Source organism: Roseibium sp. AWQ4_254, from assembly GCF_056161025.1.
In genome coordinates, this window is sequence record NZ_JBSWYH010000037.1 from 1 (window position 1) to 44,722 (window position 44,722).

At 60.1% G+C, this 44,722-nt stretch carries 40 protein-coding genes and 1 pseudogene; 19 read left to right on the forward strand and 22 right to left on the reverse strand.

Translation table 11 applies throughout. From position 1 onward, the window contains the following. Positions 1–242 precede the first annotated feature (242 nt). The 3 genes from ACXAIC_RS21820 to ACXAIC_RS21830 all read left to right on the forward strand — a co-directional run bounded on the left by ACXAIC_RS21820 (position 243) and on the right by ACXAIC_RS21830 (position 3,608). Positions 243–662 carry a tripartite tricarboxylate transporter TctB family protein gene (locus tag ACXAIC_RS21820; RefSeq protein WP_475185543.1) on the forward strand — a complete coding sequence of 140 codons (420 nt, stop codon included), beginning with the start codon at positions 243–245 and terminating at the stop codon, positions 660–662. A gap of 10 nt (positions 663–672) precedes the next feature. Further along, complete coding sequence (locus ACXAIC_RS21825; protein ID WP_475185545.1) at positions 673–2,160, forward strand: tripartite tricarboxylate transporter permease; 1,488 nt, start codon at positions 673–675, stop codon at positions 2,158–2,160. A gap of 410 nt (positions 2,161–2,570) precedes the next feature. Beyond that, the gene (locus ACXAIC_RS21830) at positions 2,571–3,608 is read left to right on the forward strand and encodes a LacI family DNA-binding transcriptional regulator (RefSeq protein ID WP_475185548.1); all 1,038 of its coding nucleotides are present in this window, start codon (positions 2,571–2,573) and stop codon (positions 3,606–3,608) included. A 33-nt stretch (positions 3,609–3,641) separates the two neighbouring features. Here the strand turns inward: ACXAIC_RS21830 and ACXAIC_RS21835 are convergent, their stop codons facing one another. The 10 genes and pseudogenes from ACXAIC_RS21835 to ACXAIC_RS21880 form a co-directional block, all read right to left on the reverse strand. Further along, complete coding sequence (locus tag ACXAIC_RS21835; protein ID WP_475185551.1) at positions 3,642–3,917, reverse strand: pilus assembly protein; 276 nt, start codon at positions 3,915–3,917, stop codon at positions 3,642–3,644. Beyond that, entirely contained in the window at positions 3,898–5,388 is a 1,491-nt protein-coding gene (locus tag ACXAIC_RS21840; protein ID WP_475185553.1) for a type II and III secretion system protein family protein, read from the reverse strand. Before ACXAIC_RS21840 ends, ACXAIC_RS21835 begins: the two co-directional genes overlap by 20 nt. Positions 5,389–5,755: 367 nt before the next feature. Beyond that, on the reverse strand, positions 5,756–6,397 hold the full coding sequence (locus ACXAIC_RS21845) for a hypothetical protein (protein WP_475185555.1): 642 nt from the start codon (positions 6,395–6,397) through the stop codon (positions 5,756–5,758). An 81-nt stretch (positions 6,398–6,478) separates the two neighbouring features. After that, positions 6,479–6,985 (reverse strand): tetratricopeptide repeat protein, encoded by a 507-nt coding sequence (locus tag ACXAIC_RS21850; protein ID WP_475185558.1) that lies wholly within the window; start codon positions 6,983–6,985, stop codon positions 6,479–6,481. 238 nt (positions 6,986–7,223) lie between these two features. Next, positions 7,224–7,865 (reverse strand): TetR/AcrR family transcriptional regulator, encoded by a 642-nt coding sequence (locus tag ACXAIC_RS21855; protein WP_475185560.1) that lies wholly within the window; start codon positions 7,863–7,865, stop codon positions 7,224–7,226. A 215-nt stretch (positions 7,866–8,080) separates the two neighbouring features. After that, positions 8,081–10,060, reverse strand: coding sequence for a Fe(3+)-hydroxamate ABC transporter permease FhuB (gene fhuB, locus ACXAIC_RS21860; protein ID WP_475185563.1), 1,980 nt, complete (start codon positions 10,058–10,060; stop codon positions 8,081–8,083). Next, positions 10,057–10,956 carry an ABC transporter substrate-binding protein gene (locus tag ACXAIC_RS21865; RefSeq protein ID WP_475185565.1) on the reverse strand — a complete coding sequence of 300 codons (900 nt, stop codon included), beginning with the start codon at positions 10,954–10,956 and terminating at the stop codon, positions 10,057–10,059. The genes fhuB and ACXAIC_RS21865 overlap by 4 nt, the downstream gene beginning before the upstream one ends. Continuing rightward, positions 10,946–11,638: pseudogene (locus tag ACXAIC_RS21870) on the reverse strand (ATP-binding cassette domain-containing protein); the annotation flags it as partial. The gene ACXAIC_RS21865 and the pseudogene ACXAIC_RS21870, both read right to left, overlap by 11 nt. Positions 11,639–11,870: 232 nt before the next feature. Beyond that, positions 11,871–13,994, reverse strand: coding sequence for a TonB-dependent receptor (locus tag ACXAIC_RS21875; protein ID WP_475185568.1), 2,124 nt, complete (start codon positions 13,992–13,994; stop codon positions 11,871–11,873). Positions 13,995–13,999: 5 nt separating this feature from the next. Further along, positions 14,000–14,350, reverse strand: a complete 351-nt coding sequence (locus ACXAIC_RS21880) for a hypothetical protein (protein WP_475185569.1) — start codon at positions 14,348–14,350, stop codon at positions 14,000–14,002. A gap of 113 nt (positions 14,351–14,463) precedes the next feature. Between ACXAIC_RS21880 and ACXAIC_RS21885 the strand changes: the two genes are divergently transcribed. From ACXAIC_RS21885 to ACXAIC_RS21905, 5 genes are all read left to right on the forward strand, one after another. Further along, positions 14,464–15,090 carry a TetR/AcrR family transcriptional regulator gene (locus ACXAIC_RS21885; protein ID WP_475185572.1) on the forward strand — a complete coding sequence of 209 codons (627 nt, stop codon included), beginning with the start codon at positions 14,464–14,466 and terminating at the stop codon, positions 15,088–15,090. Between the two features lie 220 nt (positions 15,091–15,310). Continuing rightward, positions 15,311–16,213, forward strand: coding sequence for a siderophore ABC transporter substrate-binding protein (locus ACXAIC_RS21890; RefSeq protein WP_475185577.1), 903 nt, complete (start codon positions 15,311–15,313; stop codon positions 16,211–16,213). Positions 16,214–16,222: 9 nt separating this feature from the next. Beyond that, entirely contained in the window at positions 16,223–17,218 is a 996-nt protein-coding gene (locus ACXAIC_RS21895; RefSeq protein WP_475185579.1) for an ABC transporter permease, read from the forward strand. 49 nt (positions 17,219–17,267) lie between these two features. After that, a complete protein-coding gene (locus tag ACXAIC_RS21900; RefSeq protein ID WP_475185662.1) occupies positions 17,268–18,152 on the forward strand; it encodes an iron chelate uptake ABC transporter family permease subunit in 885 nt (294 codons plus the stop codon). Next, positions 18,149–18,907 carry an iron ABC transporter ATP-binding protein gene (locus ACXAIC_RS21905; protein WP_475185583.1) on the forward strand — a complete coding sequence of 253 codons (759 nt, stop codon included), beginning with the start codon at positions 18,149–18,151 and terminating at the stop codon, positions 18,905–18,907. Before ACXAIC_RS21900 ends, ACXAIC_RS21905 begins: the two co-directional genes overlap by 4 nt. Positions 18,908–19,034: 127 nt before the next feature. Here ACXAIC_RS21905 and ACXAIC_RS21910 read toward each other — a convergent pair whose 3' ends face one another. The 6 genes from ACXAIC_RS21910 to ACXAIC_RS21935 form a co-directional block, all read right to left on the reverse strand. Continuing rightward, a complete protein-coding gene (locus tag ACXAIC_RS21910) occupies positions 19,035–21,068 on the reverse strand; it encodes a TonB-dependent receptor plug domain-containing protein (RefSeq protein ID WP_475185586.1) in 2,034 nt (677 codons plus the stop codon). 373 nt (positions 21,069–21,441) lie between these two features. After that, the gene (locus ACXAIC_RS21915) at positions 21,442–22,566 is read right to left on the reverse strand and encodes an energy transducer TonB (RefSeq protein WP_475185588.1); all 1,125 of its coding nucleotides are present in this window, start codon (positions 22,564–22,566) and stop codon (positions 21,442–21,444) included. Continuing rightward, the gene (locus ACXAIC_RS21920) at positions 22,563–22,973 is read right to left on the reverse strand and encodes an ExbD/TolR family protein (protein ID WP_475185591.1); all 411 of its coding nucleotides are present in this window, start codon (positions 22,971–22,973) and stop codon (positions 22,563–22,565) included. The genes ACXAIC_RS21915 and ACXAIC_RS21920 overlap by 4 nt, the downstream gene beginning before the upstream one ends. A gap of 9 nt (positions 22,974–22,982) precedes the next feature. Next, the gene (locus tag ACXAIC_RS21925) at positions 22,983–23,381 is read right to left on the reverse strand and encodes an ExbD/TolR family protein (RefSeq protein WP_475185593.1); all 399 of its coding nucleotides are present in this window, start codon (positions 23,379–23,381) and stop codon (positions 22,983–22,985) included. Beyond that, complete coding sequence (locus ACXAIC_RS21930) at positions 23,371–24,108, reverse strand: MotA/TolQ/ExbB proton channel family protein (protein ID WP_475185595.1); 738 nt, start codon at positions 24,106–24,108, stop codon at positions 23,371–23,373. The genes ACXAIC_RS21925 and ACXAIC_RS21930 overlap by 11 nt, the downstream gene beginning before the upstream one ends. A 9-nt stretch (positions 24,109–24,117) precedes the next feature. Then, positions 24,118–24,540 carry a hypothetical protein gene (locus ACXAIC_RS21935; protein ID WP_475185599.1) on the reverse strand — a complete coding sequence of 141 codons (423 nt, stop codon included), beginning with the start codon at positions 24,538–24,540 and terminating at the stop codon, positions 24,118–24,120. A gap of 621 nt (positions 24,541–25,161) precedes the next feature. Between ACXAIC_RS21935 and ACXAIC_RS21940 the strand changes: the two genes are divergently transcribed. After that, positions 25,162–25,680 (forward strand): hypothetical protein, encoded by a 519-nt coding sequence (locus ACXAIC_RS21940; protein WP_475185601.1) that lies wholly within the window; start codon positions 25,162–25,164, stop codon positions 25,678–25,680. Positions 25,681–25,702: 22 nt separating this feature from the next. Here ACXAIC_RS21940 and ACXAIC_RS21945 read toward each other — a convergent pair whose 3' ends face one another. Beyond that, entirely contained in the window at positions 25,703–26,434 is a 732-nt protein-coding gene (locus tag ACXAIC_RS21945; protein WP_475185607.1) for a FadR/GntR family transcriptional regulator, read from the reverse strand. A 186-nt stretch (positions 26,435–26,620) separates the two neighbouring features. Here ACXAIC_RS21945 and acuI point away from each other — a divergent pair, with 186 nt between their 5' ends. From acuI to ACXAIC_RS21970, 5 genes are all read left to right on the forward strand, one after another. Next, the gene (gene acuI, locus ACXAIC_RS21950) at positions 26,621–27,613 is read left to right on the forward strand and encodes an acryloyl-CoA reductase (protein WP_475185611.1); all 993 of its coding nucleotides are present in this window, start codon (positions 26,621–26,623) and stop codon (positions 27,611–27,613) included. Positions 27,614–27,886: 273 nt separating this feature from the next. Then, on the forward strand, positions 27,887–28,084 hold the full coding sequence (gene rpmI, locus ACXAIC_RS21955; protein WP_023002610.1) for a 50S ribosomal protein L35: 198 nt from the start codon (positions 27,887–27,889) through the stop codon (positions 28,082–28,084). 26 nt (positions 28,085–28,110) lie between these two features. Continuing rightward, on the forward strand, positions 28,111–28,470 hold the full coding sequence (gene rplT / locus ACXAIC_RS21960; protein WP_475185615.1) for a 50S ribosomal protein L20: 360 nt from the start codon (positions 28,111–28,113) through the stop codon (positions 28,468–28,470). 209 nt (positions 28,471–28,679) lie between these two features. Continuing rightward, a complete protein-coding gene (locus ACXAIC_RS21965) occupies positions 28,680–30,110 on the forward strand; it encodes an alanine/glycine:cation symporter family protein (RefSeq protein ID WP_475185619.1) in 1,431 nt (476 codons plus the stop codon). Between the two features lie 623 nt (positions 30,111–30,733). Further along, positions 30,734–31,072, forward strand: coding sequence for a hypothetical protein (locus ACXAIC_RS21970; protein WP_475185621.1), 339 nt, complete (start codon positions 30,734–30,736; stop codon positions 31,070–31,072). A 609-nt stretch (positions 31,073–31,681) separates the two neighbouring features. On the opposite strand, the gene ACXAIC_RS21975 is transcribed toward ACXAIC_RS21970, so the two are convergent. Beyond that, on the reverse strand, positions 31,682–33,067 hold the full coding sequence (locus ACXAIC_RS21975) for a multicopper oxidase family protein (protein WP_475185624.1): 1,386 nt from the start codon (positions 33,065–33,067) through the stop codon (positions 31,682–31,684). 112 nt (positions 33,068–33,179) lie between these two features. Continuing rightward, positions 33,180–34,100 (reverse strand): GlxA family transcriptional regulator, encoded by a 921-nt coding sequence (locus ACXAIC_RS21980; protein ID WP_475185630.1) that lies wholly within the window; start codon positions 34,098–34,100, stop codon positions 33,180–33,182. Between the two features lie 95 nt (positions 34,101–34,195). Here ACXAIC_RS21980 and ACXAIC_RS21985 point away from each other — a divergent pair, with 95 nt between their 5' ends. Beyond that, on the forward strand, positions 34,196–35,056 hold the full coding sequence (locus tag ACXAIC_RS21985; protein WP_475185632.1) for an MBL fold metallo-hydrolase: 861 nt from the start codon (positions 34,196–34,198) through the stop codon (positions 35,054–35,056). An 80-nt stretch (positions 35,057–35,136) separates the two neighbouring features. Here ACXAIC_RS21985 and ggt read toward each other — a convergent pair whose 3' ends face one another. Beyond that, positions 35,137–36,732, reverse strand: a complete 1,596-nt coding sequence (ggt, locus tag ACXAIC_RS21990) for a gamma-glutamyltransferase (protein ID WP_475185635.1) — start codon at positions 36,730–36,732, stop codon at positions 35,137–35,139. Between the two features lie 285 nt (positions 36,733–37,017). Here ggt and ACXAIC_RS21995 point away from each other — a divergent pair, with 285 nt between their 5' ends. Next, positions 37,018–37,452, forward strand: a complete 435-nt coding sequence (locus ACXAIC_RS21995; RefSeq protein WP_475185638.1) for a GlcG/HbpS family heme-binding protein — start codon at positions 37,018–37,020, stop codon at positions 37,450–37,452. Between the two features lie 529 nt (positions 37,453–37,981). Here ACXAIC_RS21995 and phaR read toward each other — a convergent pair. Next, positions 37,982–38,575 carry a polyhydroxyalkanoate synthesis repressor PhaR gene (phaR, locus tag ACXAIC_RS22000; protein WP_475185642.1) on the reverse strand — a complete coding sequence of 198 codons (594 nt, stop codon included), beginning with the start codon at positions 38,573–38,575 and terminating at the stop codon, positions 37,982–37,984. 322 nt (positions 38,576–38,897) lie between these two features. Here phaR and ACXAIC_RS22005 point away from each other — a divergent pair, with 322 nt between their 5' ends. Both ACXAIC_RS22005 and phbB read left to right on the forward strand, forming a co-directional pair. After that, complete coding sequence (locus ACXAIC_RS22005) at positions 38,898–40,079, forward strand: acetyl-CoA C-acetyltransferase (protein WP_475185644.1); 1,182 nt, start codon at positions 38,898–38,900, stop codon at positions 40,077–40,079. Between the two features lie 245 nt (positions 40,080–40,324). Further along, complete coding sequence (gene phbB / locus ACXAIC_RS22010; RefSeq protein ID WP_475185648.1) at positions 40,325–41,053, forward strand: acetoacetyl-CoA reductase; 729 nt, start codon at positions 40,325–40,327, stop codon at positions 41,051–41,053. A 149-nt stretch (positions 41,054–41,202) separates the two neighbouring features. Here phbB and ACXAIC_RS22015 read toward each other — a convergent pair whose 3' ends face one another. Next, entirely contained in the window at positions 41,203–43,164 is a 1,962-nt protein-coding gene (locus tag ACXAIC_RS22015) for a methyl-accepting chemotaxis protein (protein WP_475185653.1), read from the reverse strand. A 666-nt stretch (positions 43,165–43,830) separates the two neighbouring features. Here ACXAIC_RS22015 and ACXAIC_RS22020 point away from each other — a divergent pair. Then, complete coding sequence (locus ACXAIC_RS22020; protein ID WP_475185659.1) at positions 43,831–44,652, forward strand: alpha/beta fold hydrolase; 822 nt, start codon at positions 43,831–43,833, stop codon at positions 44,650–44,652. The last annotated feature ends 70 nt before the right edge of the window (positions 44,653–44,722 follow it).

A 44,722-nucleotide genomic window follows, 5' to 3' on the forward strand; every position in this document is an offset into this window, starting at 1 on the left:
GGGGGGGGGGGGGGGGGGGGGGGGGGGGGGGGGGGGGGGGGGGGGGGGGGGGGGGGGGGGGGGGGGGGGGGGGGGGGGGGGGGGGGGGGGGGTGTGTGGGGGGGGGGGGGGGGGGGGGAGAGAGGACGGTTGGGGGGGGGTTTTGTGGGGGGGTTGCGGTGTCTTTGTGGGTTTTTTTTTCCTTTCTTCCCTTTTTCCCCCTTCCCCTTTTCCCCCGGACGTGATCAGGAGAGGAGGACACAATGGGCGGCCTGACCCAGGTGACACTTGATTTTGAAACATCGCATTTGCTGTTTCCCACGCTTATTGCCGTCCTTCTGGCCCTATTGGGTCTGGCCATAGCGGTGCGGGAACGCAAAAACATCCTGGCCTGCGGCCCCTATTGGGCCGGGATCTTCGCCCGGATGGACAAACCCCGCTTCTTGGGCACGCTTGTCTGCACGCTGCTTTATTTTTCGCTGATGGAACCGGTGGGGAATGTCTGGCCGAATACCGGGCTAGGATTTCTGCTGTGCTCCATACCCTTTGTGTTTTGCACCGGCCTCCTGTTTCTCCATGAGCGCAATTTGCGCAACGTCTTGCCCCTTGCCGCCATCGCCCTCAGCATTCCGACCCTTGTGTGGTGGCTGTTTACCGACCTGTTTTTCCTGACCCTGCCCTGAGACCGGACACATGGACTTTTTTACTTTCGTCACGCCCCTGTTTCTGGCCCTGATTGTGGGCGGGACTTTGGTCGGTATCATTTTCGGGGCCATTCCCGGCATGACCGCCACCATGGCGGTGGCTGTCTGCCTGCCCCTGACCTATCCGCTCGGCCTGGAAAACGGGCTTGCGCTTCTGCTCGGCCTTTATGTGGGCGGCATTTCCGGCGGGCTGGTGCCCGCCATCCTGCTCAACATTCCAGGCACTCCCTCCTCCATCACCACCACGTTTGACGGCTATCCGATGACCCGGCGCGGCGAAGGTGAGCGCGCCCTGAAGATCGGCATTGTCTCGTCCCTGGTGGGCGGCCTGATCTCCCTGGCAATCCTGTTCCTGTTCGCCCCGGTTCTGGCCGATTTCGCGATCCGGTTTTCCTATGTGGAGAAATTCCTGATCATTCTGCTGGCCCTGTCCGTCATGGCCGCCCTGTCGAAAGACCTGCTGTTCGGCCTGTTTTCCGGCGTGCTTGGCATTTTTGTCAGCCTCATCGGCATGTATGACGTATCCAGCGGCGGCAACGGCAAGACCCGGCTGATCCCACCCGGCCTGGACTACTGGCTCGACAGTGGTTTTTCGTTGCTGCCGGTCCTGATCGGGCTGTTTGGCCTCACGGCCGTGCTGATGGAGGCCGAGGCCGGCATGCCGCGCGGCCTGACCAGAAACCAGCTCACGGTCGGCACACGTTCGACCTTCTCGTTTTCCGTCTTCAAGGGACAGATCGTCAATCTGATCCGCTCCTCCGGCATTGGCACCTTTGTGGGCATTCTCCCCGGCGTTGGCGGCTCCGCTGCCTCGATCCTTGCCTACACAAATGCAAAGAACTTTTCCAGGAACCGGGCCAATTTCGGCAAGGGCGAACCAGCCGGGATCATCGCCTCCGAATCCGGAAACAATGGCCTGACCGGCGGCGCCCTCGTGCCGCTTCTGTCCCTCGGCATTCCGGGCGATACCACCACCGCACTGCTTATCGGCGCCTTCACCCTTCAGGGCGTTCAGGTTGGCCCGCTTTTCATCGGCAACAACCCGGAAACCTGGGACGCGATGATCTTTGCAATGATGATTGCCAATCTGGCCATGTTCGCGCTGATGTTCTTTGCCATACGCTATGTGGCCCTGATCGTCACCGTGCCGAAACACATCCTGTTTCCGGTCATTTTGATGATGTGCGTCACCGGCGCCTACACCATCAATTACGGCATCATGTTCGACGTCTGGACCCTGGCCATTTTCGGCCTGTTCGGCTGGCTGGCCTTCCATCTGAAACTGGAAATCGCCCCCTTCGTCATCGGCTTCATTCTCGGCCCGTCGTCGGAAGTCTATTTTGTCAAGAGCCTGGAAGCCTTTGGCGACCTGACCATCTTCTTCACCAAAAGCTGGATCGCGGTCGTGCTGTGGATCTTGATTGCCTGCTCTCTCGCAGGGTCGCTCTATCTGTCCAGATCTGAGCGACCCTCCTGACCCGGGCCGCATACAAACTTGAACACACAAGACCCGATTGGACGGGTTTTTCAGGGTTGCCGGCAAGGAAAGGCGCGCAGGTCCGGCTGGTTGGCCGGGGCGAGCGGCGTGAGACAGCCCGGCGGGCCTGAAAAAGCCACCGGAGACCACAGCATGAGAGCGTTCTGCCGCCGTGTCGCGCGTCCTGGACGATGCCCCGCATCGCCCTGTGACCCGCTCCTTGCTGAACGCTCTCAGAGCACGGTCGGATTGGGTCTTGTTTATTGAGGCAGGTACTGCGGGCACCAAGACCTCTCAAGGATCTTTCCGTTTCGTGCCGGAAGCGATATGGAACCGGGTTTATGCATGCCCTGCCCGGCTGGTCCGTTTGGGAGGCATGCTCCAAGACAGCAGGAAACCCCGGGGGCCGCATGAAAGAAGAGCAGAAGCCGAAAGCGGTCCGCAAGCCCCGGACAGCCGACCGGGTGACCATGACCACGGTCGGCAAGATCGCCGGCGTGTCCCAGGTTACGGTCTCGCGCGCGCTCAGCGAACCGGGAAAAGTCTCGCCAGAGACCCTGAGACGCATTCACGAGGCGATTGAGCAGACCGGCTTCGTACCCAATGCGATTGCCGGAGCGCTGGCCTCCCAGCGCAGCAACCTGATTTCAGCGCTGATCCCGTCGCTGACCAATGTGGTCTATTCAGCTTTTTTGAAAACCTTCAATGACCGGCTGAGGGAAGCCGGTTATCAGCTGCTGCTTTCAGAAACGGGCTTCACGCCGGATGAGGAGGAACGGGCCATTGCAACGCACCTCTCCCGCCGCCCCGACGCCCTGCTGTTGACCGGGATATATCATTCCGCCCAATCCAGACGCATGCTGCTGGGCGCCGGCATTCCCGTGGTCGAGGTATGGGACATAACGGACACGCCCATCGATACATGCGTAGGCTTTTCCCATGTGGAGGCCAGCCACGCGGTTGCGGATTTTGTTCTTGGCCTCGGGCAAAAGCGGGCGGCAACCGTGACCGCCAATGACGAGCGCGCCCACCGGCGCCGGGATGCCTTTATCAGCCGGTTTTCAAACGACAGCACGGCGGCGGTCACGGTCCATAACTGCAAGGGCCCGGCAAGCATCGCCTCGGGACGTGAAGCGCTCAGCGACCTGATCGACACACGGGATTTTACTGCAGGAGTGATTTTTTGCAGTTCGGATGTTCTGGCCCAGGGCCTCGTGATCGAAGCGCAGGCGCGCGGGATCACCATTCCGGATGATATTGCCATTGTCGGGTTTGGAGACCAGGAATTTGCCAGCCATCTTGAACCGCCCCTGACAACTGTTAGGGTCGACCGGGACCGGCTCGGCATGGAGGCGGCGGACACGATCCTCAAGCGTCTTCAGGGCCAGGACAGCACACCAGCCGTTGTCGATATCGGCTATGAAATCATCCGGCGCCGGTCTGCGTGAGCCTGCCCTGGCGCGCCCATCTCTGAGCGCAGATTATTCGCCGCTGGTGGCCCCTGAGATCACAACATCGCTGTCGCTGGGGATCACATAGCGCTCCTGTGCAGCAACGGCGGCCTGGCCGTCCTGCTCAATGCGGGTGTTGTAGGCCGCCCTGGGGAACGGGTTGACGGTGTGAATGCCCATATTGGCTTCCATGGCATTGCCCGCCCCGAGGGAGGCCGTATCCCGGCGGTTCATGTAATCCGCGCAACCGGACACCAGAAGCCCCAGCGCCAGCGCGGCCAGCCGGTCAGTTCTTGGTGTAAACATAGCCATCCTCAAGTTCCAGATCGACAATATGGCCATAGGGGCCGACAAGGCCCTCGCCATCCTTGTAGGTGCGCAGCATGTCCTTGTTCACTTCCAGGATGCCAAGCGCAAACAGTTCCACATCATTGCTCGGCCGGGTCCTGTCGAGCGGAGACGCCAGTGGCTGGTTCGGATTGGCCGGGCGCACCAGACGCGGGGTCACCACGATCACCAGATCGGTCTCCCGCTTCTGAAAGCTGGTGGAGCGGAACAGCGCGCCCAGAACCGGAACCTGACCGAGCCAGGGCAGCTGGCTGACATCCCGCTGGTCGACATTTTCCAGAAGACCGGCAATGGAAAAGCTCTGGCCGTCGCGCAATTCGATAACCGCCTCGGCTCTGCGCGAGGAGAAACCCGGATTGCCGTTCACATTGATCGAGCTGTCAATATCGCTGACTTCGGTCATGACACGCAAATTGATGCGGCTGCCATCCATCACGGTTGGCACAAATTCCAGCCGGACACCGAAGGGCCGGTAGTCCGTGGAGGTGGCAACGTTGCCACCATTGGTGACAGAGGTTTCGATCGGCACTTCACCGCCCACATGAAAGCGGGCCGTTTCTCCGCTGATCGTGGTCAGGTTCGGCTGCGCCAGACGGCGCACGAGACCCCGTCCTTCAAGAGCGTCAATAACTGTGTCGATGCGCAGGCCCGCGGTTTCAAGCACCTTGCCGATCAGGGTTCCGAAGGGAATAGCCCCCTGCTGGGCGACACTGGCGCCCGTGCCCAGAACCGAGATCAGACCGCCGGTGTCATCAGTTCCGACAGAGACCCGGGACCCGCTGGTGCTGACATTGCCATTGTCCGAGCGCCCAACCCAGTTGACCCCAAGATCCCGGCCAATGGAGCGGCTGGCCTCCAGCACCCTGACTTCAAGCGCAACCTGTTGAGGGCTTCGCAGGCTCATGGCGTTGATCACTGGCGCCTCTGAAAATTGCTGGGCAACTTCCAGAACCCGGCGCAGTTCCACGGCATTGTTTACGGACCCGCTCAGGCGGATCTTGTTGCCGACATTTGACACAGAGACCAGCGACGTCGGCGCCACGGCGCGGATGGCCCGGGTGACATCTTCAAAATCAAGCTGAACGCGGACTTCAATAACGCCCAGGAGGGTCTTGGACGCATCATAGATCGAGATATTGGTCAGGCCCGGTTCCTTGCCCTGAATGTAAAGCACCTGCTCGGACAGGGGCACGATGTCCGCCGTTTCCGGATTGCCCACAACAAGGTCGGAGAACTTCCTGTTGGTGCGTACGGTTCGGGTGGTGCCGGGCGGCATGGTGATCCTGGACACACTGCCGCCATTAACCACAAGGGTCATCTCGTCGACCTGAGCGGCGGCCTCGTCCAGCCCTGTCAGGGCCAGGGGCAGCATCAGGATCAAAACTGTCAGAAACGACAGGCGTTTCCGGTTCGGCTGTGTCTGCGGCATTCGCAAAATCCATAATTACGTTAGGTCAAGATAAACCGCTCCCCTTCGTAGAATTCACTAAGAGCTCGGAGAATCCACCACCCGATGTGAAATAATTCTAGGATCATGACGATTAACACGCCGTGAAAAAAACCTTAAAATCGATGGTTATTGATTGGTTGTTACATGACACGGGCGTGTTTTTGCCTAGACTTGAATGCATTCATCCAAATCAGGATAAAATTCAACCGAAGAACACGCTTTGATTGAACCGGCAAGGAAACAGCAATACAGGCTTTAGACATGGCCCTGAAGAGGGAGCCAAGTCATCGGTCAAATGTTCTGTCTGTCTGAAAGACCCCGAAACAAAATCGCCCTGCCGGAAAGATCACTCTGCGGCAGACGACCGTTTTTCGTAGCGTACCTTGCCATCCGGCGTCACGATCCTGCGGAACAGGGAGGCGCCCTGTGCCTGCGGCACCGGCTGACGCGACACGGTCACCCGGGGGGTGGCCGCCGCACGGGCCAGTTCGAACCGGCTGGCACCATTGGCCGCAAGCTCCGGCGAGAACATCATCTGCGCCGTGGCCGGATGGAAGAAGTCGATATTGCTGTCGACCACGGTCTTCAGCCGGTCGACCTGCACCTCCGTGCCCACATCGGACTGGATCAGCCGCACCCCGGACTGGATCTGACTGATACGCTGGTCCAGCCGGGACAGCCGGTTCTGGATGCCGCTGTTCATGAGGTCCATATTGCCGGAGATCCGGGTTTCGAATTGCTGCAGGCCGTCGATCTGCTGGCGGATCCGGCTCAGCTCCGAGGTCGCCGACCAGGAAAAGAACAGGCCCACAAACAACAGGACCGCCACAGCGACGGAGACCGTATTGAGCGCGAGCAGGATCTTGATGTTCCGCTGAAGGATCGCTGCGGTGGACGGTGCCCCAACTTCGGGTGCGGCCGCTTCGGTTTCCGACGGGCCCCGGACGTTCAGAGCCTGTGCGTCTGTGCCTTGTTCAGATCCATTCACGTTGCCGGCCCTTCCTGGGAAGGAGGCGGGCGTCTGGGAAGGAAACGATACGGCTTTAGCAAGTCTGGCGTTCACAACCCGTCACCCGCGATTGGTAAAGGATACACTGTTGCGCAGCAGTTCCAAATTGTTTGCCGTCGTCTGGTTTTCCGGGTCGATGTCATAGGCCTTCAGGAAATAGCGCCGCGCCGGCACGAGTTTGCCGCGCAGAAGATAGGAATAGCCCACATTGTTGAGATATTCCGGCCGGTTCGGGATCATCCGGGCCAGGCGTTTGTAACCGACATCCGCATTGTCGAAACGTCCGATCATATCCGCCGAAGCCGAATAGCCCAGCCAGGCCACCGGGTCCTTAGGGTTCACCTCAACCGCGCGCTTGTAGATCGAATAAGCCTTGCCGTAGTTCTTTGCCTTGAACTGGATCTTGGCCTTGGTCAGCAATTGGTCATCGCGGTAATAGGCAACCTTGGATATGTCGTCATTCGCGGCGGCCGTGTCTCCGAAAGCCGACAGGCTCGCCACATCCCCAGACTGGCATCCTGCCAGAACAAACGCACAAAGTGCCAAAGCAGAGAACTGTCTACGCACACACATCGTCTCTAACCCACGCCGTTCTATTCTATTCGGGGCCAACCCGCGCGATCGCACATCCGCATTCTGCGCAGGTCATTCCCCCGTTACTCAATCAGACGGTATGCACTTTAGAGACTTATTCAAAATTATTGGTTAAGAGCGAAAAATTACCTTACTTAAAAAATATTCTCAAAAATTTACTTTTCATAAAGCATAGTTTTACTTAAAATCTCAGCCTAACCCCTGAACAGGGTCAGGCATTGAGAGCGTCAATGTCATAGACAAGCCGCATGGTTTTCCGGCCCCAGTCGAGCACCTTCTGGCGTTCTGCATGATCGCCGACCTGCGCGGCCGTCGCCAGACACCCCACCATGACGTGGTGCTGCAAGACTGCCAGAACCTCGGTCTGGCTGTCAGGGACCTTTCTGCCGAATTTTCTCTGAAACGCAGTAAGACGCTCAAACACCTCGCGCTGGTGCTCCGCCTCCAGGGCCACCAGCTCAACCGTGCTGCCCATGGCACGCAGCAATTGCCAGTGTCCCTGGGAGTTGATGCTGTCATCCCGCGACAGGCAGTCAAACACCGCATCGGACAGCTCATGAAGCTTTTCCGTGCCATCAAAGCGGGCCCCGGCTTCATCTATCAGATCGACGGTCTGCTGCAGCCATTGACTGAACAGCTCATAGAAAATCGCCTCTTTGTTGGGAAAGAACTGATAGAGTGAGCCAATACTGATCTTCGCCCGTTTAGCAATCTCATTGGTGGTGATCTTGTCGGCCGGGCCGTCCTTCAGCATGTCCAGAACCGTATCCAGAATCCGCTGTACCTTGGCCTTCGACCGTTCCTGCTGCGCCACCTTGCGTTTGGAAACGGTCCTCACATCTGCCGCAGACACGTCTGCTGTCTCCCTCACCTCAAGCGCCCTGCGTCCCGGGCATTTTCCATTCGAAAGACAGTCAGAAGGCGCCCCCGCCTGACGGCCGCAAGGTCCGCCCGGAACAGGCCCTGCAACCGTAGCGCAGCCCATTCTCAGATTACAAACCTGCGTGGGGGTAGCATCTTGCCCGGCCTCCATGCAAGCGGGCAAAGACCCGCTGCAACACTGCGGTCCTATCCCTGCCGACGGCTCAACAGAAGCAGAAGGAAGGGGGTTCCGACAAGCGCGGAGACAAGCCCCGCAGGCATTTCGTAGGGAAAATAGCCGTAGCGCCCGATCCAGTCGGCAGCCACCATCAAGCTGGCCCCTGCAGACATGGCGGCCAGAAGCTGGTCCCTTGCCCCTGCAAATCCGAGCTGCCGGGCAATATGCGGCGCCATCAGCCCGACAAAGCTGAGTGGCCCGACCGCAATCGTTGCCACTGCCGTGAGAAGCCCGGCCAGAATAAACAGCCCTGCCCGGGCCCGTTTCACCGGCAGTCCAAGGCCCAGAGCCGTGCTGGCACCAAGGGTCAAGAGGTCCAGCCAGCGCACGAGGGCCAGCGCAGCCCCGCCCAGAGCCAGCACGGCCCCGGCCAGCACCAGCATGCTGGAGACATCCGCCCCATAGGTCGAACCGCTCATCCAGCGCAGCAGCAAGAGAGAACGCAGGTCACCGGTGGCGGCCAAGGCGCCAATCAGCGCATCCAGCAAGGCAGTAAAGGCAATGCCCGCCAGTACCATGCGCTCTGCCTGAAAGCCCGTTTTCCGGTTCAGGGCCAGGATCAACCCCATAATGGCAAGTGCCCCAACGGACGCGCACCCGCTCAACATCAGTGTCTGTCCGGGTGCGAACACAAACACCCCGAAGGCCAGCCCGAGCATGGCCCCGGAACTGACACCGAGCACTTCGGGGCTGGCCATGTCGTTGCCGGACAGGCGCTGCAGGATCACCCCTGCCATGGCCAGCATCATTCCGGCAGCCGCTGCACTCACCACCCGGGGCACGCGAAACTGAAGCACCAGGTCCATCGCCGGGCTGGTAAAGAGGATCTCCCAGCTGCCCTCTGCAGAACGGCCAATCAAAACACTGACCAAAAGGCAGACGAGCGGCAGAAGCAGACCGGCGGCAACGGTCACCCGCACGGGATGGCGCCAGCGGGCCAGCGGCTCCGCCTGGCGCTCCGGAACGCTGGCCGAGCGTGTCTTGCCCAGAAGCAGAAGCAGCAACGGACTTCCAAACAGCGCGGTCACCGCCCCGGTCGGGATGAAATTCGCCAATTGGCCCGTTAGCAGCTGAAGGGCACTGTCTGTCAGAAACAGCAGGGCCGCCCCGACAAATGTCGACCACAGGATCTGGCTGGCAACGGTGCGCGCACCGGCAAGCCGCGCCAAGGCGGGGGCAGCCAAGCCGATGAACCCGATGACACCAACCGCGCTTGTGACCAGGGCCGCCAGGCAAACCGCCAGCACGATGGCTAGAAACCGGATCCGGCTCGGTGACGCACCCAGCGCCCCGGCCGTCTCATCCCCGACGCTCAAAACCGTCAGGGGGCGCACAAGGAACACGGCAGCGAGGGCCAGAAAGGCCAGTTTCGGGGCAAGGTTCAGGGGAATTGCCCAGTCCTGCTGCGACAGGGAGCCCGCCCCCCAGATGAACAGACTGGCCAGATAGCGGTCATTCAGCAGCACCAGCAAGGTTGCCGCCGCCCCGCAATAGAGGCTGATCACCAGACCGCCCAGCACCAGGGTGACCGGCGAAAAGCCGCGCCGGGACACCAGCAGGAAAACAAGGCCCGCCGCCGCCAGGCTGCCGGCGGCGGCCACCGCATCCCGGCTGAAGGCAATCAGGGCCGGGGCAAACAGGGACGCCAGAACAAGCGCCAGATAGGCCCCGGCCGAAACGCCCAAAGTTGTCGGGGAGGCCAGCGGATTACGCAGCACGGTCTGCATCAGAACACCTGAAAGCGACAGGGCCGCCCCGCACAAAAGAGCGGAAACCATGCGTGGCAAGGTCGCGTAGAGCACGATCATGCGCTCTACATCATATCCGCCGGGCGCCTCAAGCAACACTGCCAAGTGCGGGGACAAAAGCAGCCAGCACAAGAGCGCCGCCAGCGTAAACAGAAGGCCGGAGAGAACCGGCGCCCGGTTCGCCATCCCATATCCGCTCATGCGCTCACGCCTTCCAGATAGGTGGTCAGCAATCTGGCGAGCCGCAGGGCAGCGGGGACCATGCCGAAAGTCAAAACCGCAGGAAAGGTTACAAAATTGCCCTCAGCCACCACCGGCATGGACCGCCAGAGCGGACTGGAAGCCAGGGTCGGCTTGATCGCGTTCAAAATTGGCTCGAACGCAATCAGATGCATATCCGCCGGGGCGGACCGGGCAAGCTCCTCAAGGCCGACGGTTGTAAAGCCCCAGTAATTGGCAGGCCGGGTCCAGGCATTTTGAAGCCCGAGCCGGTCGAGTACATTCTGATAGAGCCCCTGGCCGCCATAGACCCGGACATGGCGGTCATCCATGAAATTCACCAAGGTCAGAGGCGGCGTTTTGAGGCCGGACAAGCGGTCGCGCAAGGCACCAAATTCGGCCTCTGCCTCCTTCAGAAAAGCCTCAGATTCCGGCACCAGACCTGTCACAGCTCCAAGCTTGAGCGTTTCGCTCCGGGCATTCGCAAGCGGCGTTCCGGTGCCGTTGTAAACGGAGACCAGATGCACCGGCGCGATGCGCTCCAGACGGGCCCGCAATGTATCCGTATAGGGGGTGGTGGTGATGAGATCCGGTTTGAGGGCGGCAATCACTTCCAGATTGACGGCAAGGTCCTGACCAATATTGGCAACAGATGTCGGCAAAGGCGGTGAAACCACCCAGCGACCCCACCGGTCGCTCGAGGCAACGCCCACCGGGGTCAGGCCCATGGAAATCAAGGTCGCGGCGGCCGCATAATCCAGAGTGACAACCCGCAGCGCACCTTTGCCAGCCGCCGCCGCAGCCGGGAAGCCCCCCGCCGCCAACAAGCCCGCCAGCCCTGCGCCCCCCGCCAGAAACGCGCGCCGGTCAATCGACATAGGCCAGCACCCCGTTGCCCCCCGGATGCGGCAGCACATTCATGGCAAGTCCGTAAATTGCCTCCAGCACAGAAGGCTTCAGCAGAGCCTGCGGTGTGCCGTCCGCCACACACTGTCCTGCCTTCAGCGCCACCAGCCGGTCGCAATAGCGCGCCGCCATGTTGACGTCATGCAGGACCAGAATGGAGGCAAGGCCCCGGGAGCGGCTGAGATCGCGCACCAGATCAAGCACCTCAATCTGATGGGCCACATCCAGCGCGGAAATCGGTTCGTCCAGCAGCAGACATCCGGCGTCCTGCGCCACCATCATCGCGATCCAGCACCGCTGGCATTCGCCGCCCGACAGGGTGTCGACCAGACGGTCCGCCAGCGGCAGAACACCGGTCAGCCGCATGGCCTCTTCGGTTTTCTCCCGGTCCGTTGCCCCGAACCTGCCGAAGGCGCCGTGCCAGGGATAACGCCCCATGGCCACAAGTTCGTGCACCAGAAGCCCGCGCGTCGGCGGGGTGTCCTGCGGCAAATGGGCGAGTGAGCGGGCAAAGGCCCGCCGTTCCCAGGCCTTGATCGGTTTGCCGCGATAGTGAACCTCGCCGGAACCGGCCTCCATCTGACCGGCCAGAACCTTGAGCAGGGTCGACTTGCCCGACCCGTTATGCCCGATCAATCCGGTGATCTGTCCGGGGTGAAACTCCAAGGCCTCAAGCGCAAGCAGCGTCCGGCCGTCCCGTTCCACACGGATGTTCCGGCAGGAAAACAGGCGGTCTTCACCGCCCTCCCCTTGCTGAGGCCCGGTGTTTGTAGTCACGGGCTGGCCCTTTCATACACTCAAGACCGTGGCTCCGCAGGATTGACGGAGCCACAAGACTTGCTTTTGGACACCCGACCCGGTCCGGTTGAGCGCCGTTTGATACGTGTCAGAATTTGACGGAATATTTGGCTGAGAACGTCGTTCCTGGCGCTTTCACGTAGTAGTAGTCCACATATCCGGCATAGGCTTCCACCGCATAGGACTGCTGCAGCACCGGAACATAATCCGCATTCAGAAGGTTCTCAATGCCGAGCGACAGCTTGGAGCGCTTGTTCACCTTGAAGTCGGCAAAAGCGTCCATCACGAAATAAGGATCAATGGATTCAAGCCCCATGAATTGCTCGCTGTCCGGGTTGCGGTAGCCGGAATAAAGGCCCTGCAGGCGGAACTTGGCCCACTCGCGCGGCTCATATTCCACGTAACCGGTCAGCTTCATCGGTGCGATACGGTCAGAACCGAGATCGGAGTCATATTCTCCGTCCCCGTCCGTATCATATTCCCCTTCCATCCAGGTGAAGGTGCCGCCGATGGTGATCTGGTCGGTCGCTTCATAGTTCGCGGCCACTTCCACACCCCAAATATGTTCGGGCGCCAGCACGATGTTCAGGTCCGCATCATAACTGACCCCGTTTTCGGACTCGTTGTAAAAGCCGGTGACCGACGCATCCCAGGCGGATCCGATGGCCCGCACTCCCAGTTCATAGCTATCGGTTTTCTGGCCATCGTCAGACAGCTGCGACACATCCGTAAAGCTGGAATTGTAGAGATACCGTCCCAGATCCCCCAGTTGGAAACCTTGCGAAAACCCGCCAAACACGGTGAACGTGTCATTGATGTCGAAGGAGCCGCTGATATTGAAGAGCGGTTCACTGAACGTCAGTGTGCCGCCATTCACCGATGTACCAAGTTCGTTGATATAGTCATCAATATCGAGCGACAGATATTCGTAGCGGACCCCGGCGGTCAGCTTGGCACGCTCATTGAACAGATCCGTGCTCAGCTGCGCAAAGGGTGCGACCCCTGTCAGATCATATTCAGGTGAATCAACCGGCCCATCAATCGGGTTGACCTTGGTCTGATCGTTGATGACATCGAGCCCCCAGACCAGATCAACCGGGAGACGGTCCCAGGGCAGCGGCGTGTCGAATGTGGCCCGCGCGCCCATCTTCTGGGATTCCGTTTCATACTGATTGTAGGTCGTCGTAAGGAATTCTGTTTTGGTGAAGGTCGTCGTGTTCTTGTTGTAGTAAGTCTGGAGCTCGAACGTGCCGCCTAGAAGGTCATCATTGGTGTAAGTGCCGTTCAGGGTCAGATTGTCCGTGCCCGGCGTTCTGGTGTTCAGATTGCCGCGGGCCGCAGTCGCACTGGTGTTGTTGACCCGGCTGCCGCCGGAAACAACGCCGGACCAGTCGCTGTCCTGCCAGAACCGGTATTTGTTGGCGCTGAACTCGATCGTGTGGCTCTCGTGCTCATAGCCGATCTTGCCCAGGAAGTTATAGGCGAAGATATCGTCCGTGCCACCCTGCGTGCCGAAGGAATCCGCAGGCCGGCGCTCGCCATCGGCGGTATAGGATGCACCCGTGTCTTCCCAGCTGCCATTTGCCAGATAGAAAAAGCCGTTCTTGGAGCCGGATGCCGACGCTTCGGTTGTATAGGCGAAGGACTCCGAGATATTTGTGGGAGAAACCGTCACACCCAGGCTGAGCTCGGCGTTGAATTCCCCATCCTTGGGCTTTTTGGTGATGATATTGACGATGCCGCCCGGCGCCCCGAAACCATAGGCCGCCGTTGCGCCCCGCACCACTTCAATCTGCTCGATCGCTGTCGTGCTGATGCTGTTCAGTGCCCGGTAATTGTTGTTGAGCGTATTGGTCTGGGGAACCCCGTCAATCAGGGTGAGGAAGTTCCGGCCGCGCAGGGTCTGGCCATAATCGGTCATGTTTTCGGTCGACTGCCCGAAGCCTGGAACGGTCTTTGCCAGAATTGCCCCCACATTGGCGCTGACTTCAGCTTGCCGCTGCACCTGTTCTTCCGTCACCACGGACACGGAAACCGTTGATTCAGAAATCGGCGTCTCAGTCCGCGTTGCCGACTTCACGACGATCAAGTCCAGAACCGTTTCGTCTTCGCTGCTCAGCACCGGCTCTTCTTCAAGGGTGAGATCCTGTGCATGCACGCCTTGAACGGCCGCCAGAAGCGTTGCGCTCACCAGTCCAGAATATTTCAACATGTGCCCTACTGCCCATTTTTTTGCGCATCCTGGCGTCTTGGCTGGATGATTTCTTTCTCAGGCGGTTTATAAATGTTGAATATAACATGCAAGAAATAATGCGAGCTACAGCTCATATTTTTGAGATTCCTGTTGCCGTCAGGCAACAAGTCGTTTTTCCGTGAAATGTCAGATACATAGAAAAAGATCTGCCGCAGGGCGCCTCTCGAAACATCACGTTTCCTCTGACTTTCCAGTCCTTTCATGCCAAAATTCCACGCCCCGCGAATACAATCTTCCTGATCGGCCCAGGCCAAAATCCTGACGGCTAGGGCAGCCGGGCTCCGCTTGAAACACCGTTTGAATTTCGCAGCCAAACGGTCTATCTCCGCACTGAGCACAAGTTCGGCAGACCCGTTTGCACAACCGGCCGGCAGGAGACCCCTGCCGTCTGACAGGGCTCCCGGGCCCATTGTTTGAAGGAGAGGACATGGATCCGGAATCAACCCGTGAGCGCCTGCTGGCAAATGCCGAGCGGCTGATGGCGGAAAAGGGGATTGCAGCCACCTCGGTGCGGGAGATCACCGACGCTTCGGACGCCAATGTCGCCTCGGTGAACTACTATTTCGGCAGCAAGATGGAGCTTCTGCTGGAACTGCTCAAGAACCGGTTCTCGCAGCTGGACAAAGAGCTGTTGACCCGGATCGAACAGGCCGAGCAGAGTGCACAGGAAGATGGCCCCGGCACCCGGGCTCTTGTCGGCGCCTATTTCGACGCGCTGGCCGATCTCGGTCAAGACGTGGCAACCGGCGCCCCTGGCCCCTTCATTATCCTGATCGAGCGGGCTTCGGCGGAACAGGAAGCCGTGCTGGAGCGGGCCCAGGACTATCAGGCGCCCGGGATCAGCAGGTTAAGGACGCTTCTGGGGGCCAAAGTGCCGCCGGAACACCGGAGCCGCCTGGAACCGACGCTCCTGATCGACCTGATGTTTTCCGCTTCCGTGTCGGCCATTCCGCTGATGGGCGCCGGCACAGGACCCAACGTCCAGCTGGATGCCTTGAAGGAATTCCTGTTTGCCGGAGTTGACGCCTATCTGACCCGGCTTGCGGCCCCGTGAGGCTGCGTGCAAAATTCAGTGGCAAACGGGCAATTGGCAAAGGCAGAATGCTGGCCCGGACCGGCCAATTGGCATAGACATGAAGCTCAGGCCCGCACCGCCCGGAGCGACGGCCCTCAAATAGCCCTTCTGCGGCCAGATCCGAACGCCGCATTGACGAAACCGCTCAGCCACTTCCAATGGAACAGCCAGGCGACCGGAGATGGAGACAAGGATGCGCATGATCCGACTGTCCGCCGCCGCTGCGGCGCTGTTTATGAGTGCACAGGCTGCCCTTGCCGGCATGGTGACGGTTGAAACGGCGGCCGGCCCGGTGGATGTGCCCGCACAGCCCGAAAAGGTTATTGTTTTCGACATTGCTGCGCTGGACACACTCACGGCCCTTGGCGTTCGCGCCGCAGGCGTTCCGAACCGGGTCTATGTCGACTATCTGCAAGAGGCCGCGCAAGCCGCAGCGCCCGCAGGCTCCCTGTTCGAGCCGGATTTCGAGAGGGTCAACGCGCTGGCCCCTGATCTCATCATTGCTGGCGGACGGTCCTCGGCGCAGGTTGACGCCCTGTCCGCCCTTGCTCCCACCATCGACATGACCATCTGGGGCGACGGCCTGCTGACACAGGCCAAGGCCCGTCTGGACGCCTATGGCCAGATCTTCGGCAAGGAAGACGAGGCCAAAGCCCTCACCGGGAAGCTGGATGCGGCGGTCGCAGCCCTGCGCACCCGCACGTCCGGGGCCGGCAAGGCCCTGATCGTGCTGACCAATGGCCCGAAGATAAGTGTCTATGGTCTGGGGTCCCGTTTCGGCTGGCTGCATTCCGAGCTCGGCATTGAACCTGCCCTGCAAGAGGTCAAGGCCTCCACCCATGGCGAAGCGGTCTCTTTTGAATTCATCCGTGACACGGACCCGGACTGGCTGATCGTGATCGACCGGGCAGCCGCCATTGGCGAGGATGCAAGCCTTGCCTCAGAGACCCTGAACAACCGGCTCGTGGCCGAAACCAAGGCCTGGACCTCCGGTCAGGTGATCTACCTGAATGCCGCCAAGGTCTATATTGCGTCCGGCGGATACCGGTCCGTGATGGACACGGTTGACGACCTGAGCAAGGCTTTCTCCAAAACCAACTGACAGACCGCTTTGCCCTTTCCCTTTCCTGCCCGCGCGGCGCGGCCGCATAGTCTGGTCTGGCCGCTGCTGCTGGGTGCGGGTCTGCTGGCCCTGATGGCCGCCAGTGTGGCCACCGGGGCCGCCCAGGCCGGATTCTTCGAGCTGTTTCAGAGCGGCGGCAAGGGCGAACTGCTTTTGGTCAGCCGGGTGCCGCGTACCCTGGCCGCGATCCTCTCCGGCGCATCACTCGCCGTTGCCGGGGTCATCCTGCAAACGCTGGTGCGCAACCGCTTTGTGGAACCGGCCACCACCGGCACCGGCGAATGCGCCGCGCTCGGCCTCTTGCTAATGACCCTTTTCGTTCCGGGCGCCAGTCTGTTTGTCAAAATGGCCTGCGCCAGCGCCGCTGCCTTTGCCGGCACCGCCGTCTTTCTGGCCATTGTCCGTAAACTGCCGCCGACCCAACCCTTGTTGGTGCCCCTGACAGGGATTGTCTATGGTGGCATCATTGCCGCCCTGTCCACCTTTCTCGCCTATGAATACGATCTGCTGCAATATCTCGCTGTGTGGATGAACGGGGAATTCTCCGGAATCTTGCAGGGGCGCTATGAGCTCCTGTGGGCGTCCGGCGCAGTGGCCGCCTTCGCCTATCTTTATGCCGATCAGTTCACGGTGGCCGGATTTGGCCGCGAAACAGCGACAGGCCTTGGCCTCAACTACCGTTTCGTGATGACCTCAGGTCTCCTTTTTGTCTCTCTGATCACCTCCTTTACAGTGCTGACTGTTGGCTTGCTGCCCTTTGTCGGGCTGGTCGTGCCCAACATCATCAGCCGGTTCCTGGGCGATAACACCCGCGCGACGCTGCCGCTGATTGCCCTGACCGGCGCGGTTCTGGTGCTGGCGAGTGACCTTGCCGGACGTCTGATCCGCTACCCTTATGAAATTCCGGCCAGCACGGTGTTCGGCATTGCCGGCACCGGCATCTTTCTCTGGCTTCTGTTTGCAAGGCCCCCGCACCGTGGGTAGACCCCTGATCCTGCTCGCCCTTTTGGCCCTTCTGGCCATAGCGGCCTTCATGACCCTTGGCGCCCGGGGCAACTGGGACTTCATCCTCATGTTCCGGGGGGCCAAACTGCTGGCCCTGGTGCTGGTGGCCACATCCGTTGCCCTGGCCACGGTGCTGTTCCAGACCCTGACCGGCAACCGCATCCTGACCCCTTCTATCATGGGCTTTGATGCGCTGTATGTGCTGCTGCAAACCGCGCTGGTCTTTGCCCTGGGCGGGTTCGGATTTGCAGCCTTGCCGCCGGAAGGCAAATTTCTGGCCGAACTGGCGCTGCTGACCGGCGCCGCCCTGCTTCTCTTCGGGGCGCTGCTGGGCCGGGGCCTTCAGGACCTCTTCCGCATGCTGCTTGTGGGGGTCGTGTTCGGCGTCCTGTTCCGCAGCTTCACCAATCTGCTGCAGCGGATTATGGACCCGAGCGAATTTTCCATTCTTCAGGGCTCGGTCTTTGCCAGTTTCAACCGGGTCGATACCACGTTGCTGGCTCTGACAACGCCGTTGATCCTGCTGGTCTGCGCCTTTATCTGGCACAAGCGCCATGTGTTTGATGTGATGGCCCTGGGCCGCGATCAGGCCATCGGGCTTGGGGTGGATCACCGCCGGGAAGTGTTTACCGGCCTGACGCTCGTCGCCATTCTGGTGGCAACGTCCACCGCGCTTGTCGGTCCTGTTAGCTTTTTCGGGCTTCTGGTCAGCGCGCTCGCCTATGAACTCCTGAAGACCCACCATCACGGGCCGGTTTTTCTCGCCGCCACCCTGATCGCGATCACGGTCCTGGTCGGCGGGCAGGCCATTTTCGAACGGGTTCTGGGCCTGGGCGCAACGTTAAGTGTGGTGATCGAATTCCTGGGCGGCCTCACCTTTCTGGCCCTCATCTTGAGAAAGGCACGGATGTGATCGAGATCGAAGACGTCACCTTTCACCACGGGAAAACGCCGGTCCTGAGTGATATCTCCCTGACCATCGAAAAGGGCGGTGTGACGGCGCTGATCGGCCCGAACGGAGCCGGAAAGTCGACCCTCTTTGCGCTGATGGCCCGGCTCCTGCCGCTGGAAACAGGCCGGATCAGCTTTGACGGGCTCGATGTGTCCAGCTGCCCGTCCCGGGACCTTGCCCGCAAGCTGGCGATTCTGCGCCAGGACACCCATGTCGCTTCCCGCATTTCGGTCAGGGACATGGTCGGCTTCGGCCGGTTTCCCCATCATCAGGGCCGCCCGACGGACACCGACCGGGAGCGCGTGGCCCAGGCCTTGGCGCAATTTGACCTTGAGGCCCTTTCGGACCGGTTCCTTGACGAATTGTCCGGAGGGCAGCGGCAGAGGGTTCTGGTGGCCATGGCCTATGCCCAGGACACCGACTACCTGCTTCTCGACGAACCGCTGAACAATCTCGACATGCAGTTTGCCCGCAGCCTGATGCGCCAGCTGCGCGCTCTGGCCGACAGCCATGGCAAGACCATCGTTGCCGTGCTGCATGACATCAATTATGCCGCCGCCTATTCGGACCATATCATTGCCCTGAAACAGGGGCGGATCATCGCCCATGCCCCGACTGGCGATCTGATGCGCGAAGAGATCCTGTCGCAGATCTATGAAATGCCCGTGAAAATCAGGACCCTCGACGGCCTCAAAGTCGCTCTGCACCACATCTGACAGCAAAGGCTGGCCCCAGAGGGACCAGCCGCACAAGTGCCTGATTCCAATCTCGACAAATAAGACCGACCGTAATTGACTGAGACCGCCAGACTTTAAAGACTACAGACGCCACAGCCCTCGAACGTCAGAATTTCAACTGTGCCTTCAGCAGGAAGGACCGGCCCGGCTCATAAAGCGGGGTAAGTTCATCCAGACCGTATTCGGCCCCATAGGTGGACCGTTCCGCATAGGTTTCATCGAAGATATTGTTGGCTTCCAGCCGGAGAGTTAGCTGCTCGACTTGCTTTGGCTTGTATTCGGCAAAGGCATTGGCAACAAAATAGCCCGGCAAGGCGTTGTAACCGGCTTTCTCGGTTCCCTCATATTCGAGCGCGGCGTCGAAGCTGGAGCCGAGGGTCAGATCATAGCGGTCAAATGTGTGCACTATCTCGGCGGCAATCACCTGGCCGACAGGAGCGCCCGCGTCGCTGGCGGAAAAGGAATCCACATAGCCGCTGTCATTCTTCAGGTCGCTGTCGGAATAGGACACCCGGACAAATCCCGCCCCCCAGGAATAGCCCGCGCCGAGCTTGAACCCCTTCACGGTGACATCCGTGTTATGAACGTTGAGGGCACTGGTGTATTCCCGGTAGTCGAAGAAGTCGGTCTGGAAGACATCCCCCGTGACATGAAAGCCCTGATAGTCAATCTTGATCCCGGCAACCAGGTTCTGGGCGCGGACCGGTTTCAGCCCGTCATAGCCGGTGATGCTGTCGAAAATGTAGTTTTCCTCCAGATCGATGCCGCCAAAGACGTTTGAATAGCCCGCATTGACAGAGAGGAACTCGGTCACGTCGACTTCAGCAAATGCATTGCCACTCAGGCCGAAATTGCTCAGTTCGGTGCCATCAACCCCGGTGAACCATTGCTGGTCCCCACGTCCGCCGAAGGACAGGCGCACCCGGTCAACCGGCATCAACCGCGCCTGGGCGTAGAAGCCCACATTGCGGGCCTTTTCCTTGTATCCATCAGGACTGTAAAGCACATCGGAATATTCGCTTTCCGCGTTGTAGAAGTCGACACCGGCCGTCACCGTCTGCGCCTCACCAATATGGAACGTGTTTTCCGCCTTGCCGGACCAGGACCAGGCCGATCCGTCACTTTCAATGTTCAGCAGCCGGCCGGAGCCCGTGTGATAGAAGAACGGGACCTCGGTCGAGGCTTCGCTGTAGCCCAAAACCACAACCGGATCGATGAGACCTTCAGCCCCTTCCAGGCTGTATCTGGCCGAGTAGCTGCGCTGGGTGATCTCGTAGCGGCGGGTTTCCGGTTCCGTAGACGGCAAGCCGCCGAAATTCGCCCGGTAGGGCCGCTGGGAATGGTCCTGCACCTGCTGGGCGCTCAATTCAAACCGGTGCCCTTCGGAGGACTCAAACGCCGTCTTTCCCAGATAGCTCAGGAAGTTCGCCGATGTGCCATTCATCTCCGTGCCATCGCCGTCGGAGTAGTTGTCCCCATCGGCGTATTTGATGTAGCCGAGCAGTTCAAACCCTTCATAGCGGCCATATCCGGAGGCCGCTTCGGTGAAGGTGGCGCTGTTGGTATCAAAGGTCAGCGAAGCAAAGCCGCCATAGCTGCGGCCGTCTTCCAGAAGGTCGCCCACATCTACGGTTTCATAGACAATCGCCCCGCCAAGGGCGGCTGGCCCCGCATCTGCAGGAGCAACGCCCGGATCCACCCGGACAGACTTCAAAAGGGTGGGATCGATATAGTTGGTCGTGTTGTGGTGAAAGACCCGGTTGTTCTGCAGAACACCATCAACCGACACCGCAAGGTTGAGTTCGTCGATGCTGTTCACATAGACTTTCTGCGTTGAACCCATGGCACCGCCAACAGTGATGGACGCGTCCCCGGCAAACACATCTTTCAAAGATTGCGGATTGGTGCGCTGCAGGTCCTCTTGGGAAACATAGATCGCGCCTGCCCGGTCGGCCGCACCTGCATGCTTGTCATCCGCCGTTTCCTCGCCCGGGATCACCAGAATGGTTTCCAGGACAGTTGCCCCCGCAGTCTCCGGCTCAGAGGAAGACGCGTCCTGGGCCACCGCACCACCTGCCAGCATGGCCGACTGAATAACTGTGCCCGAAAGCAAAACTGAAAGACGCACGCGGTCATGCATGGTCAGGCCCCCTTGATGATTTTCCGTTGACAGCTGCACTCGGTGAAACACCGAAACTGGCGTGAACCGGCCTTTTTCAGCCAGTCGGCAATCCTATACATGAGATTTTTACTCATGTAAAACAATGTTTGAAATATTGTTTGAAGCCTAATCAAAGCCCATCAGGCCGCTTGAGGCTCCGGCCGAAAAGGCAACGACGCTGCGGTAAGGCATGAAAGTCTGTTATAAGTAGCTGGGCAGACCGGCAAACGCAGAAGCATGCGGAAAAGCAGCTGCCACCGCACCGGCTGCGAGAAAAAGCATCGGGATGCAGAGCTTCCTTCAGACAGCGAGGCCGCTCTGACACCAGGCCTCTGCTGTTGCTGTTAAGTTGTTACCGGTTCGGATCAAACATGATGGGGGCGGAAAAGGGCATATGCTTGGCCCGCAGGTTCGACGGAAATTTCGGCATCGGCGACGCGCGGCGGACCATGTCGAGGGCCGCCTGGTCGATCACGGGATGACCGGACGATCGCACAATGCGAACCTTCGACACCGACCCGCTCGGCGCAATCAGGAAGGACACCTGCACCGTGCCGCGCAGCTTCTTGCGTTTTGCCTTTTTCGGATATCTTTGGGCCCGCAAAAGCTTAGACCGGACCTTGCCTTTATAGTTCGACTTCGCCTTGTCGCCCCCGTCCTTGGACTTGGCATCCTGACGCCCATTTGCATTGGAGCGGGCAGTCTGGCTGGTGATGCGCTGCCCACCCCGGCGGGCATCTGCCTCTGCGCCGCGCTTCTGCTGCTTCTGAGCCTGTTTCTTCTGGGTCTTCTTTTTCTTCTTCTGAACCTTTTTGACCGGGGGGTCAGGCTTGACTTTCGGGGTCCTGGTGACCTCGCTCAACGGATCCGGAACGGGCTCGAGACGGTCAACAGCCGGCTCCACAAGCCTGGCCACTTCGACCGGCTTCTGGTCATTCACCGGCTTGACCTCGACGGGCTTTTGCGCGGTGACAGGCTCTGAAACCGAAGCCGCTTCGGGAACGACCTCCGCAACGGTCTCCGGCAAAGCCGCAGGGCTGGCTTCATCCGGAACCACATCCTTGAGCGGCTCTGTCACGGTAACCGCATCCGCCGACGTGACCCCTTCCACAACCGGAACCGCTTCGGCCGTCACAACCGGGGCCTCAACAGCGGTCTGCGGACTGACAGCCTGTACCGGCTGCACAACCTCCACCGCCTCCACCGGCGGCGTCACGTCGCTCACCGGCGCTGGCGCTTTCACCGGCTCGACCGGCTCTACATCGGGATCGGCTTCCTCGACCGCCTCCGCCACGCTGGCCAAATCGGCAACGCTGCCAGAAACAAGATCTTCCAGCCCGCCAATGACCGAAACACCGCCTCCTGCAGATGCCCCGACCTCGACCTTGTTGGGATCTTCGGCAAAAAAAGCCGATCCGGCACTGTGACCCAGAACCGACAGGACCAGACCGGCAATGAACAACCGCGTATAGCTCACTTGGCGCCTCGTCTTGTAATCAGCACAAGATCGGTCCGCCCGGCCGATCTGAATTCGTCCAGGACCTTTTCCAGCTGATCAGCCTTCAGGTCTCCGTCTGCGGCAATTTTCAAGGGCTCCCGGGCCGAGTCCTGAAGCTCCTGCGCCCCCTCCTGCTTCGCCAGCCAGCTGGCCACCGTGATTTCCTCGTCACCGGCATATGTCTTGCCGGCCCGGTCAATGATCAGAGCCCCGGTGGAGCGTACTGTTTCATCTTCAAGAATGTTGTGCGGCGGCTCGACCTTGCGCGCATCATCCTTTGCAATCGATCCGGCAAAGAGAAAAAAGATCAGCATCAGGAAAACGACATTGATCAGCGGAATGGTGTTTTCCGGTGGTTCACGGCGTATCTTTTGGGTCAGACGCATCTCATGGCCTCACTTTCCGGTCACCAGAACGGTCTTGAGACCGGACTGACGCGCCACCGACATGACATCGACAACGTCCTGGACCGTGGCCTCCGGACCGGACCAGATCGCCAGGACCCTGCTCCCGCCGGGCCCTTCCCCGTCAGCAGCAGCCAATCCTTTAAAGCGCGCGGCCAGTTCGGCCTTGGTCAAGGACACCCCGTTCAGGTCAATCCGGTCTTCACTGTGCAGCCTGAGATACGCAGGCTTGACCTGCGCGCCCCCGCCCTGCCCGCCGCTCGACAGATCCAGTGACTGGTAACGGGTGAAGCTGGAAGCCAGCATGAAGAACAGCAGAAGCAGGAAGATCACGTCGATCAGCGACGTCAATCCAACCGGCTTGCGTTTGACCCTCGGCTTAAACTGCATGCCCTGGCTGCGCCCCGGTTTCCACCATGTCCCTGGGCACAGACCTTTCGGCCCCGTGCCCGGCCCCACGCTCGGCAACAGCACCGGTGAAGAAGGCCGTGACCAGCGCTTCCATTTCCGCCTGCTCCGCTTCGATCCGGCTGTCGAACCAGCCGACAATGGCGGAAACCGGAATGGCCACCGCCAGACCCACGGCGGTGGTCAGAAGCGCGACCCAGATCCCGCCAGCCAGTACGGACGGATCCACGGCAGCCCCAGCACCCTGCATGGCCTGAAAGGCTTCGATCATGCCCAGAACCGTGCCGAGAAGGCCGATCAGAGGCGCCGTCTGGGCAATCATGTCGAGGGGCCGCAAATAGGCGCGCAGGCCGTTGATTTTCTGGAGGCAGATCCGCTCCACATCCTCTTTCAACAGCGCCTTGTCCACATTCGGCCTGGAGGCGCCCCGGATCATCTTGTCCATGATGCCCGCGGCCACGGAGCTCCCGTCGCTGGCAATTGCCAGAGCGTCGCGCTGCTGGCCGTCCAGCCAGACCCCAAGCGCTCTGCGGGCCCGGCCGAACCGGCCAACCCCGGCAAACGTGAATTGGAGCGCCTTGGTAATGATGAGGGCGACAGCCACGATGGACAGCGCGATCAGCAGCATGACAACCGGGCCACCCTGGTCAACCAGTCCGGCCAGGGGCGACAAGAAAGACGGCAGCACAGGGGCAAGTTGGAAGGGCATGACGAACCTTTAAAGGATGAAGTCTATTTCGGAACGCGAGGAGATTTCCAGTCTGGACAGACAGTTGGGCAGCGGGGCGCCCTTCACGTCGCAGGACCGGACCTGGTTGAGCAGCACACGGGAAATTTCCGGACAGGGGCTTTTGCCGACGTCATACTGGCGCACCACAGTCTTGCCGGCGGGCATGGCCCCGAAGTCCACGGCGGTATAGCCCGAGACCCCTTCGGACGTGTCGAACGTGACCAGCTCAAACCCGAGGGCGTCAACGGCCGTGTCCATCCGGTTCTGGAGAACAAAGGTGAGGCGGCACGCTTTGCCTGCCGTTTCGGCCGCGTTCAGCTGAATTGAGATTGTCTCCGGCGACTGGGCATGCGCGGCCGAAGCAAAAAGACCCGCTGCAAGACAGAGAGTTTTGACAAGGGATCTTTTCATCTGGGCGCTCCTGGTTCGGCATGGGATCAGCACAATCCAGCGGCCATGGCCTATGGATTGCCAGCAACGCTTCAGTCTTTGCCGCCAGCCGGACGGATCCGGTTGAAGGCCAGTCGCATGCCGTGCCTGGCACATCACGAATGAGATCGCAATTCTGCCGTTTGCAACGGTCCGGACCGTGGCCAGCCAGGGGGCAAAGCGCTTGTGAAGGTGCTGAAGAAATGTCGGGGCTGAGGCATTGGGACCCGCCGGTTGAACCGCCGGTAATGCCCTGGCTGCGCGTTTCTTACACCAAAAAAGCGCACCGGGGAAACCAGCTTCCGCGAAAAAGTATGAGCTTCTAATCACATTCTTACCACTACCCTGCACAGAGCACCGATGCCGCGGATAAACTTGACTTTAAAATTCATGTATTTGATAACAGTGTTGCTGCAGCGGCACAACTGCAAAAACATTTGCCACCCATTCGAATGTGTTTGCAAACCGCTCTCCACCGCCAGACCCGGCCGGTTTCACCGGTTCAGGCTAGCCGACTGTCAGGAAGCGCAGCACACGGCATCAGGCCCTACGCCCTGAACATCCGCCAAGGCCACATTGCAATTAAGAGCTGGAGGGCAGACCTTGACCCATCATTCCCCCCATAAGGGCCGCAAGGCGAGCCGGACCACGGTTTCAGAGGCCGGCCTGTCCGCAGCGGAGCAGACCGTTCTGGCGGCGCTCAGACAGTTTTGCATGAGCTACGCCGCGCCGGACAGCTTTGCCTGGGAAGAAGCTTTTGAAACCTGCATGCACGCGTTCGGCCCCAAACACGGGCCACGGATCGGCCTTGCCGTGATGAACAGCGTCCGGGCCTTGCGCAGCACCCGCAAGACCGGATTCAGCTTCATAGACCCGGCCTGCCCCTGCTGCCGGGACAAACTGGTCAGCCATGAACATCACTTCATGAACCTGATTCAGGCCGAACGGCTTCAGGACGGGCTGACCCGGCAGACCAGCGCGATGGTCTTGTGCGAGGGGGAGGATCCGGGGCCGGTTCTCAAGGCGATCACGATCCTGGCGGGACATCTGGCCGAGGCCGCAGCGCCGTCCCCGGCAGGCCGGCCCAAACTCTCCAGGCGGCTCAGGTTTACCCGCTCTTGAAACAGAGGGCAGCCAGGATCGGTCAACTGGGTCCGGGCTTGCGCCGCTCGGCGGCCAGATCCCGCATATAGGCCCACAAGAGGTCCAGAGCGGCAGCCGCCGCCGCAGCATCGCGCTGCTCCAGGGCATCGGCCAGCGCCGCATGCAAATCGGCAATGCGTGTGCGGGCGCGCAGCCGGTACACCAGCATGTTCATCAAGGGCTGCATGGCCTCAACCGCCGCTGACAGTTGAAACGATAGAAGCGGATTGCAGCTTGCCCGGGCCAGTGCAGAATGGAACGCCACATCCGACGCACAGAAAGCCTCGTCGCTGGTCTCCGGGGCCCGCTGGCGGGCAATTTCCGCACGCAGCGATGCAAGGTGCTCTTTACCGGCCTTTTCCGCAGCCAGAGGCACGGCCGCCATCTCCAGCGCAAAGCGGGCTTCAATGGCATCTTCCAGCGGGATCTCGTTCATTCCAATCAATAGCCGGGTCGTTGTGACCAGGCTGTCCTGCGCATCGCGCCAGGTCATCCGGGTAACAAAGGCCCCGCCGGAAGACCCGCGCTCGCTGCGAACCAGGTTCTGGGCCGCCAGCCGCTTCAAGGCTTCGCGCACCGTGGATCGGGACACATCGAACCGGGCCGCCAGCTCCGCTTCGCTCGGCAGGCGCTCTTCTCCCGACAGGCGGCCATCCAGGATCGCATCGCGGATGGCGTTGGCGATCTGGACCGACAGCCCTTCCTTTTGAATTTGCTTGAAGTCGATGGCCAAAGCCGTTCCTGCACCCCGTCTCTAAGTCCGCGCACCTTAAAACTCCGGCTAGGACCGGGTCAAACCTAATCATCTAATGTCTGACAATTAAATGTTTGACATTTTTCGGTGCCAGAGGCAGCGTACCGGCCTGACTATCAAAGCGGCGGCCGCGGGAACGGGTGCCCAACCGGGAGGACAAACCCCATGAGCTTCAAGGCCCTTCTCGTGGACAAGGCCGGGGACGGCACCACCTCGGCATCGGTTCAGACCCTCGACGACAGCCGCCTGCCGGACGGCGATGTGACGGTTGCCGTTGAATATTCGACCCTCAACTACAAGGACGGCCTGTGCATTGGCCCCGGCGGCGGACTGGTGCGCACCTACCCCCATGTGCCCGGCATCGACTTTGCCGGCACGGTGCTGGATTCTTCCGACACCTGGTACAAGCCGGGAGAGAAAGTGGTGCTCACCGGCTGGCGGGTCGGCGAAGCCTGGTGGGGCGGCTATGCCCAGAAGGCCCGCGTGAAAGGCGAATGGCTGGTGCCCCTTCCGGAGGGCCTTTCCACCCGCAATGCCATGGCCATTGGCACCGCCGGGTTCACTGCCATGCTGGCCGTCATGGCTCTGGAAGACCATGGCCTGACGCCCGAGGACGGCCCGGTGCTGGTCACAGGGGCCTCCGGCGGCGTTGGTTCGGTTGCCACAGCCATACTGGCCAAGCTCGGTTATGAGGTCGCGGCTGTGACCGGGCGGGACAGCAACTGGGACTATCTGAAGGCCCTTGGCGCCAGCCGGATCGTGCCGCGTGACAGTGTCAGCGAAACCGTCAAACGCCCGCTGGAAACCGAAACCTGGGCAGGCTGCGTCGATGCGGTCGGCGGTGCTATGCTTGCAAGGATCCTCGGACAGATGAAATACGGCACGTCCGTTGCAGCCGTCGGCCTTGCCGGTGGGGCTGCCCTGCCCGCCACCGTCATTCCCTTCCTTCTGCGCGGGGTCAATCTGCTCGGCATTGACAGTGTCCTGAGACCCTATGATGCCCGCCTTAAGGCCTGGGAACGGCTGGCCCGGGACCTGCCCATGGACAAGCTGGAGGCCATGATCCAGCCCGCAACCCTTGCGGATCTGCCGAAACTTGGTGCCGACATTTTGAACGGGCAGGTCAAGGGCCGGGTGGTGGTTGATGTGAACGGGTAATACCTGCAGCTCAAGCGGCGTGAGGTCGCCTCCTCCGGACCAGCCTGGGCCGCACCGCGCAAAACAGGCGTTCAAGCGCAGGAATCCGGTTGCATTTGGCAAAAACCTCCCATATAAGCGCCCGGTCCAGAGTCGTCCGGCTCGTCGTGGACTGGTTTTCTGCATTCTGATGCAGATCCAGTACGACATTCAAGGGCATGCCGTGTCGGCTCTGAATGCACCAAGAAAGAAGCGCCTGCTGCTACACCGGGCGCACCAAGGAAAGGATGCAAAATGCCCAAGCTGAAGACCAAATCCGGCGCCAAAAAGCGCTTCAAGGTGACCGCGACCGGCAAGGTGAAAACCGCGCAGGCCGGCAAGCGCCATGGCATGATCAAGCGCACGAACAAGTTCATCCGCAACGCCCGTGGCACGACCACGTTGAGCGACCAGGATGCCAAGATCGTGAAGCAGTTCCTGCCGTACGCATAACGCCAGCCCCGAAGGAGATTCCCTAAATGTCACGCGTCAAACGGGGCGTAACCGCCCACGCTCGTCATAAGAAAGTTCTGAAGGCCGCAAAAGGCTATTACGGCCGCCGCAAGAACACAATTCGCGTTGCCAAGCAGGCCGTGGAGAAGGCAGGTCAATACGCCTATCGCGACCGCAAGGCCAAGAAGCGCACGTTCCGCTCTCTCTGGATCCAGCGCATCAACGCAGCAACCCGCCAGCACGGGATGACCTATGGCCGGTTCATCGACGGCCTGAACAAGGCCGGCGTTGAAGTGGACCGCAAGGTTCTGTCTGATCTTGCCATCAACCAGCCGGATGCCTTCAAGGCACTGGTGGACACGGCACAGGGCGCGCTGACCGCTTAAGCGCCCCTCTATAGTCTGACTTCTGGAGAAAGCGCGGGCTGAGCCCGCGCTTTTTTTATCCTCCAACGGGACTGCCAGCGACATTAAATCTCTGAAATAAAAGAGGAAATCTCTTTTGTGTTGCATTCGCCAAAGCGTGCGGCCTACCCTGTCAGATCTGACGAGGATTGCAGATTTCAGCAACAGACACATGATCGGGAGCAGAGACCATGGACTGGATTGAAGCGTTTTTCGGATTAATCGGAGATTTGACCTGGGGCTGGGCGCTGATCCCGTTTCTGGTCATTATCGGGGTGTTTTTCACTGTCTTGACCGGATTTGTCCAGTTCCGCTTCTTCGGCCGCATGTTCCGGGTGCTGTCGTCCAAGAACCAGACCGGTGACCCGAACGCGATTTCCGCCCGCGAAGCCCTGCTCCTGTCCGTCGGCGGCCGGGTGGGCGGTGGCAATATAGCCGGGGTGGCGGTTGCCATCACGCTTGGCGGGCCGGGCGCAGTGTTCTGGATGTGGGCCATTGCCCTGGTCGGCATGGCCACCAGCCTGATCGAATGTTCCCTGGCACAGCTCTACAAGCGCTCCGAAGGTGATGGCACCTACCGGGGCGGTCCCGCCCGTTCCATCCTGCATGGCCTTGGCCCGGACTACCGCTGGCTCGCGGTCTTGTACGCCATCTGCCTGATTGCCTCCTTCGCCTTCGGGTTCAACGCCTTTCAGGGCAATACTGTGGCTGGTGCAGCAGAAGAAAGCCTCGGTATCGACCGCCTGTGGACCGGTATCGGCCTGACCCTGATCACCGGCCTGATTGTCTTTGGCGGCATTCAGCGCATTGCCAAGGTGGCCGACGTGATCGTGCCGATCATGGCCGTTGGCTATATCGCCATGGCCCTCTTGGTGATTATCATCAACGCGACCCAGATTCCGGCCGTACTCTATACCATTGTTGCCAACGCCTTCGGCTGGCAGGAAGCGGTCGGCGGCGGCATGGGCGCGGCGCTGGCGCAAGGCCTGCGCCGGGGGCTCTTTTCCAACGAAGCCGGGCTCGGCTCGGCGCCGAACGTGGCTGCAACCGCTGATGTGCGCCATCCGATCAGCCAGGGCATCACTCAGTCCTTTTCGGTTTTTATCGACACCATCATCATCTGCACCTGCACGGCCATGATCATCCTGATGGGAGACGTTTATGTTCCAGGTGCAGAAGGCGTTGACGGGATCGTTCTGACCCAGCAGTCCCTCGCCTCCCATCTCGGCGGCTGGACCAGCTATTTCCTAACCGGTGCGATCCTGCTCTTCGCCTTCAGCTCGATCATCTACAACTACTATCTGGGCGAAAACGCCCTCAGCTCCATGACCGGCAACACGCTGGCCATCCAGGGACTGCGCATACTGGTCATGGGCGTCGTCTTCCTGGGCGCTACCGCGCCGGGCGCGACGGCGGTGTTCTTCTTCTCAGATCCGCTGATGGGCATTCTGGCGGTGGTCAACCTTCTGGCGCTGATGATGCTGTTCCCGACAGCCAAACGCCTGCTGGACGACTTCAAGGCACAGCTCAAGGCCGGAGTGGAACGGCCCGTTCTGGACCCGGCCAAGTTCTCCGATCTGGATATCGACCGCACAGCCTGGACCGGCAAAGCACCGGATTAAAGCAACACCGGAGCGGGCTGGTCCTGGCCTGTTCCGATCTGGAACACGCCGCGTTCCCAGGGAGCCAATCCAGTATGTCTTTTGGGTTGAGCTCTTTGATGTGAGGCAGCGGCAGGCAAACCCGATGTACCACAGCGTGCTTCAAAGACGCTGCCAAGCGCCCACCGGCTTCTGACAAGGACCTGCCGGCGGGCGCTTTTTGTTTGGTCGGCCTGCACGGTTCAGCCCGAGAAGGGCACATCGGTAGAAGCGCCCTTCGCTCTGGCCGCAGTTGCCGCCCCGGCGCCGGGAGAGCGGGCCAGTCTGCTTTGCCCGCTGACATCGTTGGATCGCACTTGTGGTGGGGAAACACCAAGGCGCGCGATCCGCCTCCTCAGCAGACAAAGCAGATCCGGTCAAATGGTGCAGACTGATCGCACAATACTCTAATCCCCCCTCCTTCAATCCCGGCATGTCGCCGGAAACTGTGCCGCCACGCACCAGCTTGTTAACTTTTTTGATCCGATTCCCAAGGTTTCTGCGGACAAAAGGTTAACAAAGCCTTACAATCTGGCATGGCGATTGCGACTGATCAGTCAGACAGGCGCCCACCGTGCCAATGTGAAACAACGAGGCAGATAGCAGTGAGAATTAACCCGGTCAGCGCAGCAGGGCGTCCCAATCTGAGGCGCAGGCGTCCCACTCAGGGAGAGACGGGCGAAGACCGCTCCGCAGGATTTGCGGCCTATCTGCCGGCCCCCCTCGACACGCCGAAGGACCGGGGCCCGAGAGCCTATTCCTCGCGATATCTGCCCAATTCTGCCTTTCTGGCCCATCTGATAGCCACCCGGGATGCCGAACAGCAGACCTGGTCACCGGGCCGCAAACGCAACAGCTCTGAGATCGGCGCCGATGCGTACCGTGCGACAGCCGCCTTGCCGCGCCGCCGCGCCGCCGGGCATCTGGTCAAGACGGAACGCTGACCAGAATTCCATTTTCTGTTTCCAGATGTACCACTGGATCTTACTGACCCGGGCCTTGCCCGGGTCTTTTTTTGGCCGGGGACAGACCGTGCCCTTTCAAAGGTCAAACCATCCGGTCTTTTGCGCAAAGCCAGACAGCATTCTGTGATGCGCAGCACACTCCGCTTTTCAGATCTGCCTTAATGTGATGTCAGTCCCGGATGTTCCGGACCTCCGATACGACTGGCCACGGACTGGCCCACCACGGAGTTCAGATCATGCAAGTCACTCCCGTTTCCGCAATCCCTGCCCTCTTTCAGCGCCAGAGGCCCGCCGAAGCCCCAATGCCCCGGCAGGAAAACTCAACCCCAGCACAATGGCCGTTCGAAACAAACCTTGAACTGCCACACCCCGCTTCGGTGACCAGCCGCTCCCTGCCTTCCGGGCCAGCGGCCGAATATGCAACTCAGGTGATAGCGGGGAGCCAGATGAACCAGGAAACCGCCCTGGAGCGGCACCGGCATGTTCAGCACTATGCCACTGCAACCGCCTATGAAGAGGATGAGCGGAGCGTCAGCATCTTCCTGTCGGCCTGAGCCCCTATCTTGCTGCAATATCCGGCCCGGCTCGTCAGGCCTCGATCCGCAGAAATCCCGCCAGTCCGGTTTTCTGATGCTCGATCACATGGCAGTGGAACGCCCAATCGCCGGGATTATCAGCCACCAGCGCCACATCCATTGTTTCTTCTTCCAGCAGCAGCGCCGTATCGGTCACAAGCGGGGGCAAAGCCCGCTTATTGGACCGCAGCAACTGGAAAGACACCCCATGCAGATGGATCGGGTGGGCGTTCGGAGTCTCGTTTCGAAGGCGCAGGATATAGGACTTGCCAAGTTTCAGTGTTGCCAGCGGATCAAAGGGACCGGGCACATCGCCCTGCCAGGCCGTTCGGTTGATGGACCAGAAGGTAAAGCCGAGCGAGCCGCAAATGCTGGCCCGCGGCGCATCCCCTCCCGGCGACCAGCCGAATACAAATTCCAGCACCTCTGCAGTGGCCAGATCCGGCACCGGCACAGGATTGGGAGGCAGCGGCGCAAGCTCCCCCAAGCTGCGCCTCCGGCTGGCGCCCACCGCCACAAACCGGGCCAGCACCTTGGTCTTACCGGCTTTCTTGCGCACCAGCCGGACTTCGCCGCCTTCCTGATCGGGCATTTTCAGCGCGATATCCGCCCGCTGGCCCGGGGACAGGATCACGTTCCCGGCAGCTCCCGGAGCTGGCAGCGGATTGGAATCCAGCGCAATCACCTGCGCCTCGCCGCCTTCAATACCGTAGCTTCCAACCCGGGTGACATCCGTGACCGCCAGACGCAAGCGCACCAGACTGCCCGCCGCAAGCTCCTGGCGCGGATTGACCTGCCAGTTGACGGTGGAGACCGTGCCAAGCGTGCCGCCCCGGGCCGCCTTGCGCGCCTTGAAGAGGTCAATGAACTGACCGTCACCGCCCAGACGGAAATCCCGGATGTTCAACGGCAGATCCGCGTCAAATCCGGGGTCTTCCCGTTCTTCCACAATCATCACCCCGGTCATGCCCCGGGCCATCTGCTCCAGCGTGTTACAATGGGGGTGATACCAGTAGGTGCCCGCATCGGGCGGCGTGAATTCATAGCGGAAGGACTGGCCGTCCTCGATCGGCTGCTGGGTGAGATAGGGCACCCCGTCCATCTGATTGGCAATCCGGAACCCATGCCAATGCACCGTGGAGGCTTCTCCCAGACGGTTGGTTACGTCAACCGCAGCCTTTTGCCCCTGCCTGAAACGCAGCACTGGCGGCGGTCCGCCGTCTGCAAAGCTCATCATGCCCTTTGTGGGCGGACCGGGCAGAAGCGGGTAGTCAAGATGCGCCATGGTCAAAGACTGATGCGCGGCTTGCGCCGTGCGGGCTACAAGACCACCTGCGGAAAAGGCAGCCAGAGCGCCGGTCCCGCCAAGCAGGAGTTCCCTTCGGGAAATACCGGACATTTTTACCTCTTGTTGTTCGGGCGCGTCCGGCCGCACTCAACACCTTTGCCTCCACCGTGACAAGCATGATTTTTCAAGGGCCCGCCTGCCGTGCATCGTGCTTCCGTTCAGGTCAGATCTCCAGGGAGCCCGCTCTTTTGAACCTGTCCCGGAATGCGCCCGGCGCAAGGCCGCAGCGCTGCGCAAACAGGCGGCCAAAGGAGGGCACATCCGCATAGCCGACGGCAAAACACACTTCCGCGACGCTCATCCCGGTCTCCACCAGCAGATCCCGCGCCCGTTCGATCCGCAATTCCTGATGATAGGTTTTGGGCGCCAGCCCCGTCGCCGCCTTGAACCGGCGCTGAAAGGTGCGCCGGGGCAGACCGCTTGCCGCTGCCAGACTTTCAACCCGCACCCCCTCGGCCAGACGGAGCTCAAGACAATGCTGCGCCTTGAGAACAGCCCGGTCCCCATGCCGAAGGTCCGGAATAAACCGGCGGAACCGGCGCTGGTCTTTCCGGCGGAACTCAACAATGAAATGGCGGGCGGTCTCGACAGCGGTTCTGTGACCCATGAAGCGCTCGATCAACACCAGCGCCAGATCGACCCAGGCCATCAGCCCGCCTGCGGTGATCAGGTCGGTATATTCGATCAGCAACTGGTCCGTATCCAGGATCACATCCGGATGGGCTTCCGCAAACCGGCTTTCCAAAGCCCAATGGGTGGTCACCTTGCGCCCGCCTGCCAGCCCGGCCGCAGCCACGAAGAAAAGACCGGTGCAGGCGGAACAGATAACCGTGCCAGCCCCATGCTGGCGCGCCAGAAAGCCGGGCAGCTCGGGCATGCTGTCCGCACTGACCTGTCCGGCCGAGGGCGGTAACAACACGGCCGCATAGGATCTGGCCGTCCCGTCCAGCTCTTCAAGAACTGTCAGCTCCAGCTCAGTACCGCTGAGACGAGCAGCATAGGACAGCACATCCTGTAGCCCGAGCACAGCCGATTGAAGAGCTCCGGGATAGGCGAGAATGGCGAGAGACAAGTGTTGCGGCATTTGGCCAATCTCGCATATCAAATGTCATATGCGCCACTCGTTCAAGAGCCGCGCCGGATCTAGAGATTCTCCTGCCCAACACACAGGAGATCCAAATGCCTCTTCCTTCAGCCCAGAACCCGGCCCAAGCTCGGCCTCTTGGCAGCCCGGCTTTTGAAAGCCTTACCGTGAACACCCGCTCTGACGGGTTTCTGGAAATACCCGCAGCCATGTTTTCCAACCTTGAGCCTGCGGACCTGGCCCTTCTCAGCCCACGCACCCGGTTCGGCGCCAATACCTGGCGAATTGAAACAGGCGCACGGACCCTGCTGGTGGATGCCGGATCGGGCCGCGCCCTTCAGGACCGGTTTCCGGCCAGCGGCAACCTGAATTGGCAGGCAGATGCCAAGCAGTCCGAGCGGGACGCGGTCACCGACATCATCATAACCCATATGCATGCCGATCACATTGGCGGTCTATCGGCAGACGGCACCTGTCTGTTTCCAAACGCCCGCCTGCATCTTCAGGCCACTGAGTGGCGGTTCTGGACCGATGAGAGCCTGCTGGCCAAAATGCCTGAAGCGCGCAGGCCCATGGTGCAACTGATCCAGACGCTGGCCGCACCGCTTGCCGCGCAAATCGTCCTGCATGAGGGCGAGGCCGATCTTGGGGCGGGCATCACCCTTCTACCGGCCCCCGGCCATACACCCGGCCACCAGATCGTGCACCTGTCGGACGGACCCCATGAAGCGCTGCTGCTGGCCGACGCGGTGGTGTCCGGCGCCGTGCAATTTCAATGTCCAGAAATCGAATATGCCCTCGACATCGATCCGAAGCAGGCGGCTGCGACCCGGCGGGACCTGTTTGACCGGATAGCGGCAGACGGCATTCCCTTTGCCGCCACCCATCTGGATACCCAGGCCTTCGGTACACTGGACAGGCAACCGCAGGGATACCGGTTCCACCAGATCCTCTGAGGCCGGACCATGCAGCCAAGGGATTGATCCGGTGTTTCCATGGGCTATTGGAATATCGGGCGACAAGTCTGCACGACCCTCTAATAGCCCGCCGCGTGCCCGTCCTTGCGCGGATCGGAGCCCGCCGTCAGCAGGTGCCGGGCCTTGTCGATCATGATCGCCTGGCTGCCGCCAATGGCACTTGCGGCGGTTGTCACGCTGTGGCCCCGGGCCCGAAGCCCATCCAAGGTTGATGGCGGCACCAGCTTTTCCGCCTCCAGCGCATGGCTTTCCAGATCGAAAAACATGCGCGGGAAGTCGATGGCCGCCTGCACATCCATGCCATAGTCAATGATGTTGGTCAGCAGATGGGCATGCCCGCAGGCCTGGTAGTGCCCTCCCATGACGCCAAAAGAGAGCCAGGGCGCCCCGTCCTTGAGAGCCATGGCCGGAATGATCGTGTGCAGCGGCCGTTTGCCGCCATCAATGGAATTGGCGTGGCCCGGCGCGGCCTGGAACGACTTGCCGCGGCAATGGAGCAGCACACCGCTCTCCGGTGCGACAATTCCGGAGCCAAAATCGCTGAACAGCGAATTGATGAAGGACACGGACAGCCCGTCCTTGTCGACCACAGAAAGATAGACCGTATCGGTCTGCGGCGGCAGCAACGCCTCCGGCACCGTGCCGAGGCGCTGGTCCGGCGACATCTGCGCCGCCAGCCGGTCGAGATAATCCGCACTGATAAGGCTTGACGGGCAGATATCCATGTAACCGGGATCGGTGATGAACCGGTCGCGAACCGCATAGGCGATGCGGGCTGCCTCCATCTCCAGATGGAAACGCTCCGGCCCGATCGGGTCCAGATCTTCCAGCGCAAACCGCTCCATAAGGCCGAGCATGACCAGAGCGATCACCCCCTGCCCGTTGGGCGGCAATTCAGCGATCGTAAAGCCTTTATAGTCGCGCAGCACCGGCGAAACCGCCGTTGTATGGCAGGCGGCAAGGTCGTCCATGGTCATCAGGCCGCCCCGGCTTTCAAGCGCCGCCACAATGTCCCGCGCAATCGGGCCAGAATAAAACGCGTCCGCACCGCCTTCACCGAGCGCTTCGAACGTTTCAGCCAGATGCGGATATTTCAGGATTGTGCCAACGGCAGGAGCGTCTCCGCCAATCAGATAGCGAGCTGCACTGACCGGATCCGCCTTCAGCTTGTCCACGTCCTGCACCCAGTCCCGGGCCACCCGGGGCGCAACGGGAAACCCGTCTCTTGCATAGGAGACCGCCCGTTTGAACAGGTCCTTGAAACTGCGGGTGCCGTGGGCTTTCAAAAGGGTTTCCCAGGCCCGCACCGCGCCGGGCACGGTGACCGCATGGGGCGAGGTGTCGGTGATTTCGCTTACCCCGAGCTCGGCCAGCTTTTGTGGCGTGGCAGCCCGCGGCGCGGCACCAGAGCCGTTAAAGCCGGTGAGGCGGCCATCCGGCTCGGTGACAATTGCAAAACAGTCGCCGCCAAGGCCGGTCATGTGAGGTTCGACAACACATTGCACCGCAACGGCGGCAATGGCCGCATCCACCGCATTGCCGCCCTCGTGCAGAACCTCAAGCGCCGCGCTGGTTGCCAGGGGATGGGAGGTGGCAGTGGCCGCAGTGCGGGCAAAAACCGGGGAACGGCCCGGCGCCTGAAAGTCGCGATTCACGTCATTTCCTCCCACCCTTTGGTGTTATTCTTTCCCATATGCCGCAGCTGTTTCTGCGCTGTGACACCTAGTCGCCCGCCCGCCGGTCTGTTAGCAAATTCCCATGTGCGGCAGCACCCTAAGGAGAAGCGGGCAAATGCGCAAATCTCTTTCGGCAGGTTCTGGAGCGCGCACAGCCCCACCGGCAGACGCCTGCGCAAAGGGCAGATCGCTGCAGTTTTGACGCGAATCGCCCCAAGCCCCGCAGGCACGGCCCGATATGACCCAAGGCAAGGAAGATTGGCAATGGCAAATGGCATCTCACTTTCAACGGCGGAAACCATCTCTTCTGCGGCGTTTGCAAAAGCAGCGGAACTCGGCCTGAAGCCCCTCACGGTTGCCGTTCTGGACGCAGGCGGTCACACGGTGCTGCTGAAGCGCCAGGACGGCTCGTCGAACCTGCGTCCGCAAGTGGCCTTCGGCAAGGCCAATGGTGCGCTTGCGGTGGGGACTGGTACCCGCTGGCTGAACGCCAATGCGGAAAGCCGCCCCCATTTCATCAACGCGCTGAACGGAGCAGCCGGCGGCACCATCATTCCTGTTCCGGGCGGCGTGCTGGTCAAGGGCCCCGAAGGGGAGACCCTCGGCGCTGTCGGCATCACCGGCGACACTTCCGACAATGACGAGGCCTGCGCCATCGCCGGCATTGAAGCCGCCGGCCTCACACCCGACGCTGGCTGAAGAAAAACCGGACCGCTCCCCAGCACGCCTTTCAAAGGCAGACTGGTTTTGGACGAGCGCACATTTTTGCCGCATGTACTGAAAAACATCCCCGCTTCGGCTTCGGGAATGAGAGGGGGCCCGGCAAGATTGGGAACGACCGCACCGGGAGTGGCAACGCTCTTTTTTGCGGCCCCGCAGCATACACTCCTTCATCTTGAGGAGGCCAAAGGCATCCTCAAAAGATGGGCCGCATAATCGGAACAAGCAGCCCCTGCTTCGTGACAGGCCTTCCGTCTTGCGCAGGATGAGGCGGGAGAATGCCTCAGGCTTTGAAAACAGGCTGCGCGCAGCCTATATGCCATCCCGGCCTTGTGCCGGGACCGTAGCCACGCGGACAGAGAGCCGGTTTGGCCACGCACCGGCCAACCGGGCCCCGGCTCAGGACCAGGACGGTGCAGAAATCCGGGCATAGGTGATCAACCTTCAACGGAAACCCGCCGCTCTCTTCGCCCTGAGACAGGCCAAAGCCTACCCTAAAACAAACCCTTCAGGACTTGTCCGAGAGCTGGTTGATCTTTTTCTGCATTTCGTCCAGCTGGCGCTTCATGTCGTCCAGATCGCCCGCATCCGATTTGGTTCCTTTGGCGCTGGAAGAGGCGGTCGGGGCTGAGGGGGAGCTGCTGTTGTCGCCTGCCGGGAAGGGCATGAACATCTTCATGGCCCGTTCGAACATTTCCGAGTTTCGCTTGACCTGATCCTCGATCGCATCAAAGGCAGTGGCGCCAAACGCCTCACTCATCTGGGAGCGCAGCTTTTCCTGTTCCTTGGTCAGCGAGGTCATGGAATATTCAAGGAAGCTGGGCACGAGCCCCTGCATGCTGTCGCCGTAAAAGCGGATCAGCTGGCGCAGGAACGTGACCGGCAGAAGGTTCTGCCCCTTGCCTTCCTGTTCGAAGATAATCTGGGTCAGCACCGACCGGGTGATGTCTTCCCCCGTCTTGGCGTCAAAGACCACAAAATCCTCCTCCCCCTTCACCATAACGGCCAGGTCCTCCAGCGTCACATACGTGCTGGTTCCCGTATTGTAGAGCCGCCTGTTGGCGTATTTCTTGATGATTGTGGGCTCGTTCGTTTTCGCCATCCGTACAGTCCGCCTGTCCGCCGTCCGGTCTGGTTCTCCAGCCGTCCGGACCGTTTCCCAACTGACGACAGGGCATTTTCAAAAAAATCCTGTCATCTCCTCCGGTTAAGAGACTAAGCCAATCCTATCGGCTCGTGCCAGCTTTTTATGTGCACTGACGAAAGGATGATGCCGCAAATGCGAAATCTGTCCGTTGATAAGGGGTCCTACGGTTGACAGGTCCGGGCCGTCAGTTTCTAGTCGCTGCATCATCAAGGATCAGAAGATGCCGAAAGGGCATCGGTCTTTTGCGGCCGTCCGGCCCACAGTCCTGGAGAATAGTATGAGCGCGTCCACCGATATTGTCATTGTCAGCGCAACCCGCACCCCCGTCGGCACGTTCAACGGGTCCTTTGCCAATGTCCCTGCCCATGATCTGGGCACCATCGTCATGAAGGCGGCCATGGAGCAGGCCGGCGTCACCGGCGCCGAGATTGACGAGGTCGTTTTCGGCCAGGTGCTGACCGCAGGCCAGGGCCAGAACCCGGCCCGCCAGGCGGCCATAAATGCGGGCATTTCCGAAAGCGCCTCTGCCTGGACCTTGAATCAGGTCTGTGGCTCGGGGCTGCGCACCGTCGCCGTGGCCGCCCAGCAGATCCAGACCGGTGATGCCACCATCATGCTGGCAGGCGGCCAGGAAAACATGTCGCTTTCCCCCCATGCCGCCCATATGCGCGCCGGTTACAAGATGGGCGACTACAAGATGATCGACACCATGATCAAGGACGGCCTGTGGGACGCGTTCAACGGCTATCACATGGGCCAGACGGCAGAAAATGTTGCCGAGAAATGGCAGATCAGCCGTGACCAGCAGGACGCATTCGCCGTTGCCTCCCAGAACAAGGCGGAAACGGCCCAGAAAGCTGGCAAGTTCAAGGACGAGATCACCCCGGTCACCGTCAAGGAGCGCAAGGCGGAGCGGGTTGTCGAGGACGATGAATATATCCGCCACGGCGCCACCCTGGAAAGCGTGGCCAAGCTGCGCCCGGCCTTCACCAAGGACGGCTCGGTGACCGCTGCCAACGCCTCCGGCATCAATGATGGCGCCGCCGCCATTCTGGTGATGAGCGCGGCCGAAGCGGAAAAGCGCGGCCTGACGCCGCTGGCCCGCATCGCCTCCTGGGCAACGGCGGGCGTGGACCCGGCCATCATGGGCTCCGGCCCGATCCCGGCCTCCCGCAAGGCGCTGGACAAAGCCGGCTGGGCCGCTGCCGATCTGGATCTTGTGGAGGCCAACGAAGCCTTTGCCGCGCAGGCCTGTGCCGTCAACAAGGACATGGGCTGGAATCCGGACATCGTCAATGTGAATGGCGGCGCCATTGCCATCGGCCATCCGATTGGCGCCTCCGGCGCGCGCATTCTGACCACGCTGCTGCACGAAATGAGCCGGCGCGACGCCAAGAAGGGCCTTGCCACCTTGTGCATCGGCGGCGGCATGGGCGTGGCCATGTGCCTGGAGCGCTAAAGCGCCCAGGCTGCGCGCGGCGGCTTTGAAAGCCTGAACCTTGAAAGAGCTCTCAGCTCTGGCAGCCGCAGCGCCCCATCAAGACAGGGGAATCTGGTGCGGGGAACGCCAGATTTTCCAGATCCGGCTCTGGTGCCTCTGGGCAACTGGGCGCCGGGACCCCAGCCGGAAGCGCTTTTTCAAAGGAGACGCTTCGCAATTCAAAAGAGCCGGAAAGGCCCAACTTGATGTCAGGAGGAACGGAAATGAACAAGGTTGCATTGGTCACGGGTGGAACACGCGGCATTGGCGAAGCCATTTCGCGCGGCCTGCTGGACGCAGGCTATACCGTTGCAGCCACCTATGCAGGCAACACGGAAAAGGCGGAAGCCTTCAAGGCGGAAACGGGTATCCACGTTTATAAATGGGATGTGTCCGACCCCGATGCCTGCGCCACCGGCGTGGCCGTGGTGGAAAAGGACCTCGGTCCGGTGGATGTGCTGGTCAACAATGCGGGCATCACCCGTGATGGCATGTTCCACAAGATGGATTTTGCCCAGTGGCGTGCCGTTCTTGCCACCAATCTGGATTCCATGTTCACCATGACCCAGCCGGTGATCACCGGCATGCGCGGGCGCGGCTCGGGCCGGATCATCAACATTTCCTCCATCAACGGCCAGAAGGGCCAGATGGGCCAGACCAACTATTCCGCCGCCAAGGCAGGCGTTATCGGCTTCACCAAGGCACTGGCCCAGGAAAACGCCTTCAAAGGCATCACGGTCAACTGCGTCTGCCCGGGATATATCAACACGGATATGGTTGCCGCCATGCCGGAAAAGGTGCTGGAATCCATCGTCTCCAACATCCCGGTCGGCCGCCTCGGCCACCCGCAGGAAATCGCCCAGACGGTGGTCTACCTCGCCTCAGACGCCGCCGCCTTCATGACCGGCGCGGTGATGACCATCAATGGCGGCCAGTATATCGCCAACGGCTGACAGCCTCTAGGATCTGTGAATCCTATATGTCCACAGACCCTAGTCCTTGGGTCCGGCTCGCTTCCGGGCCGGACCATACGGGCATTCTTAAAAGACCACTCCCGGCACATTTGCCCGAACCAAGGACAATCGTCTGCTTGAGCAACGGCTCAAGCAGCTGCAACGTTGCGCAGGAACGCTTCAATCTTGTCACGAAGGTCTGTCGTGCTGCGAGCCGTTTGGTTTGAACTGTCGAGCACATTGTCGGCGGTGTGGGTCGTTTGAGTCGCCCCATTTGCCACATCATGCATGTTTTCCGTAGCCAATCGGGTGCCTTGAGCCGCCTCGGAAACGTTGGAAGAAATTTCAGACGTCGCAGCCCCCTGCTCTTCCACAGCACCTGCAATTGCAGACGTGTAGCCGTTCACCTCTTCCATGATCTTGGTGATGTCCTCAATCACCGCAACGGTCTCGCGCGTTGAGCCCTGAATCGCCGAAATGTGGGAAGAAATCTCCTCTGTTGCTTTGGACGTCTGAGTCGCCAATTCCTTGACTTCCGCGGCCACCACTGCAAAGCCTTTCCCAGCTTCGCCAGCACGTGCAGCCTCAATCGTAGCATTCAAAGCAAGAAGGTTTGTCTGTTCGGCAATGGCCTGAATCAGACTGACCACCTCACCGATTTTCTGCGCGGCTTCATCCAGACTTGCGACCTTGTGATTGGAGGTCTGCGCGCTCTCACTCGCCTTGGCAACAACCTGACTGCTCTGGTTGACTTGGCGATTGATTTCTCCAATTGAAGCGCTGAGTTCTTCAGCGGCAGAAGCAACCGTTTGAACGTTTGCCGTTGCCTGTTCAGAGGCAGCCGACGCACTGCTCGATCTTTCCTCTGTCTGGCTAGCAATAGACTTCAGGCTGACAGCCGCCTCGTTCAGCCGGCTTGTGTTGTCATCCACGGTTTGCAGGGCAAGTTGAACATCACTTTGAAAGTCTCGAATAAGACTTTCCATAGTCTCTTGGCGACGCATCTGGATCAGGTTGTCTTCTTCGGACTGCGCTTCCAACTCCTTGCGCACCTGCGCGTTGTCCCGGAAGACAGCCACCGCACGACCGATCGCTCCAATCTCGTCAGAGCGCTCTGTGCCCACGATCGGAGTGTCCAATTCGCCTTCGGCTATCCTGCTCATAGACGCAGTGACAGACGCCAGAGGCCGTGCAAGCAGCCTGTGGAACAAGGCGGCCAAGGTGACAAGCATGATGACACCGGCAACAAGCGTACCACCCACGGCCGCATAGCGCGACCTGTTCAAGCTCGCATAGGCCTCTGCCTTGTTCAGCGACATGCCGATATACCAGTCGGACGCGAGAGGAAGGTTTTCCAGCTTTGTGAACGACACCAAGCGGTCGCCGTCCTGGGTCGATACCGTCTGCAAATCAGACGCCATCGCCGGCACGTTTTCCGGGAACAGTTCAGATATGTTTTTCGTCAAAAGCTCTTTGTTGGGATGAACCAGAATGTCTCCCTTTTCATTCACCAGGAAGAGATAGCCAAGACCATGCAGGTCAAGCTCGCCCAGCAATTTATTCAAACCCGTGATGCTGAAATCGCCTGCATAGACACCTTTCAGGTCGCCTCCTTTGTAAATGGGGTTGACGACGGCGATCACGAGCTCGCCGCTGACCTGATCCAGATAAGGTTCGCTCAAGGCGATGGAACCTGCGTCAACTGCGGTTTTGTACCAAGGACGCTTGCGCGGATCATAATCGGCCGGAGCATCCCAATATGGCCATGTGTAGAGCTTGCCGCTCGATTGTTCGCCGAAATAGCTGTTAACGAAGGTTTTTTGCTGCACTTCATTGTCGACCAACTCGAGGCCCATTTTAGGGGCAGCTGCGATGGGCACGGACGCCATTTCGGCAAGCAGCATCCGCCCTTGAAACCAGTTTTCGACGGTTTGCCGGGAAGACAGGCCCGATGTTTCAGCAAACCCTTCGAGTTCTTCGGTTTTCGCAGTTCGCTGCATCGCATCATTGTAGATGGCGAATCCAGAGAAAAAGACGGCAACGACAATGGTCGCTGCAATGAGAATCTTGGCGATAGCGCTGGTTTTTCGACCTGCGATAGACACATTCATCAAACTGCTCCTGAGCTTTATGTGTCCATGAGTAAGTTTTCAGGATTAAATTACAGTTAAATATTCAATCCCCTTATACGCATTCAAAAATCATGACGGCAATATTCAGTCCGAAAGTTCTAAATACAAAGATCATCAATCCTTGAAATTATCATGACAAATTCATGATATTATGACAATTTTTTAAAGTTGAACAAATTCACCCTGTGACAAACAATATATTGTCAGCGTTATTATATCCAATGCACTTTGTTACAATGGTGGTGGGCGAGAGTTACGGACTGAGGCAATGGGGAAAATTGCCCTTCAGGCGCGGCGAGTTGACAGTCTGATGGAACACTCCAAGGCGCGAGCGAGCAGCACAAACGGAGCCAGCAAACAAACAGCGGCCCGACCAGTTTCTGCGGTGCACCATTTTTTCCTTTCTCCCGCCAGAGAAAAACCTTAGAAATCTGTCAAAAGAACAAAGTCAACGACGGCCTGAGAGCAGACATTTGCTGCGGCGCAGAAGTCAGGAAGTTTGGGTTTCGAACTGTCCCTCGCTGCGCAACGCTCCAACGGCCGCTCTCCGGACAAAGGTCAAAGCGCTGCAACTGCCCGAGTATCAGCGATCCCCATGCTCGATCATTTCAAAGTAGCATCCGTCTGAAAGAGAATTAAGATTTCATGGCCGATTGGAAATTAGAAGAGACCTATCAGACGAGTGCTGGCTCCGTTGCTGCCGGCCGCGCTGGCAGTGGACCAGACCTCGTGTTGGCGCATGGCTGGCCATGGTCTTCGTTTTCTTGGCATCGGGTCATTCCTGAGTTGGCGAAGTCCTTTACGGTTCACTGGTATGACATGCCTGGCTACGGCCAATCGGACAAATCGGAAACCCAACGGACGTCTCTGGATGTCCAGGGCGAGGTATTCGCCGAGATGTTGACGCATTGGGGGGTGTCCAGGCCTCGAGTGATCGCACATGATTTCGGCGGTGCAACCACGCTCAGGGCGCATCTGCTGCATGGATGCGAGTTCGAGAGATATCTGCTGATGAACATAGTGGCGATGCGTCCCTGGGGTTCAGAGTTCTTTGATCATGTCGGGCGGCATATCGAAGCCTTTCAGGGCTTGCCACCACACATCCATAAGGCGGTGGTTGCAGCTTACATCGAGGGTGCTTTGGTGAATCCCATTCCTGCCGAAGACTTCGAGGCTTTGGTTGCTCCATGGCTCTCCAAGGAGGGTTCCACGAGTTTTTATCGCCAATTCGCTCAAGCTGACGAAAAATACACAGAGGAAGTCGAGGCTCAGTTCGGCGAAATTCGCTGCCCCGTGAAAATCGTTTGGGGTGAAAATGACCCTTGGATACCGCTCGAAAGAGGCAAAGCCCTGCATCAACTCATGCCAAAAGCAGAGTTCACGACCATCGCGGGCGCAGGACATATGCCCCAACTTGAAAAGAGGGATGAAGTTCTCCGGGAAGTTCTAGAGTCTGTGGACATATAGGATTCACAGATCGTGTTTTTTGTGATTCAAGCTTCCTTTTGAGGAGGCTCCCATGCGCAGCGAACGTTTT

What these genes read in the sequence shown, in the direction of transcription:
- ACXAIC_RS21840 (WP_475185553.1), bottom strand. Translation starts at nt 5,388, where the DNA reads ATGCCGCAGACACAGCCGAACCGGAAACGCCTGTCGTTTCTGACAGTT.
- fhuB (WP_475185563.1), bottom strand. Translation starts at nt 10,060, where the DNA reads ATGAGCGGATATGGGATGGCGAACCGGGCGCCGGTTCTCTCCGGCCTT.
- phaR (WP_475185642.1), bottom strand. Translation starts at nt 38,575, where the DNA reads ATGGCGAAAACGAACGAGCCCACAATCATCAAGAAATACGCCAACAGG.
- rpmI (WP_023002610.1), top strand. Translation starts at nt 27,887, where the DNA reads ATGCCCAAGCTGAAGACCAAATCCGGCGCCAAAAAGCGCTTCAAGGTG.
- ACXAIC_RS21890 (WP_475185577.1), top strand. Translation starts at nt 15,311, where the DNA reads ATGATCCGACTGTCCGCCGCCGCTGCGGCGCTGTTTATGAGTGCACAG.
- ACXAIC_RS21835 (WP_475185551.1), bottom strand. Translation starts at nt 3,917, where the DNA reads ATGTTTACACCAAGAACTGACCGGCTGGCCGCGCTGGCGCTGGGGCTT.
- ACXAIC_RS21865 (WP_475185565.1), bottom strand. Translation starts at nt 10,956, where the DNA reads ATGTCGATTGACCGGCGCGCGTTTCTGGCGGGGGGCGCAGGGCTGGCG.
- rplT (WP_475185615.1), top strand. Translation starts at nt 28,111, where the DNA reads ATGTCACGCGTCAAACGGGGCGTAACCGCCCACGCTCGTCATAAGAAA.
- ACXAIC_RS21965 (WP_475185619.1), top strand. Translation starts at nt 28,680, where the DNA reads ATGGACTGGATTGAAGCGTTTTTCGGATTAATCGGAGATTTGACCTGG.
- ACXAIC_RS21820 (WP_475185543.1), top strand. Translation starts at nt 243, where the DNA reads ATGGGCGGCCTGACCCAGGTGACACTTGATTTTGAAACATCGCATTTG.
- ACXAIC_RS21825 (WP_475185545.1), top strand. Translation starts at nt 673, where the DNA reads ATGGACTTTTTTACTTTCGTCACGCCCCTGTTTCTGGCCCTGATTGTG.
- ACXAIC_RS22015 (WP_475185653.1), bottom strand. Translation starts at nt 43,164, where the DNA reads ATGAATGTGTCTATCGCAGGTCGAAAAACCAGCGCTATCGCCAAGATT.
- ACXAIC_RS21935 (WP_475185599.1), bottom strand. Translation starts at nt 24,540, where the DNA reads ATGAAAAGATCCCTTGTCAAAACTCTCTGTCTTGCAGCGGGTCTTTTT.
- ACXAIC_RS21885 (WP_475185572.1), top strand. Translation starts at nt 14,464, where the DNA reads ATGGATCCGGAATCAACCCGTGAGCGCCTGCTGGCAAATGCCGAGCGG.
- ACXAIC_RS21875 (WP_475185568.1), bottom strand. Translation starts at nt 13,994, where the DNA reads ATGTTGAAATATTCTGGACTGGTGAGCGCAACGCTTCTGGCGGCCGTT.
- ACXAIC_RS21975 (WP_475185624.1), bottom strand. Translation starts at nt 33,067, where the DNA reads ATGTCCGGTATTTCCCGAAGGGAACTCCTGCTTGGCGGGACCGGCGCT.
- ACXAIC_RS21830 (WP_475185548.1), top strand. Translation starts at nt 2,571, where the DNA reads ATGAAAGAAGAGCAGAAGCCGAAAGCGGTCCGCAAGCCCCGGACAGCC.
- acuI (WP_475185611.1), top strand. Translation starts at nt 26,621, where the DNA reads ATGAGCTTCAAGGCCCTTCTCGTGGACAAGGCCGGGGACGGCACCACC.
- ACXAIC_RS21900 (WP_475185662.1), top strand. Translation starts at nt 17,268, where the DNA reads ATGACCCTTGGCGCCCGGGGCAACTGGGACTTCATCCTCATGTTCCGG.
- ACXAIC_RS22005 (WP_475185644.1), top strand. Translation starts at nt 38,898, where the DNA reads ATGAGCGCGTCCACCGATATTGTCATTGTCAGCGCAACCCGCACCCCC.
- ACXAIC_RS21920 (WP_475185591.1), bottom strand. Translation starts at nt 22,973, where the DNA reads ATGCGTCTGACCCAAAAGATACGCCGTGAACCACCGGAAAACACCATT.
- ACXAIC_RS21980 (WP_475185630.1), bottom strand. Translation starts at nt 34,100, where the DNA reads ATGCCGCAACACTTGTCTCTCGCCATTCTCGCCTATCCCGGAGCTCTT.
- ACXAIC_RS21910 (WP_475185586.1), bottom strand. Translation starts at nt 21,068, where the DNA reads ATGCATGACCGCGTGCGTCTTTCAGTTTTGCTTTCGGGCACAGTTATT.
- ACXAIC_RS21925 (WP_475185593.1), bottom strand. Translation starts at nt 23,381, where the DNA reads ATGCAGTTTAAGCCGAGGGTCAAACGCAAGCCGGTTGGATTGACGTCG.
- ACXAIC_RS21995 (WP_475185638.1), top strand. Translation starts at nt 37,018, where the DNA reads ATGGCAAATGGCATCTCACTTTCAACGGCGGAAACCATCTCTTCTGCG.
- ACXAIC_RS21985 (WP_475185632.1), top strand. Translation starts at nt 34,196, where the DNA reads ATGCCTCTTCCTTCAGCCCAGAACCCGGCCCAAGCTCGGCCTCTTGGC.
- ACXAIC_RS22020 (WP_475185659.1), top strand. Translation starts at nt 43,831, where the DNA reads ATGGCCGATTGGAAATTAGAAGAGACCTATCAGACGAGTGCTGGCTCC.
- ACXAIC_RS21930 (WP_475185595.1), bottom strand. Translation starts at nt 24,108, where the DNA reads ATGCCCTTCCAACTTGCCCCTGTGCTGCCGTCTTTCTTGTCGCCCCTG.
- phbB (WP_475185648.1), top strand. Translation starts at nt 40,325, where the DNA reads ATGAACAAGGTTGCATTGGTCACGGGTGGAACACGCGGCATTGGCGAA.